The following is a 57,671-nucleotide window of genomic DNA, read 5'->3' on the forward strand; positions in this document are numbered from 1 at the left end:
TATCACTTCTCCAAATACAGTATAATCGTCATCTAGTTCTGGTAATCCTCCAACGGTTGTATAAACTTCACGTTGTTTTTCATTAAATTCAAGCTTGTTAGATAATGCATATTCAAATGCAATTTTTTCTTTAATCGACCTTAACTTGTTATTAAACGCCTTAGGATCTTCCTCTTTTAACTTCTGTAGCTCTTCTTTAAATGGAAGATAATACTTCTTTTTCAGTTTTATCTTTATCGGATTATTCACTGATTTTTCGATCAGGTCTAACTCTTCATTTGTATACTTTTTACCCTGAACAATATAGAACTGACTGATATCTGACATTTTAAAATGATTGATATCTTCAGGTTGACGAGGGGCACAAATGGCACCTTTTTTATGAAATCGATTTTCTCTGAATTCGGAATCAATCACCAACTTTGAACTACCATAACCAATCAGTCTTCCAGGTGCTGCATTTCTTGAATCTGATGATCCTCCCTGTATCACAAAGTTTTTAATCACACGATAAAACAATGTTCCATCATAATGTCCTTCATTGGCTAACTTAATAAAACTATCACGATGCTTCGGTGTATCATCATAAAGCATAATTTTAATATCACCCAAGTTTGTAGAAATGATTACCTTTTTACTTTGCGACTCTGATTTTACAAAAAACAACAATAAAACAAATAGTATTAAACTACTACGCATACCTTTTTATTCCTTTATAATTTTCACTTTCATTCTGATATCTTTCAATGGTCTGTCTCTTGCATCTGTCTCCTGATAAGCGATTGCATCCACTACTTCCAGACCATATTTTTTACCAAAAACGGATTTGATCTTTTCTATCCAGTTTTTATCCTCAATAACCTCACCAAAAACGGTATAATTGGTATCTAAATGAGGAACTCCTCCAACAGTTTTATAGATTTCCTTAACTTCTTCTGGAAACTCAAATTCTGGTTGTTCTGAATATTTCTGATTTACTATAGCCATTATTTTTTGTTGCAACTTCATAATAGCCTCTTCTTCTCCTTGCATCTGAAGCATATTTAATGAGTCGTTATATTGCTGTAACACATCATTAAAAATAGCACGTCGCTTTCCATCTCTAATTCTGTTCTCGGCTTTAATTAAATCATTATCATCAAACACTTTTCCTTGTACAATATAAAACTGCGAACCTGAGGATGCTTTTTCCGGATTTACCTGATCGCCCATGCGTGCTGCAGCCAAGGCTCCTTTTTTATGAAAATACTTTGGAAAGTTAAACTCTGCGGGAATAGTATAATCAGGACCTCCTTCTCCCAAGGCAACACCTGATTCTGCATGTTTTGAATCCGGATCTCCACCTTGTATCATAAATTCCTTAATCACCCGATGAAACAACGTACTATCTAAATACCCCTCCTTCGCCAATTTGATAAAATTATCTCTGTGCTTTGGCGTGTCATCATATAATCTGATTTTAATATCTCCAAGATCAGTTTTCAACAAAACCACTGTTCCTGCTGATTTAGGAGAACATGACGTAAAAAAAATCACTATAAAAGCGACAAGTAAAAGAAAAGCATTTTTATTCATATGTCTAAATTTGTTTTTAATTGCCATATGGAACTCGCCAATTAAATCATCCTCATGTGTAAGAATTCATTCTCATGACTCGTTTCATCAATTATATATTTATATGTTTTACATTGAAACTATTCGTGTTTATTCATTTTCCTTTTTAGGAAAAATATAATTTTAACGATTTGTCGATTTTCTTAGCTATTTTATAAAACGAATATTGCTCGGCCAACATAGCCTAATTTTTATTTATACTATTTATAACTTTTCATCAAAATAGGTAATCATAGCTTCTTTTAAAATAGCTTCACGTTTTGAGGGCAGAAGATCTTCCATATTTTGCAACACTTTAAATTGGGGCCAACCTTCTTCATCAACACCTGTTTGTTCATAGAATCCTTTTTGCTCAAACATTTTACATCTTGCTAAATTAATCATATCCATCTTCTCCTCTTTCGAATATTTAAGATAGCCCTTTCCTAATTCCTGAATTCCTATTAAGAACAAAAGAAAATCGAAATCTGCAAGTACTTTAAATCGTTTACTTACTTTTAATAATAATTCTTCCCAATTATTTGAATCACTCATACACTTTATCAATTAACAGATATGCTTCACTTTTTTAAGCATAAAAAATAAAAAAATCAAATTTAACACTCTCTTATTATTTCGCTTCTTAATTCACTAACAATTTTATCTTGTTAATAAAATAATAGCATTTAAGTAAAAAAAATTGTTTATATATGTGCTATAAATTCTTAAACACAAAAAATAATCTTAATTATGAAAAACATTTTTATTTACCTTACCTTTTTCTTAATGAGTTGCGGTATTGCTCAAGCTCAAAAAATCACTCTTGAATCAGGCTCTCTTGACGCCATAAAATCTGAAAAAGCTTTTAATATTGCCTACGATTACAGTGAAGTTTCTGTAGGAAAATTTAAATCAGAAGACGATTACATCAATAAGAAAGTTACTGATTACAACGCCAAAGAACCAGGAAGAGGTGATCAATGGAAAGAATCATGGCTTTCAGACAGAGATGCCAGATATAAAGTAAGTTTTGAAAAATTAATGAATAAATATTTAGAAGGTGAAGGCGTTTCAATAAGTGATGAAAACACTGAGGCTAAATACACTTTTATTCTAAAAACCACCTTCATTGAACCAGGATTCAACATCCACATTACAAGAAAACCTGCAATGGTTGATGTATTGTTACAATTAGTTGAAACAGCTAATCCAAATAAAGTTCTATGTGAAATTAAATCAATCAAAAATCCGGGAAATTCATTCGGTGGATATGATTATGATACTGGTGTTAGAATTCAAGAAGCTTACGCCAAATGTGGTAAAGAATTAGCTAAATTCTTAGTTAAAAAGGCATTTTAATTATCCTACAAGGCTCACAACTTTTTCTTGTGGGCCTTTTTTATATCTAACAACAGGCAACTCTTCACTAATTCTTCACAGCTTCAAACTCAATAACAGATCCTACTCCCTGATGCCCCGGACCTTCATCTAACTCCATCTCCTCTGTTACGCATTTAATTACTTCCAAACCTCTAAAATCTTCGTACAACAATTCTTCAGAATACAACATATTAACATCTTTTGGTCCACCGCTTGAATACTTCAATTGTTCTTTAGTAAAACCAACAATAAAAATTTTACCATTGGGTTTTAAGAGAGATATTAGATGTTTATGAATCTTTTTTCTCAATATTTCGGGTAAATGAAAAAACACCAAGGCAATAGCATCAAAAGATTCTGATTTGTAATCAAATGTTAATATATCGTCTACTGAATAGTCAATATTAACATTATTTTTTAAAGCTAACTTTAGGGCTTTATCTTTGCCTTTATCGCTTTGATCAATAGCTTTTGCACTCCAACCCTTTTGCGCGGCATACACGATATTCCGACCTTCTCCTTCACCTGGAAACAATATAACACCCGGCTTATTTCTATCAATAAAGTCCTTTAATACCACATTAGGATCCACTCCATATATGTAGTTATCAGACGAAAACCTATCATTCCAAAATTCTTTCATACTAATAAACTGATACTCTAATATTAACCAACAAGAAATATTTGGTTTTGTTTTAAAGGGATATAAAAAAGAAAAAGACTTGTGGGCAACAAGTCTTTCATTTTCTTTTGGATTTTTTTATCTGATTTAAGGGAAAAGGGTTTATTTTCCGACTGCTAATATAATGTAATTTTATATTTTTTAACATGTTTTTAATAATTATTTTCATTTTCATTAAAAATATTTCATGAATAATTGAATTTCTTCCACGAACTATATAGTTATATAGATATTTATTTTTCGAAAAAATTAAAAAGAAATGCATTAAACCTTTTAGTATTTTTACTATCCAAGATTATAGAAAAGTATCTTAGCGATATTTGATTGATCCGAAAACAAAAAATTAGGTATATGAAGCTATTTTATTTAATAATATTTTTTTGGCTATGTATCATTGCAAATACATTGGGACAAGAGGTAAATAAAAAGACACAGGAGAATAAATCTCCTAAAATCGAAATCAAAGCTACTAGTCGATCTCAGATGGCTGTAATACGGGATAATTACCACCAAAGAAGAGACTTACGTTACCTTAAAATGAATAAAAAAATGAGAATGAATAAGAAAAAGATGATTTCTTATCATAATTCTCAACTAAAACAAGCCCCATTAAAAAATCGGGAAAGCATAAAAAGGCAGAATACTACTGTACAGAAACGTAGAAACGCCCTTCAGCAGAGAAGACTTGAACGTCAAAAACAATTAAGAAACAGAACCCGATAAAGTCCACAACATGAACATTATGAAATTTACATTTGTATTCTTTGGGCTTTGGATTTCTTTAGCATCTTTTGCTCAAACAAACATCAACCAATTAATTAAAAAGGGAAATACCTATCTGGATAAAGCTGAATATGAAAAAGCCATTAACTCTTTTTCTGAAGCTCTTAAACTAGACCCAACAAATCCTGACTTATATTTTTACTTAGCTAATAGCTATTTTGATAATGGCGATTACAAAAAGGCTATTGACAATTATAATTTTTGCATCCAGAATAATAATACTTATAAAGATGCTTATTACAACAAAGCGAATGCTCATTTTGAATTAAAAGAGTATTCAAAAGCAATCTCAATTTTTAATCAGATCATAGAAATGGATCCTGACTATTACGATGCATATTTTGACAAAGGAAATGCACTTTATGAATTAGGATTATATAAAGAAGCTATAGAATCGTTTAATTCAGGCATTAAAATAAATCCGGATTATGAATTTGCCTACTATGACAGAGCAAATGCATGGTTTCAATTAGGTAATTATTCTGATGCAATTCTGGATTACTCAGAAGCTATTGAACTCAACAATAAAATTTCAGATTTTTATTTTAATCGAGGCGTTGCTCATTTTAATATGGAGGATAAAGATTCTGGATGTGCAGACTTAAATAAAGCTGCTGAATTAGGTGATGAAAATGTTGATATGTATTTAATAGAGTTTTGTAATTAATCTTCTTACCACGACAGGAAATAAGTCAATCCAAAATTTGTAAATGAGGTCCAATCTTCATTTACATATGTGGGTTGATGAAGTGGTTTATACACAGAGAACCCTGCATTTACCATAAAACTACCCCATTGATAATAAATAGGTAATGAAAATCCCAGACTACTTATATTAAAAGAACTCTGCTCTTTAAATAAATCAGATATCACCAAATCTGTATCGAGCTTTGATATTTTTTTGTAATAATAAGGTCGACGACTTATAATTCTACTAATGAGCCGGTCTTGAATATCCTGAGGATTTTCAATGGATTCAAGCAATTCTCCAACAGTTTCTTCTGGATTATTTTGCGAATACTCATATAAAAAATAATAATTATTATATGCTTCATCATTATAATAATCAATACTATTAGCAAACAGAATAAATGCAGGTTGAATACTTAATGTATTACCCTTTTTAAAAACATTATCTACATCAAAATCAACTCCTGTCTGAAATGACAAATACAAATCATTTGCTTCGCCAGAATAATATCCAAAATCAATGCTGGCATTCCACCATTTTATTTGACTGTAAGTATTCAAATTAAACAAATCACTATAGTTAGACTTTAGAGCATTGGAATTATCACTGAACTCATAATGACTATAATTTACTGATCCCATCAACCATGAAGTAATATCTAAATCATAGCCTAAAGATATACCATATTCCTGAGTAGATGCGGTATTGCTTTCATCTGAGTTGGCAATATTTGAAAGATATAAAGATAAATTAAACCCGGATTTGTGATAATAACTTACAAAAACAGAACTGATAGGCTGCGTGCTATACATGCTCGTGGTTCCATTTAAACTATTGTTTGAGGTGTAATCTACCCCCGCAGCAAAAGAGGAGAACTTAAGATCTGCACTATTAGCAGTGTCTTGTGAATAAAGAGAGGTAGTACAAATAACTCCAAAAACAAATAGCATTAATATTTTCATGTTATAATAATTTGCTATAATGGGCACATGGAACTTTACAAATTTAATCATTCCTATAAAAGAGCAAGATATCTTATGGCTAGTTTGAAAGCTTATCTAAAGCAAAACAAAAATTTCTGGTTAGTGTCTTTAACCAAAGAACATATATCCAATAACTATAGAAGCAATTATCCCCGCCAGATCAGCAATCAAGCCACAACCAATTGCATGACGTGTTTTTTTAATTCCTACTGAACCAAAATATACAGCAATAATATAAAATGTAGTATCCGTTGCTCCCTGTACGGTTGATGCTATTTTTGCAGCAAATGAATCAACTCCAAAATCCGGATTACTAAAAAGCTCCAGCATCATACCTCGGGCACCACTTCCACTAAGTGGTTTCATTAAGGCCGTTGGTAATGCATCTACAAACCTTGCATCTAAATTAAAATATACAAATAATGATTTTATTCCACCAACAATAAAATCCATGGCTCCTGAAGTCCTGAATAAACCTATAGCAACCAATATAGCAACCAAGTAAGGTATAATTTTTATTGCAATCTGAAACCCTTCCTTAGCACCATCTATAAATGCATCGTAAACATTAACTTTCTTGCGAATAGCTGCTAGTAAAAAAACAATTATTATTGAAAATAGAATGACATTGGAACCAACTAATGATATGCTTTTTATTTGATCTTTAGGAAGCGTGGAAAGCCAATATATCAATCCACAAACAATTGCCGTTAAACCTCCTAAATAGGATAAAATTACATTATCCCAAAGTTTAATTTTTTGTACAAACGCCACAGATAAAATTCCTGCCAAGGTGGAAAAAAATGTTGCTAATAATATAGGAATAAAAATATCTGCAGGATTAGCTGCGCCAAATTGTGCTCTGTAAACCATTATACTAACAGGAATAATTGTTAAACCTGAAGTATTTAAAACCAAAAACATAATTTGGGCATTACTGGCAGTATCTTTTGATTTATTTTCCTCCTGTAATTGCCCCATTGCTTTAAGGCCCATTGGTGTAGCAGCATTGTCAAGTCCTAGCATATTGGCTGACAAATTCATCATAATTGTACCAAAAACCGGATGATTTTTAGGAAGTTCAGGAAACAATCGATTAAATAATGGTCCAATAAACCTTGATAAGCCTCGTACAACTCCACCCTGTTCCCCAATCTTCATAAACCCCAACCAAAGAGAAAGTACTCCTGTAAGTCCTAATGAAATTTCGAAACCTGTTTTTGCATTGCTAAAAGTAGAATTCATTAAATCTGGAAAAATCTCCATATCTCCAAAAAAAATCAAGCGCACCAAAGCAACGATAAATGATACGATGAAAAATGCTATCCAGATATAATTAAGAACCATAAAATTGTAGATCGTTAGATTTTAGATAATAGGTATTAGATCGAGTGTTAATATACTTAAATCAGTATTTCTATATTTCTCAAATGCCAATTATCTGCAGATAATTGGCATTTATAAGATCATATTATTGATTATGCGTATTGGTTTTAAAAGGTTCTTCTTACAGAATCATCACCCTTATACTTTTCATGAGGGGCTCCAAATTCCTTACAAGAAACATTATCAATAGGCACCTCCCAAATTTTTACGTTTCGTATTGCTGGTTCAGAATAAGTAAACTTTTTATCGGAATATTGCTCCATGATAATATTTAAAGCTTCTTCCTTTTTAGCCATATCTTCCTGAAAAACAACTTTTCCCCATGCTACCACACTTTTTGATTTCATACGGTAACTACAGGCTACTTCGGGATGTTGAAAAGCTAATTCATGATCTGTACTAAAAGTAACACAAATATTATTATTATTATTTAACGCCTCAATTACTCTACCTCCCGGAGCTGAATGAAGATAAATTACATTGTCTTTAAACCCAAAATTCATTGGTAATACATAAGGCACATCTCCATCAATAACACCCACAAAACACACATCACATTTCCTTATTATCTTTTCAATACGTTCATTGTCTAAATGCTCTACTGTTTTCATTGTATATATTTTTTTGAATTACTATGTTAAACGATGGCTCTGTTACCCAACTCTTTTGAAAACAAAGTCTGCAATTGCTGCAGTCTACTAATAGTCTTCATCAACTCCATTAATTTTTCAACGTCTTTAGATTGTTCTACTTCCTTCAACTCGAGTCTTTTTTCCTCTATTAAACGCTTTACTTTTTTAAGCTTAAGTTCGTTAAGTAACTTTGGTACAATGGCATGCAACAAATATTCTTCGTTCCAATTACCCTGGCCAAATTTGCTATGTATTTTACTTAAGGCGTGTTCTTTCGACAATAAATCAGATGCTATTTGATTCACCTCCGAATCCATGGAACTTACATAAAACTTAGCCGATTCAAAACCCTCCTTAGTTTTATTGTCTTCATACAACTGAAATATTTTGTTATAAACAGGATTCAAACTCTCCAGTTCATCTTCTTTCAATTGACTAAGAATATAATCCCCGACTGTGATATTTTCATCAACAGCTTCTTCACTTTTACTGAAAAGAGGCCTTTCTCCATATTTTATTAAATACCTCACGATCTCCAGTTCCTCAACTTCAAATGGATTTTGTGAAGTAAACGCTGAATTTGAAATTGGACTATTTACAGCAACAGGTGCTTGAACCGGAGCCTCAAACTGTTGTTTATATCCTTCCTCTCTCTTTTTACGGGTAATTTTACCAATTTCATCGTATAAAACCTGTTCTCTTACCTGTAATAAAGTACTACATTCCTTTATGTATTCTCCTCTGATAAATGCTTCTGGAATTACTGATATTGTTCGAACAATATCTTGTAATAACTGAGCCCTTTTAACAGGATCATTCTGCGCATCCTTAAGAAGAATTCCGGTTTTAAACTTAATAAAGTCACCTTCATTTTCGTCAATATATCGCTGTAACTGTTCTGCATTTCGATTCTTAGAAAAGGAATCCGGATCTTCGCCCTCTGGCAACAACAATACCTTAACATTCATTCCTTGTTCTAAAACCAGATCAATTCCTCGTAACGAGGCTTTAATTCCGGCAGGGTCACCATCATATATAATGGTAATATTTGGCGTAAACCTGGCAATTAATCTGATTTGATCAACCGTTAACGCAGTACCTGATGACGCAACAACATTATGAATACCAGCCTGATGAAATGAGATTACATCAGTATAACCTTCAACCAGAAAACAACGATCTTTACGTGTAATCTCCTGTTTAGCCTGGAAAATTCCATAAAGAATCTTACTTTTATGATAAATCTCGGATTCAGGAGAATTTAAATATTTTGCTGTTTTAGCATCCGTTTTTAAAACTCTTCCACCAAAAGCGGTTGGTTTACCAGATATACTATGTATGGGAAAAATAACACGCCCCCTGAAACGATCTGCTTTATAATTATCCCTTACAATAGTTAATCCTGTCTTTTCCAGAAACTCAAGTTTAAAACTATTTTTTAAAGCTTCATCTGTAAACGCAGATTTTGAATCAGGAGAATAACCCAACTCAAACTTATTAATTATATCATCTCTGAAACCTCGTTCACGCAAATAGGATAGTCCCACAGAACGACCTTCATCAGATTTATGCAAAATATCACTAAAATATTTTTGAGCAAAGACAGAAACGGCCATCATACTTTCACGGTCGTTCTTAACTTGCTGCTGTTGCGGACTTAACTCAACATCTTCAACGTGAATATGAAATTTCTTTCCCAGATACTTTATTGCATCAATAAAAGAAATTTGTTCCACATCCATTAAAAAGTTAACGGCATTCCCTCCTTTACCACAACCAAAACACTTGTAGATACCTTTATGTGGCGATACTGTAAATGAGGGCGTCTTTTCATTATGGAAAGGACAATTACCAATGTAATTAATTCCCCTCCTACGCAACGACACAAACTCTGACACTACATCAATAATTTGAGATTGCGATGTTTCAACTATCCTATCTACAGTACTCTGATCAATCATTTATGAATTGCTAAAAAACAAGAAGCACAAAGATACAAATAGATTACAGAAATGAAACGAGAGCTAAAATAAAGAAATGATCTATTTAGGTACAAAAAGACCTATTTCGGTAGTTGATTGCTGAATTTATTTTTTAAATTTGATTTGTCATGAAACATTATTACCTTAATATTGTTTACGAGTTAGCTTTAAAATAATAAACAAAACATTCGTAGAATCTATATTTATAAAATACTGATTCTCTAGCAAATTAAAAAAGGGACACACATTGAGAAAGATAATTGACTTTTATTTAAACGGATTTAGCAATTTACCCAATTGGGCACGTTCCATTTGGTTTATTGTTCTATTAAAACTATTTATATTCTTTTTCATTTTTAAAATATTCTTCTTTCAAAATAAATTAAAGAAAGAATTCAATTCTGATGAGGAAAGAGCCTCACACGTTATTGAACAATTAACAAACCCTCAAAAATAACAGATAAATGTTTGAATCTATTGATTTAGCTCTAGTGAACTGGTCACGGGCCCAATTTGCCTTAACTGCAATGTATCACTGGATATTTGTGCCATTAACACTTGGCCTTGGCTTTATTATAGCCTTCATGGAAACTATTTATGTCAGGACGGGTAACCCTGAATGGAAAAGAATTACAAAATTCTGGATGAAACTCTTCGGAATTAACTTTGCCATTGGGGTAGCTACTGGTATCATCTTAGAGTTCGAATTTGGAACCAACTGGAGTAATTACTCCTGGTTTGTTGGAGATATTTTCGGAGCACCGTTAGCCATTGAAGGTATTATGGCCTTTTTTATGGAGAGTACCTTTATTGCCGTTATGTTTTTCGGATGGGGTAAGGTGAGTAAGAGATTTCACCTGACAGCCACATGGTTAACTGCTATCGGTGCAAATCTTTCCGCAGTCTGGATTCTGGTTGCTAATGCCTGGATGCAGGATCCTGTTGGAATGAGATTTAATCCTGATACTGCCCGAAATGAAATGGTAAACTTCTGGGATGTATTTCTTTCTCCTAGTGCAGTAAGTAAGTTTTTACATACTTCTACTTCCGGATTTGTTTTGGCAGCTGTTTTTGTAGTTGGAGTAAGCGCATGGTATCTGCTTAAGAAAAGAGAGATTGCTTTTGCAAAGAAGAGTATGATTGTTGCTTCTGCATTTGGTATCCTTTCTTCAATTATGCTAATTGGTAGTGGAGATTCATCAGCAAAAACTGTAGCAACTGCACAGCCTATGAAATTAGCTGCTATGGAAGGACTTTACGAAGGAACTACCAATGCTCCTCTTATTGGGATGGCACTTATTACAGACGCTCAAGATAAACCATTAACTAGGGAATCTCAGGCCGAATTTGCAATGAAAATTGAAATTCCATCTGCTCTATCATTCCTGGCTTATGGTGACTTTGATGCATTTGTACCAGGTGTTAAAGATTTGGTTCTAGGAAATGAAGAACACGGCATCATGTCATATAAAGAAAAGATTAAAAGGGGTTATGAAGCCCAACAAACTTTAATGGCATACAAAAAAGCTCAGAAAGAAAAAAGTCCGGAGTTTGCTGCCTTAAAAGCTAAATTCAACGATGATACATGGATGGATAACTACTTTAAGTACTTTGGATACGGAGCATATTACGATGATGATCCGGAAACATTAGAAGCCAATGCATTTAAAATGGTTCCTCCAATTTCCTTAACATTCTACTCTTTCCATATCATGGTAGCTCTAGGAATGTGGTTTTTACTACTGTTTATGATCATCCTGTTCTTAATATATAAAGATAAGCTAGCTGACAATAAAGTGATACTTTGGGCATCTGTATGGACAATTCCTTTAGTATATATTGCTTCTCAAGCTGGCTGGATTGTTGCCGAAGTAGGAAGACAACCATGGGTTATTCAGGATTTAATGACAACATCCAGGGCCGTTTCTCAAATTGATACCGGATCGGTTATGATAACATTCTGGTTATTTGCCATCACATTTACTTCTCTGCTAATTGCTGAAGTAAAAATATTAACGAAACAGATTAAAATAGGACCTAAAAAAGAAGGAGGAAAGCAATAATGTTTGGAGATTTATCACACTTAGCACTACAACACTATTGGTGGTTTCTGGTATCACTTCTTGGAGCAATTTTAGTGTTTTTAATGTTTGTACAAGGCGGACAGACCTTAATATCAACTCTTGGTAAAACCAAAGATGAAAAAACTATTTTAGTGAATGCTCTTGGTCGAAAATGGGAGTTTACATTTACAACTCTTGTCACATTTGGAGGTGCTTTTTTTGCATCATTCCCTTTATTTTACAGTACAAGTTTTGGTGGAGCCTATTGGGTATGGATGATTATATTATTTGCCTTTGTTATTCAGGCAATCGCTTATGAATTCAGAAACAGACCGAACAATGTTTATGGACCAAAAACCTATGAAACATTCTTGTTTATTAATGGATTAATTGGAACCATATTCATTGGTACTGCTGTAGCTACATTCTTTACTGGATCAAATTTTTCTGTAAATGAATTAAATCAATCTAAATGGGATACTCCATTTCATGGTTTGGAAGCTGCTTTAAACCTTCATAACCTTAGTCTTGGTTTAACTGTATTCTTTTTAGCAAGAGTCTTAGCCATCCTTTATTTTATGAATTCAGTAGATCATAAAGAAATATTGGAAAGAGCAAGAAAACAATTAATTATTAACGCAATTCCATTTGTTGTTTTGTTCCTTACGTTTACAACATGGTTACTATTAAGAGATGGATTTGCTGTAGATCCTGGTACAAAAGAGGTTTACATGGAGCCTTTTAAATACTTTAACAACTTAATTGAAATGCCTTTAATTTTAATCGGATTTTTAGCTGGAGTTGTATTGGTACTTTGGGGTATTATTTCAAGTTATTTAAAACCAAGTTCAAAAGGTATTTGGTTTACTGGTCCTGGCACAATCATTACGGTATTAATGCTGTTATTAATTGCAGGTTATAACAACACATCATTTTATCCATCAGTTTCAAATCTACAAAGTTCATTAACCATTGAAAATGCAAGTTCGAGTCATTTCACATTAACAGCAATGAGCTACGTTTCGTTAATGATTCCGTTTGTACTTGCATACATCTGGTATGCTTGGAGAGCTATTAATGTTAACAAAATTGATCAGGAAGAAATTGAAAAAGATGATATTCATATCTATTAAGAACATGAATATTAGAACAATACTTAAATACAATTTTGTGAAGAACAGTATTGGTTTTCAGCAGTTTTAATAACGAATAGAAAAATTTTATACACATGAAATATATGAGCGAAATTCTTTTCTACCTTAGTTGGCCTTTATTGATTGTTATAAGTTATCAATCAGTAAAATGGTTAATTAGTAAGTATGAAAAAAAGGAAGCTGAACTTATTGATTCAAACAATAATTCAGAGCTATAGAACACTAAATATCACTAATTCATTATTACGATCCCTTGGAGTTAATTCAAGGGATTTTTTTATGTTTCTATTAAAATAGATCTAGTTAATTTTAACAAATACAAGCTTAATAACTGAAAAGAAAACATAAAGGGCGATTACTACAGCAATACCACCTACACCTAGCCATACTATCATTATTAAACCACTAAGTAACAACACAAATTTATCAAGATTCTGCAGTAATTTAAAGTTTTTAAACTTTAAGGAAAACATCGGTATTTCAGACACGAGCAAGAAAGAAAAAACAGGTACAAATGTTAATAATAACCATTGATTCTGAATTAAATCATTTAGCCAGTTTAAGTCGTGCACAAATACAAATCCTAAAGACGAGATAAATAAACCTGTAGCGGTAGTTGTTAAACCTATAAAGCTTTCTGTTTGGCGGGTATCCACATTGAATTTAGCCAGTCGTAATCCAGAAAATACTGTGATTACAAAAGGAGATAAAACAAATGCCTGATTAAGTATATTAGCTTGAAAAAAGTCCGCTTGAATATCACCAAGAACAGTTTGTTTAAGCATCATGTGTAATATAGCCATCGGCGCAAAACCAAAACTAATCATATCAGCAAGAGAGTCCAGTTCCTTCCCCATTGGCGAATACGCCTTCAGCATTCTCGCTGCAAAACCATCTGTGAAATCAAAAAGTGCACCAGCAAAAATAAGTAATGCTGCGGTTCCTAGTTTTCCATTTAAAGCATAAAAGGCAGCTAAGGCACCACATAAAAGATTTAGACTCGTAATAAAATTAGGAATATGATTTTTTACTGACATTGTTATCAAGTTTAGAAAACGAAATTAGAAAAGATTAAGCTTAAAAAAAATCGCATTTAAGAAATATTAATCCTAAATGCGATTCTAATATTTTATTCGCTTTTATAAAGACTTTAGATCATTAATCAAACTGACGTTTCATAAACCAGAATTCAACTAACGATAAACTCAAATTAACGCCAAAATAATTTTCTGTAATAATATCACCACCTCTTGTTCCTCTTCTTCCGTAATTAAGATTAATATTGAAATAGGATTTACTATTACGCATTGGGATTCCAACACCTACATTTACTCCTGCATCAATAATTGAATTACCTTCTACTCTGATATAAGAATCCTCTACATAACCACCTGCCTGAAATAAGAATGGGTTGGCTTTTTTAGTTTCTTTATTTCTATATTCTCCACCAAAACTAAAACGGTGACTATCTTTTAAAACTGCAGCCTTACTTGAATAAGTTACATTACTCCATTCCTGAAATCTATAGTCACAAGCTAACTTTAATCCCCGCTTATTTGCCCAGGCTATACCTCCAGCCATATTTGCAGGAACATCGTAATCATTACCATCATCCAAATCTTCACTAATACCTGCACCACTTGACGAGTATGTTTCAACAGTTCTTGTATTGGCTAAATCAATTTGAGGACGATATGTGGCTCCTAAAGTAAATTCATTATCCTTTACTTTAAATTGATATTGTAAACCTGGTTCGAAAGCAAACTGTTGAACGTAATCTGAATAATTCACATTTAAAGCTCCAATTACTGATGATGCAAAAACTTCAGTTTTATCAATACTACCGAATAAATAGGAAATCTTTAAACCTAATGCTAAATTCTTTGTAAGCGAATAGGCATTGGATAAATACACTTCATTAACACCTCCTGTACCAGTATATTCTTTTACTACAGTAGTATTTGATCCTTGAATATCTGTTGTTGTTGCTACATTATATCCTACTGAAGAAAATTGTGCTAAACCAAAACTTGTAAATATTCTGTTTGAAGAACGAAAGGCTAATGAGATATTATGTAATCCTCCTGAAATAGCATTACCTTTTCCCTCATTCGTGTCATAAAACGTCTTATTAATTCTTAATCCTAAATCAATAAGCATATTTAAACTATCGATACCAGTTAAAGAGGCAGGATTTAATGAATTAATAAAATTATCAGATTTTATTCCTAGTCCAGTACCTCCCATACCCTGATTTTTAACTAAACCTGAGTTATTAATTGTTCCAACACCAAATGTAGTATATGCCGAAGGCGCTCCTGTTTGAGCTGATAATGTTAAAGGAAGTAGAAATAATATAATTACTATAGATATATATTGAATTCTTTTAGTCATAATTATCATCTTAATAATAATATGTATATAGTCTTAATTTAGGTTGAAAGTCAGCATTATTATGTCCTCCAAAAGAGATAGTGGTTAATTTTGATGCCATATCTGAGGATGATAATCCAATCAAAAATGAGAAATCATCATCATAAATTCCATCTAAAAATTCCGCTACAAATTGATTGGTAATATCTACAGTATAATATTCATCCTCCTCTTCATCTACAGCATTATCATATAAATACATATAAGATATATCCGAATTATTGCTTGCAAGAATTACTTCCCCTAAGTAATTCTTTCTATTTGATTCATATACAAACAATCGATTAGGAAAATCATTAAAATCATCTTCTGTATAATCCAATGGTAAAAATACTATCTCAGCCTTAATAATTTGATTTAAGGCAGGTAATTGCTCTGCACGCTCTAAACCCGGAAAATCAATTTTGGCATAAATTCCGGTTCCAGCTTGCACAAAACACTTATCATTAGTATCCTCACTTGAAATGCTGACTTCCTGATCTATTAAACCATTCAATAAAGCACCATTACGATCGACTTCAATACTATTAAATTGATATATTGAATTAGCTTCAACTTTCATTTCAACCTCTTTATCGATTCTTTGATCTAGAGTTGTATGATAAAGTAATTTAATACAACATGAATCACCAACATTATATCCAATAACAGACTGGTTAATGTCTCGGTTACTTTTTAACATGACACCCTTGAAGTAATCATAAAAATCAGAAGCTACAGTAATATTATCATCATTGTTCTGAAGCATTTCAAATAGTTCTCTACCAAAATCATCATCCAAAGGAATTTTAATGGTGTCAGAATTTGTAACCTTAGGTACAGCAGTATATTCTCCTAAAATACGTTTCGTAGTAACTCTAGTGGTATTATAAAAATAATCATCTTTCTTCTGATCCTTTTCCATATCCTTTAAGTCCGACTCTATCTCTTCAATAGTAAAGGAATGCGTAACTGTTGTATCACCTAAAAAATAATCGTTATATTTTATACAGAACTCAATTCCATCATAAACGTCGTCTTCATCTATATTAATTCTACCTGGTGATGAAATTCTGAAAACTGCATCAGAATGAATTTGTCCAAAATCAGGATGATTAAAACTTCCTACCAAAGCTTCTCCTGATTGAGAGGTTCTAACAGAATCCCTAATTACAGTACTCAATTTTACTGAAAAAGTATCAATCATCATGATACCTGCTTCCCCATCAATATATTCTTCTCCCATGGGGGTAGATATTTCATCCAAACTTTGATCGCCACATGAAAAACATATACCGACAATTAAAACACTAAATATAAATAAGTATTTATGCATCTTTAATAGATATTTAATTTTCAAAAACACAATAAATATACCGTGCTTTATTAAATCTTAAAAAATAACGACAAAGGTGCAAAAAAAATTGTATCCTCCAACACTCTACTACATTCATTGGCCTGTATCGAGGAATTAATTCTTAATGATTTTTATTACTTTAAGATAATATGTCTATATTAGCGCAGAATTTTACAGGTTAGTAAGCAAATATCTTATACCGTTTAACTTAAAAGTTAATTTCAGGTTAAAGTTTTTTTTCAAAAACAATATTTGGTTTATTAATTGTAGTATCGCAATGAGAAAATTTTAAAATAATAATTTGAAACAAAAAACAATGATCAAGCAGTCAATATTTTTTATCACAGCGCTATTTATAAGTAGCTTATGTTTTACAGGTTGTTCTGATGATGATGACGATTACCTAGGAAACTGGGTTGAAATGGGTGATTTTAGTGGTAAAGTTAGATCCCATGCAGTCACTTTTACTATTGGTGATAAAGTATATGTAGGTACAGGATATGACTATGATGACGATGAGAAATTCGCAGATTTTTGGGAATTAACAATTAATGGTACTTCATTCCAATGGAAACAAATTGAAGCACTACCAGGTCTTGCAAGAAACAGAGCAGTTGCTTTTTCATCAGGATCTACAGGTTATGTTGGTTTAGGAAGTGACGAAGACGATAATAAACTTAAAGATTTTTGGGCATACACTCCAGGTTCAGGTTGGACAGAAGTTACAGCTGAATTTCCAGGAAGTGCTCGTAGAGATGCAGTAGCATTTTATGTAAATGGTAAAGGTTATGTTGGTACTGGAGAAGATGATGATCTAGGAAACTTAAATGATTTTTATTCATACGATCCAAACAGTAATACATGGGCATCTATTAGCTCTATTCCATATAAAAGAAGATCTGCAACAACTTTCGTATTAGATGGTGAAGCTTATATTGTAAGTGGATTAGATAATGGTGTTTCAAGAGATGACTTTTATCGTTATGATTCAACTAATGACACTTGGGTTGAATTAAACAGAATATCAGACTTCACTGACTCTAGCTTTGATAACGACTACGATAACACTATTCAAAGATATGATGCAGTTTCATTTACAATGGGAGGAAAAGCATACTTAGCAACAGGTAGTGCAAACCTTGAGACTTGGGAATGGGATCCTATGACTGACAGATGGAAACAAAAAACAGATTTTGAAGGAGCAAGCCGATACGGTGCTGTTGCATTTACTTTAAATGATGTTGGTTATGTGATGACTGGTGGAAACGGAAGCTACTCATTTGATGACATGTGGTATTTTGAACCATATGAAGAATATGAAAACAAAGACTAACACATTAATATTCTTTCTTTTGTCAGTTTGCCTTTTTAGTTGCAAACCCAAACAGAAAGACACAAACATTGAATACCTTACTTTCGAGGTAAATAATGGTTGGGGTTACGACATCAAGATTAATGGTAAAACTTTTATTCATCAGGATGTAATTCCAGCCATAAACAAATCAATACCTTTTAACAGCAAAGAAGATGCTGAAAAGGTTGCCAAATTGATTGTTGAAAAAATAAAGAAGAAACAAATGCCTCCAGCTGTATCAAAAGAAGAGATGCAAAAATTAGGCATTAATACAGATTCTTAACGGAAATTCATATAATAAAAGCCGGATTGTTTCATTACAAATCCGGCTTTTTTGATTTACACCCCCTAATAAGAGGCGATAATACATTTCACTAATTAAATTTTACAACAAATTAACAATGATAATTTGCAGTTTTAATAAAAAGGTCTACTTTTGTAATTCAAAATATACAAGAATGAGAAATTTAGTACATCATCACGGACATCATTATTATCTACCATAGGTGGGCCGGGATTGTTGTATGTATATGATATATAAAGAGGGCTTGCCATTATGGAAGCCCTCTTTTTTTTTAGGCAAAACTTTAAAAACAATATTTAAGTAATTGAGAAATGGAAAAACTAAGAATTGCATTACAAAAGAAAGGAAGATTACACGATGATTCAATGCAGCTATTAAAAGAAGCTGGAATAAAATTTAATACGGGAAGCAGATCATTAGTTGCTCAATCACCAAGTTTCCCAATTGAAGTGTTGTTTTTAAGAGATGACGATATTCCACAAACAATTGCTGATAAGGTTGCTGACATCGGTATTGTTGGTGAAAATGAAGTTGAAGAAAAAGACTTTCAACTTAAAATAGCTAAAAGATTAGGTTTTAGTAAATGTAGAGTTTCTCTGGCAATACCAAAAGCCGATGAATATAATGGTCCGCAATATTTCGAAGGTAAAAAAATTGCTACTTCTTACCCTGTAATACTGAGAAAATATTTCGATAAAATGAATATCAATGCTGAGATTCACGAAATAGCTGGTTCTGTTGAAATTGCACCAGGAATCGGTTTGGCAGATGGTATTTTTGACATTGTGAGTTCAGGAAGTACATTAGTTGCGAACAGATTAAAAGAAGTAGAAGTTGTTATGAAATCAGAAGCTTTACTTGTTGAAGCTAATGGACTTTCTGACGAGAAAAAAGCTTTATTAGAAGAACTTTTATTCCGCATCAATGCAGTAATGGCAGCAAATTCTAATAAATACATTCTTTTAAATGCTCCAAATGACAAGGTAGATAAAATCGTTAGTATTCTGCCTGGTATGAAGAGTCCAACAGTTTTACCACTGGCTGAAAAAGGATGGAGTTCAATTCACTCTGTTATCTCAGACAAAAAATTCTGGGAAATCATTGGTAAACTAAAAGAAAACGGTGCAGAAGGTATATTGACCTTCCCTATTGAAAAAATGATTCTATAATAAATCATCATGCAGGTATTTGAATATCCACAAAAAGAAGAATGGGCAGACCTTTTAAAACGCCCGGAAAATGATTTGAGCGGTTTGTTTAACAAGGTACAAACCATACTTGATGAAATTAAGAAAGATGGAGATACAGCTGTGCGTAAGTATTCAGAAAAGTTTGATGGATATGCAGCAGAAGAAATCCTGGTTTCTAAATCTGAAATAGATGAAGCCAGTTTAAATGTATCTTCTCAACTTAAGGAGGCTATATATAAAGCAAAATTAAACGTAGAAAAATTTCATGAGGCACAAATTATTCCTGAAAGAGTAGTAGAAACTATGCCAGGGGTTGTGTGCCGTCAGAAATGTGTTCCTATTGAAAAGGTTGGATTATATATACCAGGTGGTACTGCCCCATTGTTTTCTACTGTTCTTATGCTTGCTGTTCCAGCTAAAATTGCTAAATGTAAAGAAATTGTCCTTTGTACTCCTCCGGGAAAAGATGGAAAAATAAATCCGGCAATTCTTTATACAGCTTCGCTTGTGGGCGTAACAAAAATCTATAAAATTGGTGGTGTACAGGCGATTGGTTCCATGGCTTATGGCACAGATACAGTTCCTAAAGTTGATAAGATCTTTGGTCCTGGAAATAGTTTTGTTACAGCCGCTAAACAGCTTGTAAGTCTGAAGGATGTAGCAATTGATATGCCTGCCGGTCCTTCTGAAGTTGAGGTTTTAGCTGATGATTCTGCCAATCCGGCATTTATCGCCTCTGACCTGCTTAGTCAGGCAGAACACGGAGTAGATAGTCAGGTAATATTAATTACAAATAGCAAAACACTTATTTCTGAAGTTCAAATTGAATTAAGAAACCAGTTGGACCTTCTTCCTCGCAAAGAAATTGCTTCAAAAGCCTTAGATAACAGTCGTATTATTTTGTTGAACGAAACGGCAGAAATGATTGAAATGACCAACAGTTACGCTCCTGAACATTTAATCATTGCAATGAAAGATGAAGATTCTATAGCAGATCAGATAACAAATGCAGGAAGTGTTTTTGTTGGAAATTACACTCCGGAAAGCGCAGGTGATTATGCCTCAGGAACGAACCATACACTACCAACACATGGTTATGCCAAAGCATATAGTGGTGTAAATCTGGACAGTTATTTAAAGAAAATAACTTTCCAAAAGATCTCTCCAAACGGTCTTAAGATAATTGGTCCTTCTATAGAGCAAATGGCTGGAGAAGAACAGTTGCATGCACATAAAAATGCAGTTACCATTCGTTTAAAATCTCTGGAATAGATTTAAATATTTTATAATCCTTCATTCTCTGAATTTCCATATTTCAGAGAATGTAAGATTATTTTATCATAGTGCATTTCAACTATCAATAATTGCTTTTTATACAAATATGAAATCAATAGATCAATTACTTAGACCAAATATTAAGGCTTTAAAACCTTATTCATCAGCAAGAGATGAATTTTCCGGAGAGGAAGCTATCTTTCTTGATGCAAATGAAAACCCATTTAATCCACCCTATAACAGATACCCCGACCCATACCAAAGAAAATTAAAAGAACAGATTGCCAGAATAAAAAACATTCCTTCTGATTATATATTTCTGGGTAATGGAAGTGATGAAGCAATAGATATAGCATACAGAGCATTTTGTGAGCCTGGTATTGATAATGTTGTTGCCATTGACCCTACTTACGGCATGTACCTGGTAGCTGCTGATATTAACAATATTGAAACACGAAAAGTAAAACTTACTGAAGATTTTGAGCTTAAGGTTGATGCAATATTAGACGCTACAGATGAAAACACCAAACTATTATTTATCTGCTCGCCTAATAATCCTACAGGAAACAGCTTCAAAGCAGAAGACATTATTACAATCATAGAAAATTTTGAAGGTATTGTTGTATTGGATGAAGCATATATAGATTTTGTTCCTGAAAAAAGCTTTATCCCTAAACTTAAAAAATATACAAACCTAATCATTCTTCAAACTTTTAGTAAAGCATGGGGAATGGCAGGGATAAGGCTGGGAATGGCATTTGCTTCACCAGAGATAATAAGAATCTTCAACAAAATTAAATATCCTTATAACGTCAATATTCTCACCCAAAAAACAGCTTTGGATTTGTTACAAAATGAGGATGACATGGCGCAATGGGTAAAGGAAATTATTGAAGCTAAATCTATTATGAAAGATAAACTTAAAGAGTATTCTTTTATACATAAAATTTACCCTTCTGATGCTAATTATCTATTGGTTAAAACAGATAATGCCAAAGGAATTTATAATTATTTGGTAGAGCAAGGTGTAGTCATCAGAGACAGATCTTCAGTTGCCTTATGTGAAGGGTGTTTAAGAATCACAATTGGTTCAACAGAGGAAAACAATGGCTTATATACTGGACTTGATAAATATTCGAAGACTATTAATTGTTAATAATTTAATTCATGAAAAGAGTACTTTTTATTGATCGTGATGGAACCATTATAAATGAACCTCCTGTTGATTTTCAGGTTGATAGTCTGGAAAAACTTGAATTCTATCCGGGAGCAATTTCAAATCTAAATAAAATTGCGTCAAAGCTTGACTTTGAATTAGCTATGGTAACCAATCAGGATGGTTTAGGAACAGATTCTTTCCCTGAAGAAACATTTTGGCCTGCACAAAACAAAATGCTCAAAACACTTGAAGGAGAAGGAATTGTTTTTGATGAGATATTTATAGATCCATCATTTCCATGCGATAATTCTCCGGCAAGAAAACCAGGCACTGCCATGCTAAAAAAGTACTTTAGTGAGGAATATGACCTTAAAAATTCATTTGTTATCGGGGATCGTACTACTGATGTTCAGCTAGCTAAAAACCTGGGTTGTAGTGCTATATTTCTTGCAGACAAAGCTGCCGAAGATGAAATTATTAAAAATGAGTTAACAGATACTTGCAAACTTATAACAACCAATTGGGATGAGATATGCAGATATTTGTTTTCTAAAGAACGAACTTCAAGTGTAGTGCGCAAAACATCAGAAACTGACATTTCCATTCAATTAAATCTTGATGGTACAGGAAAATGTGACATTAGCACCGGGTTAAACTTCTTTGATCATATGCTTGAACAGATCGGTAAACATTCAGGATGTGATTTAACAATTAAAGTTAATGGTGATCTACACGTAGACGAACACCATACTATTGAAGATACAGCTTTGGCCTTAGGTCAGGCTTTTAAAGGAGCTTTAGGCGATAAAAGAGGTATTGAAAGATATGGATATTGTCTTCCAATGGATGAATGTATGGCTTTAGTTGCCTTAGATTTTGGAGGCAGACCCTGGTTGGTTTGGGAAACAGAATTTAAAAGAGAGATGGTTGGGGATATGCCTACAGAAATGTTTATGCATTTCTTCAAAAGTTTTTCAGACGCTTCTTTAAGTAACTTGCGCATACAGGCAGATGGAGCCAACGAACATCACAAAATTGAAGGCATTTTTAAAGCACTAGCAAGAGCCATTAAAATGGCCATTAAAAAAGATGTATTTAATGACACTTTACCAAGTACAAAAGGTGCATTGTAACTATCTAAATTGATGTTGGATTACAATTTTATAAGGTGATTGTATTAAAATATTTATTAACTTTCACCTTATTTGTTGTTTGATTTAAATGGTGTAAATGGCTGGCATTAAAAATAAAACTGGTTTTCCTTTAATTAACACAGGGTTACTACCTCGCGAAGAGATGTTAGAAGTAAAAAGAACCCAAAAAAAATTAGTGATTGGAATTCCAAAAGAAAAATCAAAATTTGAAAACCGAATAGCTTTAACTCCTCAAGGTGTTGAATTATTGGTTGAAAAAGGACACATTGTTTTATTTGAAACCGGAGCCGGTGAACCTGCCAATTATTTTGATAATGATTTTTCTGAGTGCGGGGCTACAATAGTACAATCAAGTACCGAGGTTTTTAAGGCCGAAATCATACTTAAAATATCACCTTTTACGGATGATGAAATTAGTTTACTCAGTTCACAACAAACTATTATCTCTTTAATTCAACTCAAACAACAATCTCGCGAGTTAATTCAAAAATTAATGAATAAGCGTGTTAATGCATTAGCTTTTGAATTAATAAAAGATAACAATGACTGCTACCCAATTTTACGTAGTATGAGTGAAATTGAAGGTGCTGCAGCCATAATGATTGCAAGTGAATATTTGAGTAAAGCGCATAATGGAAAAGGAGTTCTTCTTGGTGGCATTACCGGAATTTCACCTGCTGAAGTAGTTATTTTAGGCGCAGGAACTGCCGGAGAAAGTGCTGCACGTGCAGCTATAGGTTTAGGTGCTACAGTTAAGGTATTTGATAACTCCTTTAAAAATTTAAAAGACTTGCAAGATAGTATTGGTCAGCGAGTATTCACATCCGTACTTCATCCTAAAGCACTTACAAAAGCACTAAAATCAGCAGATGCTGTTATTGGAAACCTAAGATACCTTCAATCAGGATTAAGTTATTTTGTAACTGAAGATCAGGTAAAACAGATGAAACCTGGTTCTATAATTATTGATCTGGGTATTGGACAAGGCGGATGTTTTGAATCTTCAATTTGCACTGACTTTGCACATCCTGTATTCAGAAAACATAATGTCATTCACTACTGTGTACCAAACGTGGCTTCACATGTTTCACGTACTGCAACTATAGCTCTAAGTAATATTTTTGCAGAAATGTTATTGCAAATAGCTGATTCCGGAAGTATTGATACACTAATTAAGGAAGATGCAGGTTTTAGTAATGGCGTTTACATTTACAAAGGTATATTAACAAACCACTACATTGGTGAAACCTTTTCTCTTCCTTCAAAAGATATAGGCCTGCTTATGGCAGCATTTTAATTATTCAGCAAATTTTGGTATTTGAAATTTAAACATGGCACCTTCGGTTTGATTTGGTTCAGCCCAAACTTTGCCTTTCATAATTTCAACATATTTTTTAACGATACTCAATCCAATACCATTGCCTTCAAACTCTCTGGTATTGTTAGTATCTGCCTGTCTGAATAAATCAAATATAACTTCCTCATCACCAGCAGGAATACCAATACCTGTATCTTTTATGAAAAATTCGTAGAAATCGTCATAAATCAGATAGCCGATTACAATCTCACCCTTACGGGTAAATTTAATTGCATTATCTAATAGATGTTCAAAAACCTTAGTAAGAGCTTCTTTATGAGTATATAATTTATCACTACCATCATTGGCATCTAAAAACAATTTTAATGAAATAGGCTTTTTGCATGCACTAATTTCGGTAGAAAAGTTATCATACACAGCATTAAATACTTCATTGATAGCCACAACTTGTTTTGGCTCAACATAAGCTTTTGCCTGCAATTTGGAAATATCAATAATCGCATCCATTACTCTCATTAATTGATTTCCATTTTGATGCACAATATCTAAATACTCAGCTTTTTCTTCACTACTTAAATTATTAGATCTTAACAATTCAGTAAAACCAATAATTGCATTCATAGGAGTACGAATCTCATGACTTAAGTTTGCCAAAAACGATGACTTAAGCATATTACTTTCTTCTGCTTTAAGCTTGGCATCTTTAAGCTCGCTATTCATTTTATCAAGCTCCTTATTTTTTCGAATTAACTCTTCTTTAAAGACCAATAATTCAAGGTTTCTTCGTTTAAGTTCACGTTCACTTTCCATGTGTTCCAATTCAGAACCAATACGAGACGAAAACATATACATCAAAGACTCTTGTCTTTTTTTATTGATAATAGGATCAACAAATAATGCGGTTAAAACACCAATAGATTGCATATTTGAACCGTAAAGAGGCACAGCCAAATAAGAACTTATATCTTTCCCCTGAAAATGCTTGTTTAATTTATCGCCACTCTTAATGTTTTGTAAAAAAGTTGAACATTTTTGCTCAATAACTTTTTGGCAAAGACTTCCTTCCATAGGAAAGCTAATAGGAGAGAGAATCTCTTGATTATTACAAAAAGCCACACTTTCCAACAAGTTTTCTACCTCATTGATTCTTGCAATAAAAACATAATCTGCAGCTAAGTGTTTGTTTAATTTCAGAATGGTAGAATTAAAAAACTCCTCTCCAACGCACTGTTTATCAGGACTAAACAAATCCTCAATACAAGAATGCAAATCATCATCAAACTCTATCTTACTCTTTTTCAATATTTTATTCTGGCTTCTCAAAACAATTCTTTTTATTTCTTTTAATAAAACGAAATTTATCCTCTCTGATACTATTACCTACTACGAAGAAAAAAAAAGGTTCCCTAATTATACTATTTTTTTGACAAGCATCCATAATTAATAGTTAAATGAATAGATTTTTGTAATTTTGACATCCTCATAAAAAGTAATGTGAAATGACTAAAGAAATTTATATATATAATACCTTATCCAGATCAAAAGAAAAGTTTGAAAGTTTAACTCCTGGCAAAGTAGGTTTATACGTATGTGGACCTACTGTATACGGCGATCCACACTTAGGACATGCAAGGCCTGCTATTACTTTTGATTTGCTTTCGCGTTTGCTTAGACACTTGGATTACAAGGTAAGATATGTAAGAAACATTACAGATGTTGGTCATCTTGAAAACGATGCTGACGAGGGTGAAGACAAAATTGCAAAAAAAGCAAAGCTGGATGAATTGGAACCTATGGAAGTGGTACAATACTATACTGACAGGTACCATGATTACATGCAAATGCTGAATGTAAAAAGTCCAAGTATTGAACCCAGAGCTTCTGGTCATATTATAGAGCAACAGGAAGTAATTAAAAATATATTAGAAAAAGGCTATGCATACGAAAGCAATGGCTCTATATATTTTGATGTAAAAAAGTATGATCAGGATTTTCCTTACGGTATTTTATCCGGTAGAAAGATTGAAGACCTGATATCGAATACAAGAAACCTGGACGGCCAAAGTGAAAAACGTGATGCTTTAGATTTTGCTTTATGGAAAAAAGCAGCTCCGGAACATATTATGCGATGGCCGTCTCCCTGGAGTGATGGTTTCCCTGGCTGGCATTTAGAATGTTCTGCAATGAGCAAAAAATATCTTGGTGAGCAGTTTGATATACATGGTGGTGGTATGGATCTTTTATTCCCACATCACGAATGTGAAATTGCACAAAGTACCGTAGCTAATGGTCATACTCCGGCTAAATACTGGATGCACAATAATATGATTACAATTGGTGGCCAAAAGATGGGCAAATCATTAGGTAATTTTATTACGCTTGAGCAATTTTTTACAGGTAACCATGAAAAACTAGAGAAAGCATATAGCCCTATGACTATTCGCTTTTTCATATTGCAAGCTCATTACAGAAGCACTTTAGATTTTGGAAACGAAGCACTTCAAGCTGCAGAAAAAGGTTTAGAAAGATTAAACGAAGCGATATTAAATCTTGATAAAATTTCTGCATCAACTGAAACAACATTTTCTATTGAAGAGTTTGAAAATAAATGTTATTCAGCAATATGCGACGACTTAAACAGTCCTATTTTAATTGCTAACTTATTTGAAGGTGTTAAGCATATCAATAATTTGCTTGCCAGCAATTTAAAAATATCAGCACAAGATCTGGATCATTTTAAAAACTTAATGAAACTATTTGTAAATGACATTCTTGGTTTAACTCAGGAAGGAAAGGCAGATAGCGGAGCAGACAGTAAGCTTGATGATGTAATGAATTTATTACTTCAGTTAAGATCTGATGCCAAAGCAAATAAGGATTGGGGTACCGCTGATAAAATTAGAAATGAACTTCAGAACCTCGGTTTTGTTGTTAAAGACGGTGCTGAAGGTGCCTCTTGGGAATTAAAATAAACATTATGTTGAAATATATTACGCTTATTACGCTTACTATCATTTTTGGATGCAATTCAAACAATGCCAAAACAAATATAGCTGGCGAAAAAGTTAAGAAACAAAAGGCAATTAAAGTACCATCATTTAACGCTGATTCAGCTTACCAGTATGTTGATGCTCAGGTAGCTTTTGGTCCTCGTGTTCCAAACACTGAAGCTCATACAAAGTGTGCAGAATATTTATCTTCAAAACTTGAGGAGTTTGGAGCTGACGTTATTGTTCAGGAAGCTCAGTTAATAGCTTTTGACAATAAAGTATTAAATGCTAAAAACATCATTGGTCAATATAATCCAAAAATAAAAAACAGAGTAATGTTGTTTGCTCATTGGGATTCAAGACCTTTTGCTGACCATTGTGAAGATCCTGCAAAAAGAAATGATCCTATTTTAGGAGCAAACGATGGAGCAAGTGGCGTTGGAGTACTTTTGGAAGTTGCCCGATGTTTAAAGAACGATACATTACCCATTGGTATAGATATTATCTTTTTTGATGCTGAAGATTATGGTATTCCTGATCATCTTGATGTACAATGGAAGCCAGATACATGGTGTTTAGGTTCTCAGTATTGGAGTAAAAATCCTCACACTCCGGATTACTATGCTCAATATGGTATTTTATTGGATATGGTTGGTGCACCACAAGCAACGTTCTATCAGGAGCAACAATCATTACAATTTGCACCTCGCATTGTCAAAAAAGTTTGGAATACAGCTAATGATATAGGTTTTGGAAACTACTTTATCTACGATAAAGGCGGTGCTATTACAGATGATCATGTTTATGTAAACAATATCAGAGGTATTCCTTGTATTGATATTATTCAATATGATCCATCAACAAACTCAAGTTTTGGTAGTTATTGGCATACGCATAAAGATAATATGGATGTTATTGACAGAAATACAATGAAAGCAGTGGGACAAACATTATTACATGTAATTTACAACGAATAAAAAATGAAGTTTAAATTACAGGAATACCTACATAAAGATAAAATTGAAGCAGGGTGCGACGAAGCCGGAAGAGGTTGTTTGGCAGGACCTGTTGTTGCTGCAGCAGTAATACTTCCACGAGGTTTTCAGCATCCTTTATTAAATGACTCCAAACAACTTACTGAAAAACAACGTCAGAAATTGCGCCCTATAATTGAACAGGAAGCTATTGCCTGGGCTGTTTCAATTGTTGACAATAATGAAGTTGATGAAATAAATGTATTAAACGCTTCCATAACAGGTATGCAAAGAGCAGTTGAAAACCTTAATGAAAAGCCGGAACATTTATTAATTGACGGAAATAAATTTAAACCATACAAAGATATTCTTCACACTTGCATCGTAAAAGGTGATGCTAAATTTATGAATATAGCTGCTGCTAGTATACTTGCAAAAACTCACAGAGATGAGTTAATGGAAAATTACGCTACTGAATTTCCAGGATATGATTGGGAGAAAAATAAAGGCTATCCTACAAAAGCCCACAGAGCAGCTATTGAAAAACTAGGAATTACTCCACTTCACCGACAATCATTTAAATTGTTAGACACCCAGTTAAAATTGGAACTTTAAGATCTGTTTTTCGTATTAAAAAACTAATTATCATTGTTTTTATATTAGAAACTTTGTTATTTTACTCGCTTTCCATATAATGGGGAATTTTGTCTTGTCGGGATTTTTTAAAAAGATTTATTAAATGAGAAAATTAGTTGTACTATTCATTGCAATAGTAATGAGTCTTGGTAATACAGCCAGGGCTGATGAGGGGATGTGGCTTCTACCATTGATATCGAAGCTAAATATTAATCAGATGAAGGAGATGGGTTTGAAGCTTTCTGCTGAGGACATCTATAGTATTAATAACTCCAGCTTAAAAGATGCTGTTGTTATTTTTGGAGGAGGTTGTACAGGTGAATTAATATCTGACCAAGGTTTAATATTAACCAACCACCACTGTGGATATGAAAGTATTCAAAAGTTAAGTTCTGTTGATCACAATTACCTTAAAGATGGTTTCTGGGCAAAATCAAAAGAAGAAGAATTACCAGCAGAGGGTTTATCTGTAACATTTCTTAAAAGAATGGATGATGTTACTGATCAGGTTTTAAATGGTGTTTCTGATGATTTATCTTCAGAAGACAGAGAGAAATTAATTGCTGAAAATACTGCAGAAATCATCAAAACTGCCTCTGAAAACAACAACTACACAGTAAGAGTTCAGGATTATTTTGAAGGGAACCAATACTTTTTAATTATATATGAAAAATATACAGATGTAAGATTTGTTGGAGCACCTCCTTCATCAATCGGTAAATTTGGTTTTGATACTGATAACTGGATGTGGCCTCGTCACACTGGTGATTTTAGCATGTTTAGAGTATATGCTGATAAAGATGGGAAACCAGCAAGTTACTCAACTGAAAATGTTCCTTTAAAACCAAAACATCACCTACCTGTATCTTTAAAAGGTGTGGAAAAAGAAGACTTTGCCATGACTATTGGTTTTCCAGGAAGCACAAGTCGTTATCTTACTTCATGGGGAATTAAAGAACGTATGGATATTGATAATGATTCACGAATTATCCCTCGTGGCATTAAACAAGACATCTGGCATGAAGGTATGATGGCTAGTGAAAAAGTTAACATTCAGTATGCATCTAAATTTAGCCGTAGTTCAAATTACTGGAAAAACAGTATTGGAATGAACCGTGGTCTTGAGAAATTACATGTAATTAGTAAAAAGCAAGCTATTGAAGATGAATTTTCTAAATGGGTAAATGCTTCTGAAAATAGAAAAAAAGAATACGGTGATGTTTTAGCAAATCTAGAAACTACATATTCTAAGAGAGCCGGAGAAAAGAAAGCATATAGCTATCTTGTTGAATGTATGTTGAGAGGAACTGAAATTATTAATTTTGGAACTGGTGCATTCAGACTTCAAAGAGAATTAGCTTCAGAAACAGAAGACCAGGATAAGATCAATGCTGCTATTGAAAGTATTAAAGCAAGCATGGGTGCTTTCTACAAAGATTATAGCGTAACAACAGATCACAAAGTTTATGCAACAATGCTTAAACTATATTTCGACAAAATTGAAAAAAAATACCATCCATCATTCTTAGAAGATGTTGTTGTTAAGAAATTCAAAGGTGATTTTAACAAATATGCAGATTACGTATTTAAAAAATCCATCTTTGTAGATCAAGAAAAATTGGAAGCATTTCTTGCTAATCCAAAACTAAAAACGCTTGAGAATGATCCTGTAATGATTGCTGCAGAATCTGTTATTGATACATACAGAGTTTTATACTTAAGCTTAAGAACTTACAATAAATCAGAGTCTGAAAACAATCGTTTATTCTTAAAAGGATTAATGGAGATGAATCCTGATAAAGTATTTTATCCGGATGCAAACTTCACAATGCGATTAAGCTACGGTAAAGTTGGTGATTATGCTCCTAAAGATGCCGTAATTTATAAGCACTACACTACTTTAGCTGGTGTAATGGAAAAAGAACAACCAGGTAATTATGAATTTGAGGTTCCTGCAAAACTTAAAGAACTATATAACGAAAAAGACTATGGTCAATATGCTGATAAAGATGGTTCATTAAGAGTTTGTTTTACTACCAACAACGATATTACTGGAGGTAACTCTGGTAGTCCGGTTATTAACGCAAACGGGGAGTTATTTGGATTAGCATTTGACGGCAACTGGGAAGCCATGAGCGGTGATATTGCTTTTGAAACTGAACTTCAAAAATGTATCAACGTTGACATTAGATATGTTCTGTTTATTATTGATAAATATGCAGGTGCAAAAAATCTAATTGAAGAAATGACTATTGTAAAATAATTATTTTCAAATAAATAAAACTAAGGTTGGATATTGATTATATCCAACCTTTTTTTGTTATAACAACAATAATAAAAAGATCAAAGTTTAAGAAAATGGATAATTAAGTATTATATTTACTTCTATCTTTAATTTCTGATTCAACTCTAAAAAGCATTGCCTTATGTTTCAATTAACCGACCAGGCTCAACTCACAACCAGATTTATAAATAATACCAATCAAAATATATTTTTAACAGGTAAAGCAGGAACAGGTAAAACAACCTTACTAAGAAACATTCAAAAAAATACGCACAAAAGTGTTGTTGTTGCTGCACCTACAGGAATTGCAGCAATTAATGCAGAGGGAGTAACGCTTCATTCACTATTCCAGCTTCCGTTTGGCGCGTTTGTTCCTGACAATAATGCACTGAATAACGCTTCTGTAAATACACTAATTAATACGCCTCGAAGTTTATTAAGCAATATTAAACTGCACAAAAACAAGCGTAATATGCTTAAAAAAATGGAGCTTTTAATTATTGATGAAGTCAGTATGCTCAGGGCTGATATCTTGGACTCCATTGATCTTATTCTACGATCAGTAAGAAGAAAAAGAGAGGTTCCTTTTGGTGGTGTTCAGGTAATGTTTATTGGTGATATGTTGCAACTTCCTCCTGTTGTTAAGGATCAGGAATGGAATTTTCTATCGCCATATTATCCTAACGCATTTTTCTTTAATGCTCAGGTATTAAGAAACAACCCTCCCATTTACATTGAACTAGAAAAAATATATCGCCAGTCTGATCAACGTTTTGTTGAGCTTTTAAATAATCTGCGGGATAATAAAATTAACAATGATGACATTAATCTATTAAATAAATATTACAAACCTGATTATATTCAGAAACCTGATGATGGTGTTATTCTGTTGACAACTCACAATAGATTAGCCAACGAGAAAAATCAAAAAGCTCTAAATGAAATCACATCCAAATCCGTATTTTTTAATGCTGAGATTACTGGAGATTTTAATGAGTTTAGTTATCCTACTGATGATAAATTAGAACTAAAACTCGGAGCTCAGGTAATGTTTACAAAAAATGATTATTCCGGAGAACAACGGTATTTTAACGGCAAAATTGGTATTATATCAAAATTAAATAAAGAGGAAATAGAAGTTAGCTTTCCTGACAAATCAGAGCCTGCCCTGGTCGAACCATATATCTGGGAGAACAAAAAATTTTCGGTTAATAAAGATACTAACGAAATTGAAGAAGAAACAGTTGGAACTTTTAAGCAATATCCATTAAAACTAGCATGGGCTATTACTGTTCATAAAAGCCAGGGCCTCACATTTAGCAAAGCAATTATTGATGTTCAAAATGCTTTTGCTCCGGGGCAGATTTATGTAGCTCTTTCAAGACTGAGCACTTTAGATGGATTAATTTTAACCTCCCCAATTCCACAAAACGGAATACAAATAGATAGCTCATTGGATGATTTTTCAAAACAGAAAAAATCAACAACGGATTTAATGCCCTTATTGGATACCTCAGCTAAAAGATATTTCAATGAGTTTGTATTAAGAGCTTTTGATTTTTCTGACCTAACACAAGAACTAAGTATTCACCTGTCAGGTTACACCAAAAGCGAAAAACGATCAGCAAAACAACTATATAAGGAATGGGCCCAAAACTTATTAAAAGAAACAACCCCTCTAAAATCGGTTGGAGACTCATTTAGAGTTCAAGTATATAAGATTATTAATTCAGGAGATGAAAATTACTTACAAGTTTTACTTGAACGAGTGAATAAAGCCTGTGAATATTTTGAGCCTCTGATTAAAAATCTGCATGACCAGATTCGTTCAACTTGCAATGAACTTAGAGGTTCAAAAGGAACAAAAGCATATTATAATGAATTGGTAGATTTGTCAAATCTATACTATGGACAATTACAATTAATATATAAAGCACAAACACTACTAAAGTCATCTATTGATGGTACAGATTTCAGTAAAGAGCAAATTAAAAATCCAGAATTTGCGGAAACAAGAACAGAAGAACCTAAAAACCGAAAGAAGGCCTCATTAAAACAACCCAAAGAAAAAAGGCCGGATACTAAACTTGTTACTTTCGAACTGTATAACGCTGGGAAATCCATAGACGAAATTGCCAAGGAACGGTCATTAACTTCAGGAACTATTGAAGGCCATTTAGCTCATTACATTCAATTAGGGCAGTTAGACATTGCTGACTTTATTGACAAGGAAAAAGTGAATATGATTGAGAAAGAAATTCATAAACAAGATACTTTTGCACTCAATCCATTAAAAGAAAAGTTAGGCAACAAAGCAACATATGGCGAAATTAGATTGGTTGTGGCACATATGTCAAAAGATACTAATTAATAAATTGGTTGTTTTTATATCTTTAAGCATTATTTAGCAAGGGATTTAGTGACAACACCAAAACAAAATATTCCAACATACGGACTTCAGTCGTTCAGCCATCCGCAATATGCAGGAAGGCAATTTCAGGTTGAAGTATTTGATGCTAACCGACATTTTCAGGTTAGCTATCCCCATCGTCATGATTTTTTCGAGGTTTTGTTTTTACAAAAAGGATCTGGCTTTCATGTAATTGATAGTTCTAAATATAAAATTGAACCTCCCTGTATCTTTTTCATGTCTCCCGGGCAGGCTCACAAATTAGAATTTTCAAGTGATATAGATGGTTATCTTTATATTTTTGCGGCTGAATATTATTTGTACGATAAAAACAATCAAAACCGACTTCTCGAATTTCCTTTTTTCTTTACCATTAATCAGGATAACCCACCCCTTCAGTTAACAAATGAGAACGATGCTCATTTTTTTAAACAACTCTTTATTAAAGCTATTAACGAAGTTGAAAAAGACATTATTAATACAGATTTAACGCGTTCATTATTAGATACCATATTAAATTACGCATCTTCTTTGTATAAAAATGAGGAACAAAAAATTGAAAAAGGGAAAGGCCATTTACTCGTAAAGCGCTTTTTTCAATTGGTAGAAGAAAATTATCAAAACAACATTAGTGTAAATCAATATGCCGAAATGTTGGCCATTACTCCCAACCATCTTACACAAACAATTAAACAATTAACTGGCAGAACCTCAAACGAAATTTTGCAGAGTAAACAAATTCTTGAAATCAAAAGATTACTAATACACACCAATCTATCAGTAACTCAAATTGCTGATGAACTTAACTTCAACGATCAGTCCTACTTCACTAAGTTCTTTAAAAAAGTCACAGGAACAACTCCAGGTAAATTCAGAGCAAAACACGCCTAACCTTTTACAATACTGAATAATAACTCATATTCAAACTTACACTTCAAAAATCAATTCAAATTACAATCCATGAAAAGTACCTAATTATTGTGCTTTTGTAAATAATTAATTCAAAAAATTAGATGTTGATTTGTACCGTCATGATGTGTACCTTGCATATTGCAAAAATTCATGACACTAAACATTACAGACTTTTAATAGTTTGTATGTGTAAGTGAATTAACAAAAAAATTATCAAATATTTTAAAATCATTACAATGGCTAATTATTTTAACACTTTACCGTTACGTGAGCAACTTAACCAATTAGGCGTTTGCGAATTCATGGATAACTCAGAATTTGCTGATGGAGTTGAAAAATTAAAAGGTAAAAAAATTGTAATCGTTGGTTGTGGGGCACAAGGTCTTAACCAAGGATTAAACATGAGAGACTCAGGTTTAGATGTATCTTATACACTACGTCCTGCTGCTATTGCAGAAAAACGTCAATCATGGAAAAATGCTACAGAAAATAATTTTGCTGTTGGTACATATGAGGAAATGATTCCTACTGCTGATATGGTAGTAAACCTTACTCCGGATAAACAACACTCAAATGTTGTAACTGAAGTAATGCCATTAATGAAAGAAGGAGCTACTCTTTCATATTCACATGGTTTTAACATTGTTGAAGAAGGAATGCAAATTCGTAAAGACCTTACTGTTGTAATGGTTGCTCCTAAATCTCCGGGTTCTGAGGTTCGCGAAGAGTACAAAAGAGGATTTGGTGTTCCAACTCTTATCGCTGTTCACCCTGAAAATGATCCAAACGGAGACGGATTAGAAATCGCTAAAGCTTATGCTGCTGCAACTGGTGGTCACAGAGCTGGTGTTTTACGTTCTTCTTTTGTTGCTGAAGTTAAGTCTGACTTAATGGGAGAGCAAACTATACTTTGTGGTTTATTACAAACAGGTTCTATCCTTTGCTTCGACAAAATGGTTGAAAAAGGAATTGACAAAGGATACGCTTCAAAATTAATTCAATACGGATGGGAAGTTATCACTGAAGCTTTAAAAATTGGTGGTATCACTAACATGATGGATCGTCTGTCAAACCCTGCTAAAATTGAAGCATTTAAAATTGCTGAAGAATTAAAAGTAATTATGCGTCCATTATTCCAAAAACATATGGATGATATCATGAGTGGAGAATTCTCGTCAACAATGATGGAAGACTGGGCTAATGATGATAAAAACTTATTAGGATGGAGAGCTGCAACTGCAGAAACTGCATTTGAAAAAACTCCTGCTGGTGATATTGAAATTCCAGAGCAAGAATATTTTGACAATGCATTATTAATGGTTGCTTTTGTTAAGTCTGGTGTTGAATTAGCTTTTGAAACTATGACTGAAGCTGGAATCAAAGCTGAAAGCGCATATTATGAGTCACTACACGAAACTCCATTAATTGCAAACACTATTGCTCGTAAAAAATTATACGAAATGAACCGTGTAATTTCAGATACTGCTGAATACGGATGTTACTTATTCGATCACGCTTGTAAACCATTATTAGCTGACTTTATGACTAAAGTTGAAACTAATATTATTGGCAAAAACTTCAACGAAGGAATTGATGCAAGTGTTAACAACAAAGAACTAGTTGACATCAATGAAGAAATTCGTTTCCACGACATTGAATTAGTAGGAGCTGAATTACGTGATGCTATGACAGCAATGAAAGCAATTATCTAATTGCCTTTCAATATATAGAAAGACCTTAAAGCCTGCTTTATTTTATAAAGTGGGCTTTATTATTAAAAACACAATATTTCAAACATTTTGTTTTAATATACAAATGATGTTTGTCAGCAATTCATTTATGCTCTATTCCTTACATGTTGATCATGCATAATAATTCACAAATACTGCATTAATTGGTAATAATATACAACTATTAATACAATTTTACTGACATTCTGATAGTTGAAGCGAAAAAATATACATGATTTTTTTCATAATTTTTTTTGCGAATTAAAAAAAAGCTATACATTTGTAAGCGTTGTTAATCGACTACGCAAAAACGAAATGACAAATAATTTTTCACTCATTCTCATTAACATTATTCTCTTGGTCATTACCAGGCAGAAGTGAGAATGGTATGTGAAATTTGAAAATATTATATTTTTTTCAAAAGGCCTTTCTCACAATCGTGATGAAAGGTTTTTTTTTATCTGTAACTGAAAGATTATTAATATAAAATGAAGAATAAACTAAGAAGCGCAACAACTACCGAAGGCCGTAGAATGGCTGGTGCAAGAAGTCTTTGGAGAGCAAACGGAGTTAAGGAAGAACAGTTTGGTAAACCAATGATTGCAATAGTAAATTCTTTTACCCAGTTCGTTCCAGGACATGTTCATTTACATGAAATTGGTCAGGAAGTAAAAAAAATGATCGAAGCTCAGGGATGCTTTGCTGCTGAGTTTAATACTATTGCTATTGATGATGGTATTGCTATGGGTCATGATGGGATGTTATATTCTTTACCATCAAGAGATGTAATCGCTGACAGTGTTGAATATATGTGTAATGCACACAGAGCCGATGCCATGGTATGCATTAGTAACTGTGATAAAATTACACCAGGAATGTTAATGGCAGCTATGCGCTTAAATATTCCGGCAATTTTTGTTTCAGGTGGACCAATGGAAGCAGGTAAAGTAGGCCAAAGAGCACTTGACCTTGTTGATGCAATGGTTATGGCTGCTGACGATTCAGTTTCTGATGAAGAAGTAAGTGCTGTTGAAGCAAATGCATGTCCTACATGTGGTTCTTGTTCCGGTATGTTTACTGCAAATTCCATGAACTGTTTAAATGAGGCAATTGGCCTTGCTCTTCCAGGAAACGGAACTATTGTTGCTACGCACAAGAACAGAAAAGCTTTATTTGAAAAAGCTGCAAAAACAATTGTAGAAAATACATATAAATATTACAGAGACGGTGATGATTCTGTTTTACCTCGTTCTATAGCCACATTTAATGCATTTAAAAATGCTATGACTTTAGATGTTGCAATGGGAGGTTCAACAAACACAGTTCTCCACATTTTGGCTATAGCACATGAAGCTGGTGTAAACTTTACAATGGATGATATCGATCAGATTTCAAGACATACTCCGGTTTTATCTAAAGTTGCGCCAAACTCACACTATCATATTGAAGATGTTAACCGTGCGGGTGGTATTTTAGGTATTTTATCTGAACTAAATAAATCTGGTTTATTAGATAATACTGTAAAAAGAGCTGACGGACTAACTCTTAAAGAAGCTATTGAAAAATATGATGTGACGAGTTCTACAGCTTCAGAAGAGGCTAAAGAAATTTATTCGAGTGCTCCAGCCGGAATCAGAAACCTTACCATGGGCTCTCAAAACGCACAATATGCAGAGTTAGACCTTGATAGAGATAAAGGATGTATCAGATCTGTTGAAAAAGCTTACAACAAAGATGGTGGTTTAGCTGTTCTTAAAGGAAACATTGCTTTTGATGGTTGTGTTGTTAAAACAGCAGGTGTTGATGAGTCTATTTTTGTATTTAAAGGTAAAGCAAGAGTATATCAATCACAGGATGCCGCATGTGAGGGTATCTTATCTGGAGAAGTTGAAGCAGGAGAAGTAGTTGTGATTACATATGAAGGACCTAAAGGTGGACCTGGAATGCAAGAAATGTTATACCCTACTTCATATATAAAATCTCGTCACTTAGGCGAAAAATGTGCATTAATTACTGATGGTAGATTCTCTGGAGGAACTTCAGGATTATCTATCGGACATATATCTCCAGAAGCAGCTGCGGGAGGTAATATTGGTCTGGTACAAACTGGTGATGAAATTGAAATAAATATTCCTGAAAGATCAATTAATGTATTGATCTCTGATGAAGAGTTGGCTGAAAGAAGAAAAGCTGAAGAAGCAAAAGGTGAAAAAGCATTTTTACCAGAACCTAGGGAAAGAGCTGTTTCTAAAGCACTAAAAGCATACGCCAGCTTAGTTAGCTCTGCTGATAAGGGAGCTGTTAGATTAATTTAATTGCAAAAGCAAATAGAGTGTAATAGCACAACAATGAACATATTAGCTTTTTAATTGTGTTATTACACTAAATAGATAAGGTTTTCAGTAAAAACAAATTATATGGAACCACAAAGCCAAATACTCATGGAAAAGAACAAAAAAGGGAAAGAGAGAATTTCCGGTTCAGAAGCATTGCTTCGATCGCTATTGTGTGAGGGAGTGGATTTAATATTCGGGTATCCGGGCGGTGCCATCATGCCAGTTTATGATGCATTATACGATTACCAGGATAAATTACACCATGTACTCACACGACATGAACAGGGGGCTGTTCATGCTGCACAAGGATACGCAAGAGTAACTGGTAAAGTGGGTGTCTGTTTTGCAACTTCAGGTCCTGGAGCAACTAATACGGTAACAGGAATAGCTGACGCTATGATTGATTCAACTCCTTTAGTTGTTATTACTGGTCAGGTTGCATCTCCATTATTAGGATCAGATGCTTTTCAAGAAATAGATGTTGTGGGTATCACACAACCAATTACAAAATGGAATTACCTGGTAAAAAATGCTGAGGATATTCCAGATGCCATTGCCAGAGCTTTTTATATTGCATCAACCGGCAGACCAGGTCCTGTTGTAATTGATATTGCAAAAGACGCTCAGGTTGGTCAATTTGATTTTGAGTACAAAAAAGTTAATCATATCCGTAGTTACACCCCTACTCCTTTAACAAAACAAGGATCAATAATAGAGGCTGCCTCGGTTATAAATTCAGCAAAAAAACCTCTTGCTCTTGTTGGACAAGGTGTTATACTTGGGAATGCAGAAAATGAATTAAAAACATTTTTAGATAAATCAGGAATACCTGCTGCATGGACACTATTAGGTTTATCAGCAATGCCAACTGATTATGAATTAAATGTTGGTATGCTTGGAATGCATGGTAATATTGGTCCTAATATCAAAACAAACGAATGTGATGTACTTATTGCAATTGGTATGCGTTTTGACGATAGAGTTACCGGTGACATAAGCAGATATGCTACCCAGGCAAAAATCATCCACCTTGAAATTGATCCTGCAGAAATTAATAAAATTATTCATGCAGATGTACCAGTTTTAGGCGATGTAAAGGAGACGCTTCCAAAATTAACAGAAGTTATTCAGGAAAAATCATATCCTGAGTGGATGAATGAATTTAAGGAATGCGAAGATCTTGAAAATAAAAAAGTAATTTCCGAAGAACTGATGCCTTCAAAAGATGGTATGACAATGGGTGAAGTTGTTAGAAAAGTATCCAATGCTTTTGATGATGATGCAATTATGGTTACCGATGTTGGCCAGCATCAAATGATGGGTTCAAGATACTTTAACTTTAAACAAACCCGAAGTGTTGTAACTTCAGGAGGTTTAGGTACAATGGGATTTGGTTTACCTGCTTCATTAGGGGCTAAATTAGGAATGCCAAATCGTGAGGTGTGCTTATTTGTTGGTGATGGTGGTTTTCAGATGACCATACAAGAGCTTGGAACAATTTTTCAAACAAAGGCTGCTGTAAAAATCATTCTATTGAATAACAATTTTTTAGGAATGGTTCGTCAATGGCAGGAGTTATTCTTTGATAGAAGATATGCTTCCACAGAACTTGACAATCCAGATTTCCAAACTATAGCAAAAGGTTATGGTATTGAATCTAAATTGGTTACTTCAAGAGATAATCTTGACGAGGCTATTGAACAAATGGTTAAGAGTAAGAGTTCTTTCTTGTTAGAAGTAAGAGTTGAAAAAGAAGGAAATGTATTTCCTATGGTTCCAACTGGGTGTTCGGTTTCTGATATCCGTTTAGATTAGTATTTTTTTCATTATTAAAATTGAAATCATGCAGCAAGAATTCACCTTAACCATATTTTCAGAAAATCACGTTGGCCTCTTAAACCAGGTTACAACTGCATTTACAAGAAGAAGTATCAATATTGAGAGTTTAAATGTTTCAGAATCTTCTTTGGAAGGAATTCATAAATTCACAATTGTTGTTTTCTCTACCAGAGAAATCATTGAAAAACTTGTAGGTCAGTTAGAAAAAAAACTGGATGTTCTGAAGGTATTTGTATTTACAACTGATGAAATCATTCATCAGGAATTAGCCTTATACAAGGTACCTACAGAGGCGTTACTGAACGGAAATGAAATAGAACAAATAGTTCGTCAATATGGCGCTCAAATTATGGAAGTAACTCCAGAATATACTGTAATTCAAAAAACAGGTCATAAATCAGAAACACAAGAGCTCTTTGTGAAACTTGATAAATACGGAGTACTTCAATTTATTCGTTCAGGAAGAATTGCAATTACAAAACTCAGAACTGAACTTCTTGAAAAATACCTTAAGAAATTAAGAACTGAAGCTAAAATCAGAGGAATAGAATCTTTTTAATAATACCCAATAAAAAGGAATGAGGTCTTTCCCGGCTTCTTCCGCAAAATGATTTATTTAATTAAGTTATGGATAATAAAGTTTATATTTTTGACACCACATTGAGGGACGGAGAGCAGGTTCCTGGTTGCCAGTTGAACACTATTGAAAAAATAGAAGTAGCAAGGCAACTGGAAAAACTCGGTGTTGATATTATTGAGGCCGGGTTTCCCATCTCAAGTCCAGGGGACTTTAATTCGGTCGTCGAAATTTCAAAAGCAGTATCAAATCCCACAATTTGTGCGTTAACTCGTGCTGTAAAAAAAGATATTGAGGTTGCTGCTGATGCATTAAAGTATGCAAAAAGAGGAAGAATCCATACTGGTATTGGCACTTCTCCTTACCATATTTATCAAAAATTAAATTCAAACCCTGATGAAATTATTGAACGTGGAGTTGCTGCGGTAAAGTATGCTCGTCAGTTTGTTGATGATGTTGAGTTCTACGCTGAAGATGCAGGTAGAAGTGACAACGAATATTTAGCAAGAGTAATTGAGGCTGTTATTGCAGCTGGAGCAACAGTTGTAAATATTCCTGATACTACAGGATACTGTTTACCTTCTGAATATGGCGAAAAAATTGCTTACCTGGTAAACAACGTTCCTAACATTGATAAAGCAATTATCTCTACTCACTGTCACAACGACTTGGGTATGGCAACAGCAAATACACTTTCTGGTATTATTAATGGTGCCCGCCAGGTTGAAGTTACTTTAAATGGTTTGGGAGAACGTGCCGGAAATACAGCGTTGGAAGAAGTTGTAATGGCTATTAAAGCACATAAAGACCTTGATTTTACAACAGCAATTGACGCTAAACAGATTATAAAAACAAGTAAACTTGTTTCTACTTTAATGCGTATGCCAGTTCAGGCAAACAAAGCAATTGTAGGTCGTAATGCCTTTGCTCACTCTTCTGGTATTCACCAGGATGGCGTATTAAAAAATCGTGAAACTTACGAAATTATTGACCCGGCAGACGTTGGTGTAAAGGAATCAAGCATTGTTCTTACTGCTCGTAGTGGACGTGCTGCATTAAAGCACAGATTAGAAGTTCTTGGATATACCTTGGATCAGGAAAAATTAGATCAGGTTTACAAAAACTTCCTAATTCTTGCTGACTCGAAAAAAGATATAGCAGACGAAGATCTTGAAGTATTAGTAGGACACGAAAAGAAAGAAGAGAGAGTTCTTAAATTAGATAATCTTCAGGTTATTTGTGGTAAATCATGTATCCCTTCTGCTACAGTTACATTGAACTTTAATGGTAAAATCATGACAAAAAATGCCATTGGTGACGGTCCTGTAGATGCTGCATTTAAAGCAATCAGAAAAATGATTCCTACCGAAGCTGTGTTAGAAGAATATTTAGTGCAAGCAGTAACCAGAGGTTCTGATGATATAGGAAAAGTTCATGTTCAATTAGCACTAGATGGTAAAACAGTACATGGATTTGGTGCTAATGTAGATATTCTGACAGCTTCTGTTTGGGCATATTTAGATGCATTATCTAAAATAATGTAAAAGACTTTTATATAATAGATAAGAACCTCTTAAACAAGTATATATCTTATCTATTATATCTATCTAAAAAAATTAATAACTTATAAATATTAGAAAATTGGCAGGGAAAACGCTTTTTGACAAGATTTGGGATATGCACGAAGTGAAGACCATCGAGGATGGCCCTTCAGTATTGTATATCGACCGTCACTTAGTACATGAAGTGACCAGTCCACAAGCATTTGCAGGGTTAAAAGCTCGTGGAATCAAAGTATTCAGACCGCAAAACACATTTGCAACTCCTGATCATAACATTCCAACAATTAACCAACATCTCCCAATTGCAGATGAAATATCACGTTTTCAAGTTGATACTTTAACACAAAACTGTGAAGATAACAATGTAACTCTATTTGGTTTAGGTCACCCTAAAAACGGTGTTGTTCACGTTGTTGGACCGGAAAACGGTATCACTCAACCAGGAATGACTATTGTTTGTGGTGATAGCCATACTTCTACTCACGGTGCTTTTGGTAGTATTGCCTTTGGTATTGGTACATCTGAAGTAGAAATGGTACTTTCTACACAATGTATCATGCAACCTCGCCCAAAAACAATGAAAATTAACATTGAAGGTGAGCTTGAAAAAGGAGTTACTGCTAAAGATTTAGTATTATATGTTATTTCAAAACTTACTACGGGAGGAGGAACCGGATACTTCGTTGAATTTGCAGGTTCTGCAGTTCGTAGTTTAAGTATGGAAGGACGTATGACTGTTTGTAACATGAGTATTGAAATGGGTGCTCGTGGAGGATTAATTGCTCCTGACGAAAAAACTATTGAATACGTTAAAGGCAGAGAGTATGCTCCTAAAGGTGCAGATTGGGATGCTGCTGTAGAAAAATGGAAAGAGTTATATACTGATGAAGATGCTGTATTTGATAAAGTTTATGACTTTAAAGCATCTGATATCGAACCAATGATTACTTATGGTACTAACCCGGGAATGGGTGTTGGTATTACTCAGAATATTCCAACGTTAGATACTATTGACGCATCTTCTCAAAAAACTTATTTAAAGTCATTAGACTACATGGGATATGCTCCGGGAGAAGCTATGCTTGGTAAAAAAATCGACTGGATTTTCGTAGGTAGTTGTACAAACGGACGTATTGAAGATATAAGAACATTTGCAAATGCTGTAAAAGGTAAGAAAAAGGCAGATGGCGTTACTGCATGGATTGTTCCTGGATCACACCAGGTTGAAGACCAGGCAATTGCTGAAGGCTTAAAAGATATTCTTGAAGAGGCTGGTTTTGAACTACGTCAACCAGGATGTTCTGCATGTTTGGCAATGAATGATGACAAAGTTCCTGCTGGTAAATATTCAGTATCTACAAGTAACCGTAACTTCGAAGGACGTCAAGGTCCGGGTGCAAGAACATTATTAGCAAGTCCTTTGACTGCTGCTGCTTGTGCTGTTACAGGTGTAATTACTGATCCACGTACTTTATAATCATAAAAAATTAAAGAAAATGCCAATAGAAAAATTTGTTACATTAGAGTCAACCTATGTACCACTTCCTATTGAGAACGTGGATACAGACCAAATTATACCAGCTCGTTTTTTAAAGGCTACTACCAAAGAAGGTTTTGGTGACAACCTATTCGCCGACTGGAGATATAATAAAGATGGTTCTGCAAAAGCTGACTTCGTATTAAACGATCCTAAATATACTGGATCAGTACTTGTTGCTGGTAAAAACTTTGGGTCAGGATCTTCTCGTGAGCATGCAGCATGGGCTGTTCATGGTTACGGTTTTAAAGTTGTTGTTTCTAGTTTCTTTGCTGATATCTTTAAAAACAACTCATTGAACAATGGTGTGTTACCAGTTGTTGTATCTGAGGAATTTTTATCGGAACTATTTGCAGCTGATGAGAAAAATACAGTAGTTGTAAATCTTGAAGAACAAACAATTACTAATAAGGCAACAGGAAACACTGAATCATTTGAAATCAATGGCTATAAAAAGAACTGTTTATTAAATGGTTATGATGACATTGATTATTTGATCAGCGTTAAAGATGAGATCGAAGCTTTTGAGGGATCTAAAGCTTAATAAATAACAACAACGGCATAAGTCTTTTATATGGATTTATGCCGTTGCATTTAAGTAATTCAATATTACTGGATCTACCATCTGTAAGACAACAAATGTCTTATTAGTATCACTAATACTTTGATACAATCTAGAAGCATGAAAATAGAAGTAATGGATACCACACTCCGGGATGGAGAGCAAACTACCGGAGTATCTTTTAATGTTGGTGAGAAACTGGCAATGGCCAAGTTATTAATAGAAGAACTTAATATTGATCGTATTGAAGTTGCTTCTGCCAGAGTTTCAGAGGGAGAATTTGATGCCGTTAAACGAATTACAGAGTGGGCTAAAAAAAACAATTTTCTAGACAGAATAGAAGTATTAGGCTTTGTTGATGGAGATATCTCCTTAAAATGGATTCAAAATGCAGGAGCCAAAGTCATTAATCTTTTGACTAAAGGTTCTTTAAAACACGTACAAGGTCAGCTACGAAAAACTCCAGAAGAACATATGAATGATGTTTCCAAATTGGTTGATAAAGCAACCTCAATGGGAATAGATGTAAATGTTTATCTTGAGGACTGGAGTAACGGAATGTTAACTTCTCCTGATTATGTTTATTTTGTAATTGGAGAATTAAAAAAGATGAACATCAAACGTATCATGTTACCAGATACATTAGGAGTATTGAATCCAGACCAGACATTTGAATTTTGTACCGAAATGGTAACCCGTTTTCCTGAAACTCATTTTGATTTCCATGCTCATAACGATTATGACATGGCAGTTGCTAATGTATTCTCAGCATTAAAAACCGGTATTTCAGGAATTCATACAACAGTAAACGGTCTGGGAGAACGTGCCGGAAACGCTCCTTTAGCAAGTGTAATTGGTATTCTTAATGATCACCTTAAACTTCAGAATAGTTTAGATGAATCAAAAATCACACGAGTGAGCAAAATTGTAGAACAATTTTCAGGTTTAAGAATACCAGAAAATCAACCTATCACTGGATACAATGTATTTACCCAGTGCAGTGGAGTTCATGCAGATGGTGACAGCAAAGACAACCTATACTTCAATAATTTAATGCCTGAACGTTTTGGAAGAAATCGACGTTACGCATTAGGTAAAACCTCGGGAAAAGCAAATATTAAAAAGAATCTGGAAGAGTTAGGCATTGAGCTGGACTCTGAAGAAATGAAAAAAATTACTCAAAGGGTAATTGAACTGGGCGACAAAAAGAAAACTGTTACCATTGAAGATTTACCTTTTATAATTGCCGATGTATTAAAGAGTTCTTCTGTTAAAGATGCCATCAAAATAAGAAATTATAACTTATCTTTGGCACACGATCTAAGACCTTTAGCATCTATTAGTATGGAAATAAATGGCAATCGTTATGATGAAACAGCTGTTGGTGATGGTCAGTACGATGCCTTTATGAAAGCGCTTTGGAGAATTTATAAAAAATTAGATAAAGTACATCCTATATTAAGTGATTATTGGGTTAGTATACCTCCGGGAGGAAAAACAGATGCTTTTGTTGAAACAATGATCACGTGGGATTATAAAGGTGTTGAAATTAAAACCAGGGGCCTGGCTGCCGACCAAACACAAGCTGCTATTGAAGCCACAATTAAAGTTCTTAATGTTATTGAAGAAGGCACTTTAACACGTCAGGCAAACTGGAAAGATAAATTTGAACAATAAAATAAATAATGAGATAAAGTTACTTATTAAAACCTCCTTTTATCTCAACACATAATTGTAAGTAAATAGTTTAAATAGAAATAGAGAAAATAGTTAAGTTTACATCACTTTCCTAATTCTTTTATCTAAAGCAAAATAAAATGAAATTGAATATTGCTGTATTAGCCGGAGACGGAATTGGTCCGGAAATCGTAGCTCAAGCACAAAAAGCAATTGATGCTGTTGCTACTAAATTTAACCATGAAGTTGAATATACATCAGCTTTAGTTGGAGCTTGTGCAATTGATCAGGTTGGAAATCCTTATCCAGATGAAACACACGAAATCTGTATGAATTCAGATGCTGTGTTATTTGGTGCCATTGGTGATCCAAAATTTGATAATGATCCAAAAGCAAAAGTTCGTCCGGAACAAGGATTATTAGCAATGCGTAAAAAATTAGGTCTTTACGCAAATATCCGTCCAGTTACTACATTCCCTTCGTTATTAGATAAAAGTCCTTTACGATTAGATATCGTTGAAGGAGCTGATTTAGTAGTTGTTAGAGAATTAACAGGTGGTATCTATTTTGGTGACAAAGGTCGTTCAGAGGATTTAACAAAAGCTTTTGACAACTGTGTTTACACTAAAGAAGAAATTGAAAGAATCCTTAAGTTAGCATTTTCATATGCTGAGAAAAGGGACAAACGCTTAACTGTTGTTGATAAAGCTAATGTTTTAGCTACTTCTCGTTTATGGAGAGAAACAGCTCAAGAAATGGAGCCTGATTATAAAGACATTGCTGTGGATTATATGTTTGTTGATAATGCTGCTATGCAGTTGATTCAATGGCCAAAGAAATTTGATGTGATGGTAACAGAAAATATGTTTGGTGATATTATTAGTGATGAAGCATCTGTTATTACAGGTTCTTTAGGTTTATTGCCATCTGCATCAGTAGGAACACACACTTCAGTATTTGAACCTATTCATGGTTCATACCCACAAGCTGCAGGTAAAGATATTGCAAACCCTGTTGCAACAATTCTATCAGCGGCTATGTTATTAGAATCTCTTGATTTATTAGAAGAGGCTAAACTTGTTCGTGAAGCTGTTAATAAATCTATAGAAGAAGGTATTGTAACTGAGGATATTAATAAAGAAAACGCTTACAAAACATCTGAAGTAGGTGATTGGATTGCAAAGTATATTGCTGGATAATTTATAATCTGCAAAATAAAAAATAATTTAAAAGGATGGCTTTTTACATAGTCATCCTTTTTTATTAAATTGTTGGTTCAAAACATTTTATCCAATAATTACTCTCAATATGAAATATCTTAAACTCACCTGCATTATTATTTTCATATTTTTCTTTTTAAGCTCTTGTATACCTGGAGGTGGAAGCTATAATCCTGCAGAACCTGCTGGATTCTTTTCTGGAATTTGGCATGGTTGGATTGCCCCTTTTTCATTAATTCTAAGCATTTTTAATAAATCTATCTCCATCTACGAAATTAACAATACAGGTTGGTGGTATGATTTTGGTTTTTACATTTCTATTATTTCAGGATTTGGAGGTATTCAGTTAGCTCGAAAAAAGAGAAATAGTTAATTATACAACCAATTACATCAGTATTATTGTTTGAAAAGTCCGTGATTGAAAAAAAGAATAGTATTTATAACGGTTTGTTTCTTTCGCTTTTGCTAAAGCCCTAAATTGTTACTATTTTTCAAAATCAGAATTACGTTCAAACCATACATAATGCAATATAAATATCTAGTCCTGTTAAACTTGGTTGTATTATTTACAACCTCAATCTTTTCGCAAGAAACATCCAAAGAATATATTCAAAAAGGCAACGATCTTTACGATGAGCAAAAGTTTGCTGAAGCCATAGAATCCTACAAAATGGTCTCTGAAAATGACTCAAACTATCATTGGATGCTTGCAGAAATGGCCATGACATACCTGGCGATGGAAAAATTTGATAGTGCTTCTATCACTGTAGAAAAAGGACTGGTTGAAAAAAGCAATATGCGATGTCATTTATTAAGAACCAAAGGAACTATTTACGAGTACACTGATAATACTCCAAAATCTATTGAAACCTATCAACAAGCCATAAAAGAGTATCCTTACGAATACTTACTTCATTACAATTTAGGCATTTCATATTTAAAGACAGAACAATTTAGTAACGCTCAAAAATGCTTTCAAGAGGCTTTAAGGTGCAATCCATATCATGCATCCAGCCATATGCAATTAGGCAAACTGGCAGCAAGACAAAAACAGTACACCAGAGCAATGTTATCATTAGAAACATTTTTAGCACTTGAGCCGGCAAGCAACCGGAGCAATCCTATCTTGATCTTTATAGAAAATCTATCAAACAATTATATTGATACTACTCAAGGTAATTTCATTGATCCCATAGATAACAATAGTCTATTTGATGAAATTGATCATTACATTAGAGCTAAGATTGTATTAACATCCAGATTTCCTCTTTCTATAGATTTTAATGCTTCATTAGTAAAGCAAACAAAAATGCTCATGGAAGTTCTTCCTTATAAATCTGACGAAGAAGATTTTTGGGTACAAATGTACTTCCCATTTTTTAAGGCCATAAACGAAGGAAATCATCTAAACCCATTCTTGTATACTTTATTAAGGTCAACAGGCCAGGAAGTAGTATCAAAATATAATGAAAAACACGAAAAAGAACTCGACGCTTTTTATGAAGCAGGAAGAAGATTGGTAAACATAAAAAGAAGTCGTATGGCCAATATTATTGGCGAACCTAAAAAATATATTTTTGATTACTATGATAATGGAAAAGTATATTCCATTGGCAACAAGAATAAGGAAGGAAATAATGATGGCGAATGGTGTTATTTTTATGCAAATGCAGAGAAAAAAGAGGAAGGCATTTATATTGATGGAAAGAAATCAGGTATATGGAAATATTATAATGATAATGGAGTTTTAGCAAAAGAAGAATTGTATAAAAAGGGAAAGTTGATAAAGAAATAATCCTTACATGCAATCTTAAAATTATCAACTTCAAATCATAATAAAACAATTCGCAAATGAGCTATAATAATTCCATACACAAAATAATTTATCTGTTTATTTTTCTCACATTCATATGTAATAATGTATTCTCTGAATCAAACGAAAAATATAACAATTACCATGGAGTAATATCCCAGCTTAAATACACCTATCTTATTGATATTGCAGATGACTCATTGGTAATTACTCAAACAAACACAAAAGAAGTTTTAATAACAAATCAGAACTCAAAGGCTTTTACAAAAGACTACATATTTTCTAATGCTTTTACTTCAATATCTGATATTGAAGCTTTTTCAATGATTCCTAAAGAAAATAGTTATGAAAAGTATAAAGTGGATCAATTTCAAGAAACCAATAGCACTGATGGAAGTATATTTTATGACGATTCAAAAACAATACAATTTTCATATCCTTCATTACAAAAGGGTGCAAAAACATTTTTAAAATATACCATTAACTATAAAAATCCCCGATTTCTTAGAAGTTGTTATCTTCAATCATTCTTGCCTGTTGAAAATGCTAAAGTTGTAATAAAAGTTCATAAAGATGTTGACCTTGGTTTTAAATTGTTTAATGAAAAAGTTACACCTATATCCTATAAAACCTATAAAAAAGGCAAGTACATTTATCACGAATGGGAAACCAAAGATGTTGCCCCATACCATTATGCTTCAGGTAACTATTTTGGCATTAATTACTTTAGCCCACATATTGAGTTCTATATTAAACAGACCAATATAAAGAAGAGTATTACAGAATATTTTGGCACACCAGAATTACTTTACAATTTTTATTACGATTTTGTAAAAGACATTAATAAGGAAATACCTGCAGAGTTAATAAATAAGGTAAAGGAAATTACTGAAGGACTAAATGAGATAGACAAAGCCAAAGCTATTTATTACTGGATTCACCAAAACATTAAATATGTTGCCTATGAACAAGGCTATGCTGGCTTTATACCCGCTGAAGCATCTGAGGTTTTTAATAAACGATATGGTGATTGTAAAGGAATGTCGAGTCTTATAAAAACAATGATGGATATAGCTGGTTTACCAACTTATTTAACCTGGGTTGGAACCAGACATATTCCTTATAAATATAGTGAACTTACGCTACCCTCGGTCGACAACCATATGATCGCTACTCAATTTGTAAATGATTCACTGATCATTCTTGATGGTACTTTTAAATATCTTGATTACGGTGTTTATCCATATCACATTCAGGGAAAACAAATATTAATAGGCAAGGGACCTGATGAATTTAAAATTCTGAATGTACCAGTTTCACCAGCAAGTTATAGTGTTATAACTGATTCAGTAACCATACAAATGAAGGATAATCTGATACAAGGTGAAGGAAAAGTTGAGTACAAAGGTTTTAATAAAGTTGAACTTGCTTACACTATGGATGGTGTAAAACCTGATAATTATATAAAAACATATTCCCGAATATTTAACAAGGGGAATAACAAGTATAAAGTTACCACGCAAACAACATCTCATTTATTTGAATACGATGTTCCTGCAAATGTGGATTATAGTTTTGAAATAAATGATTATTTAAAATCCTATAAGGATGAGATTTATATTAATCTAAACCTTGACAAGGTCTATCAGGGTATGTTAATTGATACTTTGGGTACCATAACACCAATGCAAAATGACTTTTATTGTACACAAAAATTTGTTACACGATTAATCATTCCCGAAGGATATGAGGTTACGTATATTCCCAAAGATGGAGCATATACCAATAAGGAATTTAGCTTTAATCTCACCTATCGTAAAGAAGAAAATGCTATAATTTTAGAAAAAGAGTACATCTTAAACTTCTTTACTTTATTAGAAGATAAAATTCCGGAATGGAACAACATGATTAATGCATTGAATAAAAATTATAGAAGAACAATTGTTCTTAAGAAAATAAACGAACAATAATTGAACTATTAATTTGAAATAAACATAAAACCATGCAACGCGATTACCTAAATGATCTGAAACTGGGATTATAAAGCCGTAAACTCGCGTAAGTTTCACATGAAATTAAATACCAATGAAAAATGTAATCATACTTATTAGCCTATTATTATCTGCAAATATATATTCTCAGACTAATTATTCCTGGTCTGCAAAACCTGTGTTTTCAACTATTGCAACAGAAAATAAAGATGAAAATGTAATTGGCATATTCTTTCATGAGAAATATGAGTATGAATATGCTGATGATGGAGAATTACAGATGATTCATACACTTCATAAAAAGTTTCGATTAAATAACGATGATGCCATAGATCAGTTCAATAAAATATCAGTTAGCCTTAATAATGTAATTGAATTGATTGATATAAAGGCAAGAACTATTAAACCTAATGGAAAAACCATTGAGTTTGATAAAAACAACATCAAAGAGATAAAGGATGAAGATAGCCACAATAGCTATAAAATATTTGCCATTGACGGGATTGAAAAAGGAGATGACGTAGAATATATGGTGATACGAAAAATGGAAGGCTCTAATTTTGGTCGAACATTTTTTCAATATTCATTTCCTTTACAATTAGCAACCTTTGAAATTATCAGTCCTAAAAACTTAATTTACGATGTTAAAGGATACAATGGATTTCCCAATGCCTCTCTTTCTGAATTAGATGAAAATCACAACTCATTTAAATGTGAACAAAAGGATATTCCATCCATAAAAAATGAAAAGTTCTCGTATTTAGAACCAAGAAAACAACGTATTGAATACCGGTTAAACTACAATACAGCAATTAATAAAGCCCAACGTCTTACATGGGATGATGCAGCAATTCGTGTTTACGAAACTATGTATCTTGGCGATTATAATGAGATAATTGATAAATGGATTCAACTTGCCAATATTGATACAACATCCGAAATTGCCAAGATAAAATCATTGGAGCAATTCATCAAAACCAATATCTATGTGGAAGATTTTAATGCCCCCGAATTATCAGACCTTGAATTTATTTATGAAAATAAGGTAGCAGGTACACGAGGTGATGTAAAACTATATGCCAACATGCTAAAGCAACTAGGCATTGAACATAACCTGGTTTTAACTTCAGAAAGAGACGATGTGAAATTTGATGCTGATTTCCAGAGTTGGAATTTTCTGGATAAGTACCTCATCTACTTCCCTAAAGATGACACTTACCTGGATCCTTCTATCCATGCCTATAGACTAGGTACAGTTAATAGTGCCCTGACTGCCACGGATGGGCTTTTTATTGTTCCTGTAAAGATTGGCGATTTTGAATCCGCTATAGGTAAAATAAAGTATATTGAACCAACTCCAGATACATTGAATTATGACAATATGGTTATAGATATTCAACTTGACATTGATAACAATACTACTAAAATTAAAACAGAAAGAGGATTGAATGGACTAAGCGGAGGATATATCAGTAACTTTATTGGATTAATGGATGCAGAGCAAAAGCAAAATACTTTAAAGCAAATTACATCAACAAAAGCTCCAAATCCAATATATAATGCTTTAGAAATAAGGGAAACGAGTGATAAAGAGCCCATAAAAAACTCAGAATTTATCATTTACTCCGATTTATCTACAGATGCCTTTCTTGAAAATGCAGGTAATAAAATACTATTTAATATTGGGGAAAGCATAGGTCCACAAACAGAAATGTATTTTGAAGAAAACAGGACTTCAAATGCAGAAAACGATTGGAACCGAATGTACATTCGAGAAATCACTTTTCATGTACCGGAAGGATATAAAATAATTAATCCTGAAGTTACAAAAATGAGTATTGTTCAGGATAGTATTTACGGGTTTGTTTCTGATTATGTTTATAATGGTGATATTTATTCTGTCAGAATAAAGGAATACTATAAAAACATCATGGTTAAGCCCGAAGAATTTGAAGGTTTTAAAAATGTAATTAATGCTGCTGCAGACTTTAATAAAGCAGTATTAGTATTACAAGAAGAAGACTAACAACTTAAACTAATTTATTCTGATCTTGTAATCTTTGGCGCTCAACTAAAATCCATGCAGTTTCAAGAAGCAGCATAACCTGCTCAACATGAAACTTAGAATATTGATTTGTTTTACTTCCTAACCAGAAGATAGAAACAACCTTATCATTTTCTAATACAGGGATTGCAATGGATTTATAAGCTCCAAATTTATCTGCAGTTTCTTCTTTAATAAAAGGATAACTCGACTTAGGATCATTAATAATAACAGCTTCCTTTAAACGCACAGCTCTACTTAAACAATCCAAATTATTTATATTATTTCCACTATCAAACGTAAGTGATAATCTAACATCATTGGAAAAATTATTCAGAACAAATAAATTTTTGTCCTCATCATAATGATATACAGCTCCAGTATCACTTTGTGTATAGTCAATCACCTGTTTTAAGGTAAAATCAAGCAAATCGTTGATAGAGTTTGCAGAATAGTGTATGATGTTTTCCAAACCTATAAATCTTTGGTTTACTTTACGTAATTGATATTCTGCCTCAACTGCTTTAGTTGTATCAATAATAATTATATGAAGCATCTTTTTGTGATCAACATCAATAAGGCTTAAATAAATATCAACATTTCGGATTTCACCAGACTTTAATTTATGCTTTGTACTAAAATAGTTTTTCCCTTTTTCAAGTGCTACTCTTATCTTAACTCTCAGTTCATCAAAACTCAATACTGCAATATCAAGACCTGTTAATTTCAGAAACTCCTCCTTTGTATAACCATAAAACAATATGGCAGAATCATTTACATCAACAATTTGTAGAGTTGCAGGATTAACTAAAACCATGATCGTTCTACTCTTATCGAAAATGGTTTTAAAGCGTTTTTCACTTTCAATAACCTTTAACTCGGCTTCTTTTCTTGAGGTTATATCAAGATGTATTCCACACATCCTTAAAGGCTTACCCAATCCTGTCCATTCCATGATATCACCCCGGGCATGTAACCACAAATAATTTCCATTTTTATGCTTTTGCCTATACTCAACATCATAGTAATCAATTTCACGGCTAAACACCTTACCTAATGTTGAACTAATTCTAATAATGTCATCTTCATGTAGTGATTTCATCCATTCACGATAAGACAAGATCCCTACTTCGTCTTTTTTATATCCAATAATGTTTGCCCAACGCTCATTAATTACAATCTCATCCTTTTCAATATCCCAGTCCCAGGTTCCAGCTTTTGTTCCTTCAAGCACATAACTAATTCTTTCCCGTTCGGCCATTAATTCTTTCTCGGCCTTTAATGTTTCTGTTACATCCTTAAATATAGCTCCAAAAAATCCTGTTTTAGGGCAAAAAACATGTACATCATAAGATTTACCTAACTTTGAAGAATGATCTAGAAAATAATCTGATTGCCCTGTTAAAGCTACCTTTCCATACCTGTCAATCCAAGTCAATTTAATTCCGGGAAATAGTTCTGTAGCTTTCTTACCTACTAAATCTTCATATCTAAGCCCAACATTTTTCAGAAAAACGGGATTAACATCTCGATAAATAAAATCAGTTGGATTATCATTATCATCAGTAATAATTTCATGCAAAGCAAATGCTTCGTTTATATTATTAAATAACAGACGATACTTTTCCTCACTTTCAATTAGTTGTTGGGTTTTCTCTTCCAGAGCTTTATAATTTCTCTTTACTATATCTTCCGACTTAATTAAAGCTTCGTTTTTTAGAATTAACTCCTCACTAATAGTTTTATATTCTTCATAAAGTGATAGATTTTCCTCAATCTGAGCTTTAAGATTTTCTTCATAATGATATCTGGACGTCAAATCTTCATGCGAACCTATCATCCGATAAGCTTTACCGTTACTATCACGCATCATTAACCCCTGGGACAAAATATTTTTCAGTTTTCCATTTTTATGCTTCATTCTGAATTCTGTCCTGTAAATGACACTTTCACCTTTAATATACTTATCTATATGAGCTAGTGCCTCATTAACATCTTCCTCATACATATTATCTTTCCAGGTTTCGAATACATTAAGTAATTCATCATCTTCATAACCTAATATTTGTTTCCATACAGGTGAAAAATAAACTTCATTAGTAATTAAGTTCCAATCCCAAACTCCATTATTTGATGCTTCAGCAGCAAGTTTAAATCGCTCTTCGCTAATTTCAAATGCTCGATTGCTTTCTGCTAGTTCTTCAAGGTTTGCTCTAAGTTCTTCCTCCGCAGCCAGTAAATCATTATTCTTAGTATTTAACTCTTCATTAATAGATTGATACTGTTCGTTTAAACTTACATATTCCTCGTTAAGAGATTGATACTCACTAACCTGATCAACAAGATCTTTCTGGGCCTTTCTTTTTCGTCTAACATTGATAATTAACAGAACAATAATTGCTAATTGCACTAATAAAAAACATAAGATTAAAATGATTGTTTTTCGATATTTATAAAAAACATTATCAGGCATATTTATAATAACACTTGTTGAAGGTAACAGACTTTTATCAACATTATACTTTTCTAGTTCGTAATAATCAAATTCATAATGATTAAGACTCTCGTACTGAACTTTAATATTACTGATATCCTCACCATATAACAACCTTGAGACAATAATAGCAGCACTCTTTCCCTGCTCATAGTGAGAAACTAATTTACCGCCTAAAATACCTCGTCCCATGCCATGCTGAAACAGATGAAATAAAGGTGATTTTAAATGAGCCTTTACTAATTTTAAGCTAGAGTAGAAATCCATAGTATTTCCATTCTTATCTTGCAAGGCTGAAAGTAATAATACAGGAACTTCTTCATCAACTTGTTGTAATACATATCCCATTTCTTCGAAGGAAAAATTCTCTAATGAAACTGTAAAAACCTCGACCCCTTCATATTTTTTAATAACATCTGTAAAATTTTCTAAATCAACCTTACCGGTTTTAGTTGCATCAGAAATAACATACAGCTGTTTTTTTTCAGGAAATAGCTTAAGCATTACATTAATGGTTTCTTCCATAGAAACCATTTCTCCTACACCTGTAATTAATGGATTTTGATTTTGAATTATAGCTTTATTAATATCATTAACCCCTAAAAAAACAATTGGGACGCCCTTAAATAGTCTCTCTTGTCTTTGTAAAATAAAGTCTAATGCATTATCGTCACTAACTATAATCGCCTTATACTTTAAACCTTTACTTAACTTATGTGATAGTAACTGGCCATTCAGTTTATATATAATTGAATCATTAAATCGTTTGGAGTCCAAGGATTCTATATCTAACTGAATTTCCAAAGAATCAAGAACAGATTTTATTCCTTCTATTTGCTGAAAATAGGTTGGAAAACTGGAATTATAGGAACTTATTAACAGTACTCTATCTGTATTTGAAGCCCATACCTGATAGGTAAAAGCAACTTGAATAAAGATAACAATCCAAACAAGTTTATTTCTGTATATTTCTTTTATCATTTACATCAAACAAAGTTCAACAAAACTGAATCTAGATTGTATAACTCTTTTTAATTCACTAATGGTAATTTTATTATAGTAATTGCTCCTTTTGAGTCTGAGCGATTACTCAACTCTAATTCACCATTATGAAGTAAAATTATAATACGTGCCAAATACAATTCAATAGCATGATTACGCTCAAATTGATAGTTTTGGTTTTTTACAGAATTGAAAAAGTGTTTCAACTCGGTACCTGCATATAAACTAC

The 57,671-nt window shown here is 33.1% G+C and carries 47 protein-coding genes (2 of these 47 running past the window's edge); 33 read left to right on the top strand and 14 right to left on the bottom strand.

Features of this window, described 5'->3' with window-relative positions; all coding sequences use genetic code 11:
* From OM075_RS00985 to OM075_RS00995, 3 genes are all read right to left on the bottom strand, one after another.
* Positions 1 to 699, bottom strand: the 5' portion of a protein-coding gene (locus tag OM075_RS00985; protein ID WP_301188586.1) for a peptidylprolyl isomerase. The gene continues 96 nt to the left of window position 1, outside the view; only the first 699 of its 795 coding nucleotides appear in the window; the start codon lies at positions 697 to 699; its stop codon lies beyond the left edge, outside the window.
* 6 nt (positions 700 to 705) lie between these two features.
* Complete coding sequence (locus OM075_RS00990) at positions 706 to 1,575, bottom strand: peptidylprolyl isomerase (protein ID WP_301188587.1); 870 nt, start codon at positions 1,573 to 1,575, stop codon at positions 706 to 708.
* A gap of 243 nt (positions 1,576 to 1,818) precedes the next feature.
* Complete coding sequence (locus tag OM075_RS00995; protein ID WP_301188588.1) at positions 1,819 to 2,148, bottom strand: hypothetical protein; 330 nt, start codon at positions 2,146 to 2,148, stop codon at positions 1,819 to 1,821.
* A 195-nt stretch (positions 2,149 to 2,343) separates the two neighbouring features.
* Here OM075_RS00995 and OM075_RS01000 point away from each other — a divergent pair, with 195 nt between their 5' ends.
* A complete protein-coding gene (locus tag OM075_RS01000; protein ID WP_301188589.1) occupies positions 2,344 to 2,952 on the top strand; it encodes a hypothetical protein in 609 nt (202 codons plus the stop codon).
* A gap of 67 nt (positions 2,953 to 3,019) precedes the next feature.
* Here the strand turns inward: OM075_RS01000 and OM075_RS01005 are convergent, their stop codons facing one another.
* A complete protein-coding gene (locus tag OM075_RS01005; RefSeq protein WP_301188590.1) occupies positions 3,020 to 3,616 on the bottom strand; it encodes a class I SAM-dependent methyltransferase in 597 nt (198 codons plus the stop codon).
* 390 nt (positions 3,617 to 4,006) lie between these two features.
* On the opposite strand from OM075_RS01005, the gene OM075_RS01010 reads away from it, so the two are divergent.
* Both OM075_RS01010 and OM075_RS01015 read left to right on the top strand, forming a co-directional pair.
* Positions 4,007 to 4,378 (top strand): hypothetical protein, encoded by a 372-nt coding sequence (locus OM075_RS01010; RefSeq protein WP_301188591.1) that lies wholly within the window; start codon positions 4,007 to 4,009, stop codon positions 4,376 to 4,378.
* A gap of 19 nt (positions 4,379 to 4,397) precedes the next feature.
* On the top strand, positions 4,398 to 5,105 hold the full coding sequence (locus OM075_RS01015) for a tetratricopeptide repeat protein (RefSeq protein ID WP_301188592.1): 708 nt from the start codon (positions 4,398 to 4,400) through the stop codon (positions 5,103 to 5,105).
* Between the two features lie 5 nt (positions 5,106 to 5,110).
* On the opposite strand, the gene OM075_RS01020 is transcribed toward OM075_RS01015, so the two are convergent.
* The 4 genes from OM075_RS01020 to dnaG form a co-directional block, all read right to left on the bottom strand.
* Entirely contained in the window at positions 5,111 to 6,091 is a 981-nt protein-coding gene (locus OM075_RS01020; RefSeq protein WP_301188593.1) for a hypothetical protein, read from the bottom strand.
* 129 nt (positions 6,092 to 6,220) lie between these two features.
* Positions 6,221 to 7,459, bottom strand: coding sequence for a nucleoside recognition domain-containing protein (locus OM075_RS01025; protein ID WP_301188594.1), 1,239 nt, complete (start codon positions 7,457 to 7,459; stop codon positions 6,221 to 6,223).
* Positions 7,460 to 7,605: 146 nt separating this feature from the next.
* The gene (locus tag OM075_RS01030; RefSeq protein WP_301188595.1) at positions 7,606 to 8,109 is read right to left on the bottom strand and encodes a pyridoxamine 5'-phosphate oxidase family protein; all 504 of its coding nucleotides are present in this window, start codon (positions 8,107 to 8,109) and stop codon (positions 7,606 to 7,608) included.
* Between the two features lie 26 nt (positions 8,110 to 8,135).
* Positions 8,136 to 10,091 (bottom strand): DNA primase, encoded by a 1,956-nt coding sequence (gene dnaG / locus OM075_RS01035; RefSeq protein WP_301188596.1) that lies wholly within the window; start codon positions 10,089 to 10,091, stop codon positions 8,136 to 8,138.
* A 268-nt stretch (positions 10,092 to 10,359) separates the two neighbouring features.
* On the opposite strand from dnaG, the gene OM075_RS01040 reads away from it, so the two are divergent.
* The 4 genes from OM075_RS01040 to OM075_RS01055 all read left to right on the top strand — a co-directional run bounded on the left by OM075_RS01040 (position 10,360) and on the right by OM075_RS01055 (position 13,547).
* The gene (locus OM075_RS01040; RefSeq protein ID WP_301188597.1) at positions 10,360 to 10,569 is read left to right on the top strand and encodes a DUF4492 domain-containing protein; all 210 of its coding nucleotides are present in this window, start codon (positions 10,360 to 10,362) and stop codon (positions 10,567 to 10,569) included.
* Between the two features lie 7 nt (positions 10,570 to 10,576).
* Positions 10,577 to 12,175, top strand: coding sequence for a cytochrome ubiquinol oxidase subunit I (locus tag OM075_RS01045; protein ID WP_301188598.1), 1,599 nt, complete (start codon positions 10,577 to 10,579; stop codon positions 12,173 to 12,175).
* Positions 12,175 to 13,308 (top strand): cytochrome d ubiquinol oxidase subunit II, encoded by a 1,134-nt coding sequence (cydB, locus tag OM075_RS01050; protein ID WP_301188599.1) that lies wholly within the window; start codon positions 12,175 to 12,177, stop codon positions 13,306 to 13,308. Before OM075_RS01045 ends, cydB begins: the two co-directional genes overlap by 1 nt.
* 95 nt (positions 13,309 to 13,403) lie before the next feature.
* Complete coding sequence (locus OM075_RS01055; protein ID WP_301188600.1) at positions 13,404 to 13,547, top strand: hypothetical protein; 144 nt, start codon at positions 13,404 to 13,406, stop codon at positions 13,545 to 13,547.
* A gap of 81 nt (positions 13,548 to 13,628) precedes the next feature.
* Here the strand turns inward: OM075_RS01055 and OM075_RS01060 are convergent, their stop codons facing one another.
* The 3 genes from OM075_RS01060 to OM075_RS01070 all read right to left on the bottom strand — a co-directional run bounded on the left by OM075_RS01060 (position 13,629) and on the right by OM075_RS01070 (position 17,077).
* Entirely contained in the window at positions 13,629 to 14,366 is a 738-nt protein-coding gene (locus OM075_RS01060; protein ID WP_301188601.1) for a CDP-alcohol phosphatidyltransferase family protein, read from the bottom strand.
* A 121-nt stretch (positions 14,367 to 14,487) separates the two neighbouring features.
* Positions 14,488 to 15,723 carry a BamG family beta-barrel-assembly machinery protein gene (bamG, locus tag OM075_RS01065; RefSeq protein WP_301188602.1) on the bottom strand — a complete coding sequence of 412 codons (1,236 nt, stop codon included), beginning with the start codon at positions 15,721 to 15,723 and terminating at the stop codon, positions 14,488 to 14,490.
* Positions 15,724 to 15,733: 10 nt separating this feature from the next.
* On the bottom strand, positions 15,734 to 17,077 hold the full coding sequence (locus tag OM075_RS01070; protein ID WP_301188603.1) for a DUF4270 family protein: 1,344 nt from the start codon (positions 17,075 to 17,077) through the stop codon (positions 15,734 to 15,736).
* A 337-nt stretch (positions 17,078 to 17,414) separates the two neighbouring features.
* On the opposite strand from OM075_RS01070, the gene OM075_RS01075 reads away from it, so the two are divergent.
* The 7 genes from OM075_RS01075 (at position 17,415) to OM075_RS01105 (ending at position 24,831) form a co-directional block, all read left to right on the top strand.
* Positions 17,415 to 18,431, top strand: coding sequence for a Kelch repeat-containing protein (locus OM075_RS01075; protein WP_301188604.1), 1,017 nt, complete (start codon positions 17,415 to 17,417; stop codon positions 18,429 to 18,431).
* Positions 18,415 to 18,735 carry a DUF4907 domain-containing protein gene (locus tag OM075_RS01080; RefSeq protein WP_301188605.1) on the top strand — a complete coding sequence of 107 codons (321 nt, stop codon included), beginning with the start codon at positions 18,415 to 18,417 and terminating at the stop codon, positions 18,733 to 18,735. The genes OM075_RS01075 and OM075_RS01080 overlap by 17 nt, the downstream gene beginning before the upstream one ends.
* Positions 18,736 to 19,067: 332 nt before the next feature.
* Positions 19,068 to 19,925, top strand: a complete 858-nt coding sequence (hisG, locus tag OM075_RS01085) for an ATP phosphoribosyltransferase (RefSeq protein WP_301188606.1) — start codon at positions 19,068 to 19,070, stop codon at positions 19,923 to 19,925.
* A gap of 9 nt (positions 19,926 to 19,934) precedes the next feature.
* Positions 19,935 to 21,218, top strand: a complete 1,284-nt coding sequence (hisD, locus tag OM075_RS01090) for a histidinol dehydrogenase (protein ID WP_301188607.1) — start codon at positions 19,935 to 19,937, stop codon at positions 21,216 to 21,218.
* Positions 21,219 to 21,327: 109 nt separating this feature from the next.
* Positions 21,328 to 22,377, top strand: coding sequence for a histidinol-phosphate transaminase (gene hisC / locus OM075_RS01095; RefSeq protein ID WP_301188608.1), 1,050 nt, complete (start codon positions 21,328 to 21,330; stop codon positions 22,375 to 22,377).
* A gap of 11 nt (positions 22,378 to 22,388) precedes the next feature.
* Entirely contained in the window at positions 22,389 to 23,513 is a 1,125-nt protein-coding gene (gene hisB, locus OM075_RS01100) for a bifunctional histidinol-phosphatase/imidazoleglycerol-phosphate dehydratase HisB (RefSeq protein WP_301188609.1), read from the top strand.
* Between the two features lie 97 nt (positions 23,514 to 23,610).
* Positions 23,611 to 24,831 carry an alanine dehydrogenase gene (locus tag OM075_RS01105; RefSeq protein ID WP_301188610.1) on the top strand — a complete coding sequence of 407 codons (1,221 nt, stop codon included), beginning with the start codon at positions 23,611 to 23,613 and terminating at the stop codon, positions 24,829 to 24,831.
* Here the strand turns inward: OM075_RS01105 and OM075_RS01110 are convergent, their stop codons facing one another.
* Positions 24,832 to 26,175 (bottom strand): GAF domain-containing sensor histidine kinase, encoded by a 1,344-nt coding sequence (locus OM075_RS01110; RefSeq protein WP_301188611.1) that lies wholly within the window; start codon positions 26,173 to 26,175, stop codon positions 24,832 to 24,834.
* Positions 26,176 to 26,351: 176 nt separating this feature from the next.
* Between OM075_RS01110 and cysS the strand changes: the two genes are divergently transcribed.
* From cysS to OM075_RS01205, 19 genes are all read left to right on the top strand, one after another.
* Positions 26,352 to 27,824 (top strand): cysteine--tRNA ligase, encoded by a 1,473-nt coding sequence (cysS, locus tag OM075_RS01115; RefSeq protein ID WP_301188612.1) that lies wholly within the window; start codon positions 26,352 to 26,354, stop codon positions 27,822 to 27,824.
* 5 nt (positions 27,825 to 27,829) lie between these two features.
* Positions 27,830 to 28,819 (top strand): M28 family peptidase, encoded by a 990-nt coding sequence (locus tag OM075_RS01120; RefSeq protein WP_301188613.1) that lies wholly within the window; start codon positions 27,830 to 27,832, stop codon positions 28,817 to 28,819.
* Positions 28,820 to 28,822: 3 nt separating this feature from the next.
* Complete coding sequence (rnhB, locus tag OM075_RS01125; RefSeq protein WP_301188614.1) at positions 28,823 to 29,431, top strand: ribonuclease HII; 609 nt, start codon at positions 28,823 to 28,825, stop codon at positions 29,429 to 29,431.
* A 124-nt stretch (positions 29,432 to 29,555) separates the two neighbouring features.
* Complete coding sequence (locus tag OM075_RS01130) at positions 29,556 to 31,715, top strand: S46 family peptidase (RefSeq protein WP_301188615.1); 2,160 nt, start codon at positions 29,556 to 29,558, stop codon at positions 31,713 to 31,715.
* 163 nt (positions 31,716 to 31,878) lie between these two features.
* Positions 31,879 to 34,107 (top strand): helix-turn-helix domain-containing protein, encoded by a 2,229-nt coding sequence (locus OM075_RS01135; protein ID WP_301188616.1) that lies wholly within the window; start codon positions 31,879 to 31,881, stop codon positions 34,105 to 34,107.
* A gap of 48 nt (positions 34,108 to 34,155) precedes the next feature.
* The gene (locus OM075_RS01140) at positions 34,156 to 35,037 is read left to right on the top strand and encodes a helix-turn-helix domain-containing protein (RefSeq protein ID WP_301188617.1); all 882 of its coding nucleotides are present in this window, start codon (positions 34,156 to 34,158) and stop codon (positions 35,035 to 35,037) included.
* A 257-nt stretch (positions 35,038 to 35,294) separates the two neighbouring features.
* The gene (ilvC, locus tag OM075_RS01145; protein ID WP_301188618.1) at positions 35,295 to 36,770 is read left to right on the top strand and encodes a ketol-acid reductoisomerase; all 1,476 of its coding nucleotides are present in this window, start codon (positions 35,295 to 35,297) and stop codon (positions 36,768 to 36,770) included.
* Positions 36,771 to 37,276: 506 nt separating this feature from the next.
* Complete coding sequence (ilvD, locus tag OM075_RS01150) at positions 37,277 to 39,103, top strand: dihydroxy-acid dehydratase (protein ID WP_301188619.1); 1,827 nt, start codon at positions 37,277 to 37,279, stop codon at positions 39,101 to 39,103.
* Positions 39,104 to 39,229: 126 nt separating this feature from the next.
* On the top strand, positions 39,230 to 40,939 hold the full coding sequence (ilvB, locus tag OM075_RS01155) for a biosynthetic-type acetolactate synthase large subunit (protein WP_301188620.1): 1,710 nt from the start codon (positions 39,230 to 39,232) through the stop codon (positions 40,937 to 40,939).
* A 28-nt stretch (positions 40,940 to 40,967) separates the two neighbouring features.
* Positions 40,968 to 41,522, top strand: coding sequence for an acetolactate synthase small subunit (gene ilvN, locus OM075_RS01160; protein WP_301188621.1), 555 nt, complete (start codon positions 40,968 to 40,970; stop codon positions 41,520 to 41,522).
* Between the two features lie 68 nt (positions 41,523 to 41,590).
* Positions 41,591 to 43,084: a 2-isopropylmalate synthase gene (locus OM075_RS01165; RefSeq protein WP_301188622.1), complete on the top strand. Its 1,494-nt coding sequence runs from the start codon at positions 41,591 to 41,593 to the stop codon at positions 43,082 to 43,084.
* Between the two features lie 97 nt (positions 43,085 to 43,181).
* Positions 43,182 to 44,579 (top strand): 3-isopropylmalate dehydratase large subunit, encoded by a 1,398-nt coding sequence (leuC, locus tag OM075_RS01170; protein ID WP_301188623.1) that lies wholly within the window; start codon positions 43,182 to 43,184, stop codon positions 44,577 to 44,579.
* A 19-nt stretch (positions 44,580 to 44,598) separates the two neighbouring features.
* Positions 44,599 to 45,183, top strand: coding sequence for a 3-isopropylmalate dehydratase small subunit (gene leuD / locus OM075_RS01175; protein WP_301188624.1), 585 nt, complete (start codon positions 44,599 to 44,601; stop codon positions 45,181 to 45,183).
* Positions 45,184 to 45,321: 138 nt separating this feature from the next.
* Positions 45,322 to 46,878, top strand: coding sequence for a hydroxymethylglutaryl-CoA lyase-like TIM-barrel protein (locus OM075_RS01180; RefSeq protein WP_301188625.1), 1,557 nt, complete (start codon positions 45,322 to 45,324; stop codon positions 46,876 to 46,878).
* 140 nt (positions 46,879 to 47,018) lie between these two features.
* Positions 47,019 to 48,077: a 3-isopropylmalate dehydrogenase gene (leuB, locus tag OM075_RS01185; RefSeq protein ID WP_301188626.1), complete on the top strand. Its 1,059-nt coding sequence runs from the start codon at positions 47,019 to 47,021 to the stop codon at positions 48,075 to 48,077.
* A 109-nt stretch (positions 48,078 to 48,186) separates the two neighbouring features.
* The gene (locus tag OM075_RS01190; protein ID WP_301188627.1) at positions 48,187 to 48,471 is read left to right on the top strand and encodes a hypothetical protein; all 285 of its coding nucleotides are present in this window, start codon (positions 48,187 to 48,189) and stop codon (positions 48,469 to 48,471) included.
* Between the two features lie 150 nt (positions 48,472 to 48,621).
* Positions 48,622 to 49,893 (top strand): tetratricopeptide repeat protein, encoded by a 1,272-nt coding sequence (locus OM075_RS01195; protein ID WP_301188628.1) that lies wholly within the window; start codon positions 48,622 to 48,624, stop codon positions 49,891 to 49,893.
* A 56-nt stretch (positions 49,894 to 49,949) separates the two neighbouring features.
* On the top strand, positions 49,950 to 51,881 hold the full coding sequence (locus OM075_RS01200) for a transglutaminase family protein (RefSeq protein ID WP_301188629.1): 1,932 nt from the start codon (positions 49,950 to 49,952) through the stop codon (positions 51,879 to 51,881).
* Between the two features lie 115 nt (positions 51,882 to 51,996).
* A complete protein-coding gene (locus tag OM075_RS01205) occupies positions 51,997 to 53,928 on the top strand; it encodes a DUF3857 domain-containing protein (RefSeq protein WP_301188630.1) in 1,932 nt (643 codons plus the stop codon).
* A gap of 4 nt (positions 53,929 to 53,932) precedes the next feature.
* On the opposite strand, the gene OM075_RS01210 is transcribed toward OM075_RS01205, so the two are convergent.
* Together OM075_RS01210 and OM075_RS01215 are read right to left on the bottom strand one after the other, a co-directional pair.
* Positions 53,933 to 57,421 carry an ABC transporter substrate binding protein gene (locus OM075_RS01210; RefSeq protein WP_301188631.1) on the bottom strand — a complete coding sequence of 1,163 codons (3,489 nt, stop codon included), beginning with the start codon at positions 57,419 to 57,421 and terminating at the stop codon, positions 53,933 to 53,935.
* Between the two features lie 50 nt (positions 57,422 to 57,471).
* Positions 57,472 to 57,671: the 3' portion of a hybrid sensor histidine kinase/response regulator gene (locus tag OM075_RS01215; protein ID WP_301188632.1), read on the bottom strand. The gene runs 967 nt beyond the window's last position; the window shows 200 of its 1,167 coding nt (coding positions 968–1,167); its start codon lies beyond the right edge, outside the window — the gene reads right to left on this strand; it ends in the stop codon at positions 57,472 to 57,474.

The sequence above is a fragment of the Plebeiibacterium sediminum genome (genome assembly GCF_026013605.1).
GTDB lineage: Bacteria > Bacteroidota > Bacteroidia > Bacteroidales > Marinilabiliaceae > Saccharicrinis > Saccharicrinis sediminus.

What these genes read in the sequence shown, in the direction of transcription:
- OM075_RS00990 (WP_301188587.1), bottom strand. Translation starts at nt 1,575, where the DNA reads ATGAATAAAAATGCTTTTCTTTTACTTGTCGCTTTTATAGTGATTTTT.
- OM075_RS00995 (WP_301188588.1), bottom strand. Translation starts at nt 2,148, where the DNA reads ATGAGTGATTCAAATAATTGGGAAGAATTATTATTAAAAGTAAGTAAA.
- OM075_RS01000 (WP_301188589.1), top strand. Translation starts at nt 2,344, where the DNA reads ATGAAAAACATTTTTATTTACCTTACCTTTTTCTTAATGAGTTGCGGT.
- OM075_RS01005 (WP_301188590.1), bottom strand. Translation starts at nt 3,616, where the DNA reads ATGAAAGAATTTTGGAATGATAGGTTTTCGTCTGATAACTACATATAT.
- OM075_RS01010 (WP_301188591.1), top strand. Translation starts at nt 4,007, where the DNA reads ATGAAGCTATTTTATTTAATAATATTTTTTTGGCTATGTATCATTGCA.
- OM075_RS01015 (WP_301188592.1), top strand. Translation starts at nt 4,398, where the DNA reads ATGAAATTTACATTTGTATTCTTTGGGCTTTGGATTTCTTTAGCATCT.
- OM075_RS01020 (WP_301188593.1), bottom strand. Translation starts at nt 6,091, where the DNA reads ATGAAAATATTAATGCTATTTGTTTTTGGAGTTATTTGTACTACCTCT.
- OM075_RS01025 (WP_301188594.1), bottom strand. Translation starts at nt 7,459, where the DNA reads ATGGTTCTTAATTATATCTGGATAGCATTTTTCATCGTATCATTTATC.
- OM075_RS01030 (WP_301188595.1), bottom strand. Translation starts at nt 8,109, where the DNA reads ATGAAAACAGTAGAGCATTTAGACAATGAACGTATTGAAAAGATAATA.
- dnaG (WP_301188596.1), bottom strand. Translation starts at nt 10,091, where the DNA reads ATGATTGATCAGAGTACTGTAGATAGGATAGTTGAAACATCGCAATCT.
- OM075_RS01045 (WP_301188598.1), top strand. Translation starts at nt 10,577, where the DNA reads ATGTTTGAATCTATTGATTTAGCTCTAGTGAACTGGTCACGGGCCCAA.
- cydB (WP_301188599.1), top strand. Translation starts at nt 12,175, where the DNA reads ATGTTTGGAGATTTATCACACTTAGCACTACAACACTATTGGTGGTTT.
- OM075_RS01055 (WP_301188600.1), top strand. Translation starts at nt 13,404, where the DNA reads ATGAAATATATGAGCGAAATTCTTTTCTACCTTAGTTGGCCTTTATTG.
- OM075_RS01060 (WP_301188601.1), bottom strand. Translation starts at nt 14,366, where the DNA reads ATGTCAGTAAAAAATCATATTCCTAATTTTATTACGAGTCTAAATCTT.
- bamG (WP_301188602.1), bottom strand. Translation starts at nt 15,723, where the DNA reads ATGACTAAAAGAATTCAATATATATCTATAGTAATTATATTATTTCTA.
- OM075_RS01070 (WP_301188603.1), bottom strand. Translation starts at nt 17,077, where the DNA reads ATGCATAAATACTTATTTATATTTAGTGTTTTAATTGTCGGTATATGT.
- OM075_RS01075 (WP_301188604.1), top strand. Translation starts at nt 17,415, where the DNA reads ATGATCAAGCAGTCAATATTTTTTATCACAGCGCTATTTATAAGTAGC.
- OM075_RS01080 (WP_301188605.1), top strand. Translation starts at nt 18,415, where the DNA reads ATGAAAACAAAGACTAACACATTAATATTCTTTCTTTTGTCAGTTTGC.
- hisG (WP_301188606.1), top strand. Translation starts at nt 19,068, where the DNA reads ATGGAAAAACTAAGAATTGCATTACAAAAGAAAGGAAGATTACACGAT.
- hisD (WP_301188607.1), top strand. Translation starts at nt 19,935, where the DNA reads ATGCAGGTATTTGAATATCCACAAAAAGAAGAATGGGCAGACCTTTTA.
- hisC (WP_301188608.1), top strand. Translation starts at nt 21,328, where the DNA reads ATGAAATCAATAGATCAATTACTTAGACCAAATATTAAGGCTTTAAAA.
- hisB (WP_301188609.1), top strand. Translation starts at nt 22,389, where the DNA reads ATGAAAAGAGTACTTTTTATTGATCGTGATGGAACCATTATAAATGAA.
- OM075_RS01105 (WP_301188610.1), top strand. Translation starts at nt 23,611, where the DNA reads ATGGCTGGCATTAAAAATAAAACTGGTTTTCCTTTAATTAACACAGGG.
- cysS (WP_301188612.1), top strand. Translation starts at nt 26,352, where the DNA reads ATGACTAAAGAAATTTATATATATAATACCTTATCCAGATCAAAAGAA.
- OM075_RS01120 (WP_301188613.1), top strand. Translation starts at nt 27,830, where the DNA reads ATGTTGAAATATATTACGCTTATTACGCTTACTATCATTTTTGGATGC.
- rnhB (WP_301188614.1), top strand. Translation starts at nt 28,823, where the DNA reads ATGAAGTTTAAATTACAGGAATACCTACATAAAGATAAAATTGAAGCA.
- OM075_RS01130 (WP_301188615.1), top strand. Translation starts at nt 29,556, where the DNA reads ATGAGAAAATTAGTTGTACTATTCATTGCAATAGTAATGAGTCTTGGT.
- OM075_RS01135 (WP_301188616.1), top strand. Translation starts at nt 31,879, where the DNA reads ATGTTTCAATTAACCGACCAGGCTCAACTCACAACCAGATTTATAAAT.
- ilvC (WP_301188618.1), top strand. Translation starts at nt 35,295, where the DNA reads ATGGCTAATTATTTTAACACTTTACCGTTACGTGAGCAACTTAACCAA.
- ilvD (WP_301188619.1), top strand. Translation starts at nt 37,277, where the DNA reads ATGAAGAATAAACTAAGAAGCGCAACAACTACCGAAGGCCGTAGAATG.
- ilvB (WP_301188620.1), top strand. Translation starts at nt 39,230, where the DNA reads ATGGAAAAGAACAAAAAAGGGAAAGAGAGAATTTCCGGTTCAGAAGCA.
- ilvN (WP_301188621.1), top strand. Translation starts at nt 40,968, where the DNA reads ATGCAGCAAGAATTCACCTTAACCATATTTTCAGAAAATCACGTTGGC.
- OM075_RS01165 (WP_301188622.1), top strand. Translation starts at nt 41,591, where the DNA reads ATGGATAATAAAGTTTATATTTTTGACACCACATTGAGGGACGGAGAG.
- leuD (WP_301188624.1), top strand. Translation starts at nt 44,599, where the DNA reads ATGCCAATAGAAAAATTTGTTACATTAGAGTCAACCTATGTACCACTT.
- OM075_RS01180 (WP_301188625.1), top strand. Translation starts at nt 45,322, where the DNA reads ATGAAAATAGAAGTAATGGATACCACACTCCGGGATGGAGAGCAAACT.
- leuB (WP_301188626.1), top strand. Translation starts at nt 47,019, where the DNA reads ATGAAATTGAATATTGCTGTATTAGCCGGAGACGGAATTGGTCCGGAA.
- OM075_RS01190 (WP_301188627.1), top strand. Translation starts at nt 48,187, where the DNA reads ATGAAATATCTTAAACTCACCTGCATTATTATTTTCATATTTTTCTTT.
- OM075_RS01195 (WP_301188628.1), top strand. Translation starts at nt 48,622, where the DNA reads ATGCAATATAAATATCTAGTCCTGTTAAACTTGGTTGTATTATTTACA.
- OM075_RS01200 (WP_301188629.1), top strand. Translation starts at nt 49,950, where the DNA reads ATGAGCTATAATAATTCCATACACAAAATAATTTATCTGTTTATTTTT.
- OM075_RS01205 (WP_301188630.1), top strand. Translation starts at nt 51,997, where the DNA reads ATGAAAAATGTAATCATACTTATTAGCCTATTATTATCTGCAAATATA.
- OM075_RS01210 (WP_301188631.1), bottom strand. Translation starts at nt 57,421, where the DNA reads ATGATAAAAGAAATATACAGAAATAAACTTGTTTGGATTGTTATCTTT.